Consider the following 56504-nt stretch of genomic DNA (forward strand, 5'->3'; position numbering starts at 1 on the left):
TTAAAGTCGTTGTCGTACTTTTGTGTCACGTGGCTCACCTCGAATCGACTTATTCTTACATTCTCGATTCGCCGTGTCCACTGTTTTAACCTAACACCAAACATTGCGGCGGGGCGCGAGTTGTTGCAGCCGCCTGCCAAGGAACGTCTGTACTCCGCGACAGAGATCGCAGAAGAGGCTGGTGTCAGCGCAAATCTCGTGGGGCGGATTGCGAATCAATACGGGATCAAAACGCCAGAGTACGGCGAATACGTCTTAGACAAATCGCCGTATAGCGACAAGCAGGTGTCAACGTTCAGGTATAACGCCCGAGGCAAGGCAAAGCTGTTGGAACTGCTTGGCCTGCAAACGGAGGAGCTGCTTCAGCACTAAGGCTTTTTTTGCATGCCACCCCGCTTCTCATAAGAGAGGGGGTGGCTTTTTGATTCATACGACTCACGCAGTGTTCGCGGTGGCCCTGACGGAGGTGATGCTCGCATCTGAACACGCACCGATCACGTGGCAGGCCGCTGCCACGGCTGCCGTGGCTTACGCCGTAGCGCCTGTACCGGACATCGATCAGCCTGAGTCCTGGATCTCTCGACACATTCCGGGCGCTTCGGTGGTGTCGATGTTCGTGCGCCACCGCACGCTGACCCATAGCCTGCTGGTCTCGGCGCTCCTGTACCTCGTGCTGTTCGGCCTGGGGCTTCGCATCCCCGACTGGCTGGCCACGGGGATCTGGGTGGGCTGGGTGAGCCACTGGGTGATCGATCTCGTGAACCCGCGCGGCGTGCAGCTTTTCTATCCGCTGCCCTGGTGGGTGAAACCGCCGGTGCCCTGGCTTGCGATTGAGGTCGAGAGCACAGGCGAAACCGTCATTCGCGTGGCATTGACCGCGTTTGCCGTGCTGTTTGCTCTCGCGTACTTGTTCCTTCACGCGCCACTTGAAATCCAGCACGCGGCAGGAGAGGTCTTGCCCGATGCTCGGCGCGTGGTGGGATGGGGCACCTGGCCGTGGTTCGGAGCCGTATGCCGCTTTTTGCATCTTCAGTAAAGGAGGCTTTCCCATGAACGGAACGGGAACGACGCTTTCCGACATCACCAGCAATCCCCTGTGGCAATTCTTAGAGCCCATCTTTTCCGTCCTTGCGGTGATCATCTTGGCGGCCATGATCTGGCGAATCTCCCGACATTACTTCAAGGGCGATCACAGCAACATTCTGGTGGCTGTGGTGTTCGGGATGATTAGCGTGTTGTTTCTGGTGGATCCGACGATGTTCTTCTTCATTATCACGTGGTTTGTCCAGAAGATCGGCGGCTTGACGAGATGACCAACACGGCGGGGAGATTTCTCCCCGTCGGGGAGGGATACGCGGTGCCTCGAACCTATCAGAAGCTCTTCCGACAGAAAGCGGTCGTGACAAACATCGACCGACGGATCCGCCTGGGTTTTCGACTGTACTGGGATGATGCGTTCACGTTTGCGCTTGCTTGGATCCTGTTTTTCTTCCTGGACATCTTCACACCGTACCGTCTGTTCAACCTGTTCATGAATCACTGGTTGGTCGTCACCCTCAGCGCGGTGGGTTTCACGTGGTTGGCACGGAAACTGGATCCTGACGGCAAATCGCTGGTCAAGTATCTCTACGGATTTGTGGCGTACCCGTTTCGCAGTCACGTGAGCGACGGGTTTGTGCGAAAGCACCGCATGCTCGTCTGGCGTCGCGGGAAGCGTACCGCCTTTCGCGCTCAGGCGCGGGTGTGGTGGACGCGCGGGGATTTGCTCTTGCCGACGCGAGTGCGGACACGCTTCGCGGAACCGTGGACATTCACCAACGACGTGCATGTGGATGTGAGAATCGGGCGGCGCCAGGTGGCCTTTCAGCGCGCGCGTCGCTTTCGCTGGCCGAGCGGGCGCCGGATCTCGGGGCTTCGGCCCGGGGTGTACGAGGTGTCGGGGCGCAAGGTCACGCGGCTGGATCGATAACCGCAGCGCGTTTGCCTGACACCCCGCTTTTCGTATGAGGAGAACATGTTTCGAGGAGGATGCACGTTGAAGAACGGAACGTTGATTGTCACGATGGCCGTGCTGGGGAGTCTCGCGTTAACGGGGTGTGGAACCCACGCGACCCAAACCACGGCGTCCACGGCGCCTTCGCCGACTCAATCGGTTCCGGGACCGAGCGTGGGGACGCACGCTTCCAACACAGTCTCGTCGAATTACAAAATTCCACCGGTTAAAGAAGTTCCAGTGCCTACCAAAGCCCTGCCTGTGCAAATCATGCAGCATCTGAAGCCCTATGCGAGCCGTTTGGAACATGTGACGTCGCTCCCAGTCACGGTGCCGAACGGGACCAAGAATGTGCTGGTCATCAGCGCGTTGACGGCCTATGCGATCCCACAATTTCAGAGCGTGTGGTCGCAACTGCACGACAAGCCCGCCGTCGTGTGGGTGGGACTGACGCAAGCGCAAACGGAGCGTGTGTGGAAACAGGCAGGCTATGCAGGTGATCCGTTGCCGAGCGCTGTCACGTTGTACGAGGATACGTCTCTGCCTGTCCCCATCGCCTATCACCGCGTGGCGAACGGCTGGGAAGTCGTGCCGGGGATCTTGCCTGCCTCGCAAGTGCATGACTGGTTGGCATTCTTTGAGGGGGCGAAACCGTGAATCGCAAAGTGATGTGGCTTGGGATAGGGATGGCAGCCTTGCTCGTGACGGGCTGCGGTACGGCGACAAGCGTATCCAAACCGTCTGACGTTACAACAGGAATTTCATCGCATCCTGCTTCGTCCAGGGAAGTGACGGGGGTCAACGTGCTCCCGTCGCCACACGCCGTCTTGGGTTCAGAGACATGGCACGGATTATCGACTGTTCCAAGCTCGATGCTGCAAGTGCTTGAGACGGCGCGAGTCGAAACGGCATCCGGCCAGACCGTGGTTCTTCCGCTTGATCGGCCCGTCATTGTTTTCGCGCCGTGGTGCAAGTATTGCCACGAGCTGGCCCAGACCTTGAAGCAGGAAGGACTTTTGAATCAAGCCACATGGGTTGCCGCGGGGTTCGAGCGATACGAATATCCGATGACACAGAATGGGACCATGTTGCAACTTCCGATGCCTTTCACGCTGGCTGAGGCCCAACAAAAGGTCCAACAAGCGTTCGCCGCCTTGGGTGTGCCGATGCCTGAACGGGTCCTGTACGCGATGCCAGGGACCGCGCTTGCGAATGCGATCCGAGGCTTCCCAGACGTGTTCGTCCCGCACGATGGACGCTGGTATTTGCAGCCGGGTTACGTGGAAAACACAACGTTCTGGCGAGCCATTCTGGGGTAAGGAGGAAGAGAGGACTTGACGGCGATCCTGGGGAGAATCGGACTGCGGATGGGGCTGCATCTCGCTCGCCGCCGCTGGCCGCTTCTTCTCCTTCTGGCGATGTTTCTTGTGAGCATCCCAGGCTTGTTTTTCCTGCTCCTCTTTGTGGCGGTGCTCGCAGGCGGCAATGCACTCAACACCGCGGTACCCACGTCATGGAACGGCCAAATTCCCACGGACGTATCTCCGGCAGACGGGATCCCGACGCCGTTTGTTTCCTACGTGCAACAGGCCAGTGAAACTTACCAGGTGCCGATGCAGTACATCGCCGCGACGGCACTCCACGAATCGTCGTGGGAACCGAACGCCTATGCGGACTATGACGGCAGTCACGCCATGGGGCTCATGCAGTTTGAGCCGGAGACCTGGAGTGGGTGGGAAGACCCGTATGTGCAGATCGATGAGCCGGACACCGACGCGCTTCGCATCCAGAAATACGGGGGACTCGGCGTGGACGCAGACCATCTCGAAGCGCCGATCGGCACGCCCGCCGAAGCGGCGCTTCAACCCCAGGAACTCCTGGCTTTGGACGAACAATGCGCGGCCAACGGAGATCAGGGGTGTGCGCCTTACGCTTCGCCCTACGACCCCGATGATGCGCTGAATGCTGGGGCGAAATACCTTCACGTGCTCTATCTCATGTATGGGAGTTGGCCGAACGCCAGTGCGCATTACTATGGTTCGAGTGACAAGGCGGCGGTGCAGGATTACATCAACGCGCTCATGCGCATGACGGCGGCCTATGTGCTGGACACGCCGCCTGTCCAACTGCCTGATCACAGCGGATACTGGCTGTTCGGCGACGCCAAACTCACCTTTACGCCGTCTTCGACGGGAGGATGGACGGTGCAGGCCAAGCAGGAGGACAAGAACTCCGCACTCGTCGCTCAATGGTTGCCGTCGCTGCCGATCATCGCGCCGGCTGACGGGGAAGTGACGTGGACTGTCGATCCCAGCAATCAAGTGGCCACGATCACGCTTCCCCTTCCCAACGGAAGCAGCGTGATGATCCGAGCGTCCTCGGATCAGGTGATGAAGTGGGATCTTGCGGAGAATCAGGCCATCGGGCCGGTGAGCGCTGGGGACATTGTGGGGTTTCTCAACGCCACGGAGCCGTTTCAAGTATCGAGCGACATCGCAGGCCTTGATCCGGGGATCTCGGCGGGTGTGGTGACGCCCCCTGGGAATCCCGTTCACGCAGGAGTGTGAGGAGCATGCAAGAAGCCTATGTCCGTTTTCTTCAGCGCCTCGCCCAAGGTGCATCCTGGCGCGACGCGCACATGCAGTTTTGGCTCGATATGCGGGCATTCGGCGTGGAGGTCGAAACGCCAGACGGGGTGTTTGAGCGCGGCGTGACCACGGGGTCGCCGGCATGGAAATCCCTGCTTCGTGTCCGCGAGCTCCCCTGTGCGGATGGCCTCTATCGAGTCTACTTTCGCGGGGACCCGACACCGGAAGAGGAGCAGGCCGTTGAATTTGCCTTGGCGGCGGACAGTCTTCTTCACGACCACGAACGCTTGAAGCAGGAAGCCACGCACGACCCATTGACGGGATGCTTGAACCGCAAGGGGCTGCAAGAATGGTTTAAACGTCGGCAACGGCGGTACAACAACCTCGAATTTGTGCTGGTGCTCATGGACTTTGACAAGTTCAAGCGCCTGAACGACACCCAAGGCCATGCGAAGGGTGACGAGGCGCTGTGCGCGATTGCGCAAGCGCTCCAAGCAGAGAAGCGTGCGTCGGATGTCTTGGCTCGACTGGGCGGGGACGAGTTTGTACTCATCTTTGAAGCGTGCGCGTGTCATGAAGGCATGGTGGATCGGTTGAGGCAACTCAAAGCGCGCTTGCCGCTCGAACAGTATGGCCTCGACATTACATTTGGCACGGCGTGCTTTCCCAAGCACGGGGAGACCTTGGAACAACTGCTGGCGCACGCCGATTTGCATCTCTATCACGGCAAACATCGCGGCGGTGGCGAGATCGTGTGGGGGGACAGCGCCCATGGTGGAGCTTGAGATCGGGCAGGACGGCGCGATTGCAGCGGTTCGAGGCAACCTGGACGAACTCTTGGACTTTGCGCCCGACGAGATAAGGGGGGTGCCGAGCGCCTTTTTGCATCCGCAGATCACGGAAGCGGGCCTTCACACGCTCTGGGTTCGGCGCAGGAATGGCGATCGGGCGCTGCTCCATGCATTTTCCATCCCTCACGACACGCACACGCAAGTGTATCTCGCGCATGTGTTCGAGCAAGACACCATCCAGGTGAAGCTCGCCTACCAATCGGCGCTCTTTCGCGGTCTCGCGTTTGCAGCGGAGTACGGGGACCCTGAACTGCTAAACCATTTGTCGCGAGTCGAACGATACACGATCTGGATCGCCGAAGAGGCACTACGCTGGGAGCAGCCCGATGTGTCCCGCATTACCCTGGCTGCCTATGTCCACGATGTCGGGAAGTCGGCGATCCCGCGCGAAATCCTGTATAAGCCCGCCAAGCTGACCCCGGAAGAGTACAAGCTGGTGCAGACGCACACCCAAAAGGGGCGCGACGTGTTGGAAGAGGTCGAAAGCTATATTCAACAGGAGAACGCTTGGCTGTATGACGAGAAAAGCTGGCAGTGGGCAAAGGAAGTCGCACTCCATCATCATGAAAACTGGGACGGTACCGGCTACCCCACGGGCGCGGCGGGCGAAGAGATCCCGCTGGTGGCGCGGGTGGTCAAACTGGTGGACGTGCTGGATGCGCTGTTGGAGGCGAGGCCCTACAAAGAGGGGTGGCCGCCGGAGCAGGTCAAGCGCGAGATCGACCAAAAGAAGGGCGTTGAATTCGATCCCCATCTCGCGGAGTGGTTGCTCGCGCAGGACTGGGCGTTCGTGCAAAACATTGCGACGGGAAAGAAGGGATAGTCGATGGCGTATGCGCTCGGTGTGCTGATGGCCCTTGCGGTGCTCATCGGCGTGGTCGGGACGTACCTCGCCGATCAGGAACAGGAGCGCCTGTTCCGTCAGTCCGTGCACGGTACGTTTCGGCGTCCGAAGCCCAAGCAAGGGTTTCTCGAAAGCCTGCATCAAAACTTGGTGTTTTTCGCGCGAGAGATCGGACATCCCGAGTGGGCGGACCTTGCGTATCGCGTGTCCTTCGCCATGCCGGTGCTGGTGTTGGCGTTGTTTCTGCTCCTCGGCCTCTACTGGGCTTTTCCATTCGCGGCGTTCGCGTTTTTTCTACCCTACGTGTATCTGAGTCGCCTATATAAGCGTGCACGGCTTCTGCTGAAGAAGCAGTTGCGTCAAGCGCGTCTGTTGATTGCGCTGCTCACGGAGGCGGGCGCGCCGATCGAACGCGGGATTCTGGCAGCGGAATCGGTCGCGAATTATCCGTTGAAGCCGTATCTTCGTGACGTGTGCATCGCGATCGGCGCGGCGGAGGGTATGGAAAACGTCTCGATGCGTGTGGAGACGGTAGTGGAAGCGTTTATGACCATGGCGGAGCGCCTGCGCTTGCCGGAGGCTACGCAGTTCGCGCAGCTTTTGTCGCAAGCGACACGGTATCACGCGCCGCTTGTGGACATGATGCTGACGTCGCTTGAAATCGAGGAACGCATCCGTGATGCGGAGGCCGAACATCTCCACAATTCGGCGATTGCGAAGATTGGCCTCATCTCCACGTTGGGGATGGGGATTCCGGTCTTCGGCTATATCTTCTTCGCGGTCCTGTCGTACGCGATGAAACTCTTCGCGAGTGGTTTTGGCGTCGGGATCGCGTTTTGAGTTCGTTTTTGCATGACCCCCCTCCTAGGGATAGGAGGGTTTTTTAATGCCCTCGGAAGGGAGTGTGAAGTCTCATGCAACGCCTCCTCAGTTGCGTGATTCGCAGCCCCACGTTTTGGCGTGGGCGTCGAGCCGGGACGGGCAGCACGATTAACCTGGTGAGCATCTTCTGGATGATCGCCGGGGTCGGCATGGCGACCGGTACGGCTCTGTTGTTGTCGAACACGCTGCAGCACGGCGTTGTTCCTGCGGCGTTGAAGGCGTTTATGGCGATGTTTGGTTCGTAAACCGACGAAAGGGGAATCTGTGAACATGACCACACGGGTACGTTCGCACTTGCTGCGCTGGCGAAAGGCAGGCCCCGAACAGTCGAACTTGAATCGAACCCTCTTCATGATCTTCGGGATCCTGCTTACGATCGCTCTGTTCACGGTGCTTGGGGTGTTGCTCTTCCACGGATTCAACGCCGCCAAGTCCTCTGGGGAGAACGCGCTGAACTCGATCACGCAAAGCTCGGGGACGGCGTCTTCGGGCGGCTATTCGGCCGGTTACTCGGGGAACGGCAACTTCACGCTGCCGAACTTCAGCTCGACGTCGGGAAGCACGGGATCGTGAAGTGGCGAAGGGTGGGCGTGACCATGCGCTCACCCTTTTTTTGGAGGAACGGAGTTTTTGGACGGCGGGTCTGGAGGTGAGCGCGCATGAGATGGTTACGAGGCGGTACGGGCGTCAGTACGTTGTTCGCAGGACTGGTGACCACGGGGGGCGGGTTGGTGATCCTGGGTCTGATTCTGACCTTCACGTCCTTGATTCACGTCCGGAGCATCCTCGTGACGGCTGCGGAGAACGGCGCACGGGTGGCGGCGATTACCGGAGATGCGTCTGCGGCGGAGCAAGCGGTTGAAGACACGCTGCAAGCCTCGGGGTTGCCGCTTACTTACAACGGGCAAACCCTATGGAGCGCTTCGTCCACGGAAGTGAGCGCGGATGTGTCGACACCCGAGGCACAAGTGACGGTGCAATACGATGCGCCGTTTTTGTTTCCGGATCTGTTGGCGGCGATTGGTGCACCGAACAGTTTCCCAGCGACGATCCCGATGTCCGTCACCGCCTCAGATGTCAACGAAGCGTACTTCACCTCCAGTTGAGGAGGCGAACTCTCTTGGCCGTAGCCGAACTGTTCAAAGGGCTGGTCTATACCACGATCGGGTTGCTGCTCTTGACGGTCATGATGACGTTCGGGGCCACAGTGGCTGGATATTTCGAGTTGCGCGCCGCAGCGGAGGCGGCAGCGTGGTCAGCGCAGTCGCAGATTCAACAGGAAGTGGTCAACTCATCGGGGGTACAGGGCTATTTCACGACGACACTGCAGACCGTCGGGGATCCTGTACAAGCTGCGCAGCAACAGTTTGAAGCCAGCGCACAAAGTGAACATCTGTCCAACCTGTTTGACAACCTTCAAGAGAACGCCACCGTGAACAACGAAGAAGTCACCGTCACCGTAAGCGGTACGTTCCATGTGCCGTGGATCCAGGAAGCGACCCAGGCGATCTTCGGCGGAGCGTTCACCACGGATTTTCAGGTGCCAATGACGGTCAGCGTCACCGGGGGGAGTGCATGATGTTGCGCATCGGTGTTCAGGCGTTTGCGGCAGGCGTTCTTCTTTGGAACGCTTGGCGATTGGGGCATGTGCCACCCTTTTGGCCGTTTGCGGCGTTACTCGTCGTCGAAGCTATGATGCTCCTTTGGAACTTGAGCCAACGTCCCAAGGAGATCCATCGCGGCTGGTGGGCATGGGCGGCGTCCGTTGGGATCGTTGTGTTTCCGGTGGTTGTGGCGTTTTGGGTTCACGGCCCGGTTCATGAATCTTTGTGGCGTTTCGGTCTCTCCTATAGTCTGCAACTCCTGGCGCTGTTGCTTGAGGTATGGGCGCTCACTGCGCTTCGGCTCTGTTTCTCGCAACTCGCCGAGGCGCATTGTGTGGTGCGAAGCGGACCTTATCGTTATGTTCGCCATCCGTTGTATCTCGCGTATTGCATTGGGATGTTCGGAAGCTGTATCGGTGTGAACCGACCGGTATTGTGGGGGCTTTGGTTACTGTTTGTGGGTATGGAGGTCTTGCGGGCGCGAGCGGAGGAAGAAGTGCTGGCAGGCGTGTTTCCGACTTACCGGGTGTACCAGACGGAAACGGGCATGTGGTTTCCGCGTTGGCGAGGAGGCGGTGAACGTTGCTGAATGTGGAACACACCCTCATGGGCGTGGCGGCGGTGGGGCTTGGAGCCGCCGCAGGCTATGGCGTATGGCGGGACAAGGACAAAGTGCAGGCGGAGCGCAAACGTTACGAGGGACAGCCCAAAGCGCTCATTCCCCGCAGTCACCACACGTATGACCTGCGCGAAGCCAGCGCTTGGTTGGCGCGTCTCTCGCATTTTCGCCGCACAAAAGCCGAGCGTCGGAACAAAGGCCCGGTTTGGTTCCGCCTGCGCATCGAGAAAGACACAAACGGCGAGGTTTGGTTCTGGCTCATCGTGCCGGAAGATCGCGAGCAAGGCGTGAAGGGGACGCTTTCGCCCACGTTGGAGCTGCACGAAGTGCCAGAAGAACGAAAACCGACCATCCGCCTGAACCCGAAGGTGCGGATGGAGGTCACCGCTCGACACGCACTCTTGCCGTTTGCGCGAGATGGCAAGCGGGATCCGCTGGTGACGCTCCTTCGGGCGATGGGCAAGAACACGGCAGTCGAAATCGCGTTCAGCCCCATGGAGGAGGGCGAGGCGTTACGGCGGGTGAAGCGGGAACATCAGCGCCTTGATCCCGAACTGCGTCAATCCGGGGCGAATCCGTGGGCCAAGATCGCGGCGGATACAGCGGCGGAACTCGGTGCGGCGTTCACGGGCAAATCCGCCAACAAAGGGGCAACTTCCAAACCCCAAAAGCCGCGAGTGCTTCCACACCAAAAGCGGCAGATTGGCGGGATCGTGCAACGGTACGAAGAGTTAAGCGACCTGTTTCACGTCACCATGCGCTTTGAGGGCGACGAGAAGCATCGGGCGCAGCCGTTCTTTCAAGGGATGCTCGGCGCCTTGCGGGATCTGGCGGCGGAAAATCAACTCGTAGCCTCGAAATCCCTGAAGCCGTTTGTCATGTCGGCGGATGAATTGGCGCAACTCGTGCATGTGCCGTCTCCAGAAACCTGGCCGCAGATGCCGATCATTCGAGAGCACGCAAAAACACTGAGAGACGACGAATTTGCAGAAGGCGTGGCCATTGGCTATCTGCGTCACCCGACGCAAGCCTCGCGGTTGGTGCGCATCCCGTATGCACAATTCACGCGCCACTTCCTGATGACGGGCATGACGGGCGCCGGGAAATCGACGACGCTCATGTTCTTGCTGCAGTCGATTTTGGACGACTGGGTGCAACAGACGCCTGGGAATCCCAAGCCTGGACTCACGCTCATAGACCCGGCGGCGGAAACGACGCTCATCTTCCTGTCGCGTCTGCAAGCGGCCTTGCCGAAAGACAGTCCGCTGTGGAGGAAGGTTCACTATATCTCGTTTTCCAACCGCGACTATCCGGTGGCGCTGAACCTGCTTCAGGTGCTGACCACGGAGGCCATGGTGGCCACCCTGGGCAAGGCCTACGGGGGCGGCGCGCGTATCGACGAGATCATCGACATGTGTGTGCAGGCGTTCAAGGAAGACGACGAGGTGCAGCATGTCCTCGCAGGCATGATCCCGATGCTGAAAGACGAGAACTGGCGGCTGCAAGTCCTGCGCCGGCTGAAATCACCCTTGGTGCGCACGTACTGGGAGCAGACGTTCCCGGCGCAAGCGAAAAACCCCGACTACTACGCGCCGGTCGAACGCCGCCTGCGTCCCTTCGTGACGAGCAGCACCGCCCTTTACTTCGGGCAACCGGAGTACGCCTTGCCGATTCGCGAGTGGATGGACGAAGGACATATTTTGCTCATTGACGTGAAGGCGCTGAGTGGGGAACTCATGAGCCTCATCATGGGAGGGCTCATCGAGCAATACTACCAGATCGCGCTGACACGCCCAGAAAGCACGTCACTCACGCATTTCCTGCTGGTCGATGAGTGTCACCGCGTGCAGACCGACATCATGGCCAAGATCATCGCCGAGACGCGCAAGTTTGGGCTGTCGCTCGGTATGATCACGCAGTCGGTGGAGCAATTCAGCGGGGAACTCAAAAAGGCGATCAAGGACGTGCTGGGGAACTTCTTCTCGCTCCGCGTGGGTGCGGACAGCGCGCGGATCATGGCGGACTTGACGCAAGGACATTTCACGCCGGAGTACCTGCGCGCGCTCCCGGACAACGTGGCTGCGGTGTACACGATTGTCGGTGGCAAGGCGCACTCCTGCGAAACACAAGCGCCGCCGCCGGATGTGTATGAAGGTTTTGCGCCCAACGCCAAAGTCGTGAATTTCTTCGACAAGCCCGCGCTACGCAAGCGGTACGAGGAACTTCGCGCCTTTGGCTACGAATTGCAGAAGGAATTGGGCCGCCCCGCCCATGAAGCGGAAGAGCGGCTCAACTTCTACCTGGAGCACGGGTACTGGCCGGATGGCGAGAAAGCACAAGCATCCAAACGTAAGCGTCAGCGGGGACTGACAGCCCATGATTTGTATGGCTGAAATGCCGCTCCACTTCGGGGCGGCGTTTTTGCCTTACACCACGAGAATTTGTGAGGAAGGAATCGAGATGGAATCATCATGGCGTGCAAAACCGTACACGCTGCACATCTACATTCGGGATCCGACGCTCATTGCGTGGCTCGAAAGCCTGCCGAAGCGCCAACGTTCTCGGGCGATTGAAGCCGTGCTGCGGCAAGGGCTTGAGCGAGCAGATCCTGAACACCTGAGTGCAGACGTGGAGGCATGGGCGAAGCGCATCGCGGACGAGGTATTGAAAGGGATCCAGGCACGGCAGAGCGTTGTGGCCGCACAACCGCCACAAACTCCGAAATCGCCGGAGATACCCCGCAACCCGGTGACGGCGTTCTTGCAGAGGTGGGATCTGGATTGATTTTGTCGTGGCGAGATAGCGAGTTTCCGCCCGAACAAAAATTGTTGGGTGTGGTGTATGACGCGGGCGTGATCCTGCGCTCCGATGTCTCGTTTCTCTTGGGGTGGAATCAAAACACCCTCAAGAAATATATCCGTCGCGTCCGAAATGCGCATTCCGAACCGCTTCTCCGTGGAGGATGGACGCATAACCGCACTGGCTATGCGCTTGTGCTGACAGAAGCAGGTGTGCGGTATGTGCACCAGATGCTGAGGATAGACGGGAAACCGGTGACCATGGATGCCTTGTGGAATCATGCGCTGGGGTTGAATGCCGTTTTAATGCGCTATCTACGCACCCACGGATTTGAGGATGTGCGCTGGTTCAACACACGAGAGGCAACCGATGAACTCTGGTTTTTGCGCAAACTTGCGACCGGGGCGGCAGACACGGATTTGCGCGCTTCAGCCATTCGTCCAGACGCGGCCCTTCGCACATCGAACGGCTTTTGGTGGGTGGAATTTGACAACGCCACGGAGACATCAAGGCAGTTGTGGCGCAAATACCAAATGTACATCACGAATCTTTCAGAACTTGACGAGTCCTTTCGAAACGTGGTGTGGGTCACGAAAAACGAAGCACGACAGCGGAGCATGGAAATGATTTGGACACAGATGCCAGAGAACAACCTACGCATGCAATTTTTTGTCGAAGGGAAGGAAACGTTCGAAGGATGAAAAACCGTGGAATTATTGTAGAAAAACTATATATTCACTGGAGAATCATTGTACCCTATCGAAATCGATACAGTCTGGAGTGGTGCTCATTTGCGAGCTGAATTAGTCCTGATAAATTTCAACACCGCCGCCGTGCTCTGCATCTTGGCGGTGTGCGCTGTGACCGACGTCCTTTACCGCCGGGTGAGTGAGACGTTTCTCGTGGTGTTCACCCTAGGGATGCTCGTGATCGACAGGGCAGTCTTCCATGCCCCTTGGTGGTTCATGCTCACCATGCTCCTCTGTGGTGTGAGCCTCGGTGCGCTCTGGTGGATGGTGGATCGTGACCACGCGCTCGGGGATGCGGAGATGGTCGGGGTGATGGGGCTGGGCCTCGGCGTCCTGGCGCTCGTGCCCCTGTTTCTCGCCCTGCTCCTGGCCTTGGTAACCCGACCCCTGTGGCCTGTGTTGGCAGGCCCTCAAGTCAACGCTGAAGAACGCCAGTTGGCTCCAATGGGCGTGTATTTTTTCTTGGGGTTGGTCTGCACCATTCTAGCAAGTATGGCGGTTTTACGGCCATAAACGAGAGGTGAACAGCCGATGTGGCGCTGGCGACGTGCAGGACCGGAAAACATGATGCCACGCATCCTGATTCTGATCTTTGCGATTCTCATGACAGGAGCAGGAGTGGCCGTATACTGGGTGTTGACAGCTCACGGCAGTTCGCAGGCCACACAAACGCTGGATAGTGACGCCTATGAACTGTGGGGACAGCACAGCCCGGCATACACCGTCTCCATCAACGAGGACAATGCGGTGGTTTCGGAGACGGGTGTCATCGGGATGACGCTCTCGCTCACGGGCAATCCCACACAGCTTCTGGTCGGGCAGACAGCCACGTTGACGGGGAGCGCGAGCGAATCGACCAACGGATATACTCTCGGCATCTATGACGAGTCGACGGGGCAGTGGGTCACGGGTGGCAGCGAACAAACGATCTCAGCCAGTGTGAGCCAACAAACGCCGGGAACCCATACCTACGTGTTGTACCTTGGGACGCCGGGTGGAGCGCCGATCCAGTCGTCGTCACCCGTGCAGATCACGTGGGAGGCGTACCAAATCAGCATCCAAGCTTCACCGTCTCCGGCCTATATCGGTCAGACCATCACCGTGAGCGGGCAGGTCACGGCTGGCGGCAGCGGCGTGCCGAATATCCCTGTGTCGTTGCAGGCAAGCGGCGGGAACTTGGCAGCGGCCAACGTCACGACCAATGCGCAGGGGCAGTGGTCGACGACGTTCACGGCGACGACACCGGGCACTTACACGCTCACGGCGACCGTCTATGGTCAAAGTACGACCACAACCGTACAGGTTCAGGGCGCCACGGCGGTGACACTCACGGCAACGCCGGTTTCCACCGCGCCGGGCAACACGACGGTGACGCTCACCGCACAGGCCAACGCACCCCTTGCGCCGAATCAGACGCTGTCAATTGTGGATGTGACCACAGGACAGACGATCGCCGGGCCGTCCAATCAGCAGACCCTTGCGACGACGTACACGCTGTCGCAGGGTGCGACGAACCAATTTGTCGCGTACCTGAACACGAACTGAGCCGCCTTCAGGCGGCTTTTTTTCGTTTTGCCTTACACCCTGCGATCGAATGAGGAGGCCAACATCAAGAGGTGGGGGTCCATGATCACCATAAGTGCGCTCTGTATGCTGCTCTGGTCGTTTTATCAGAGACTTTCGCACAAGCAAGGTTCAGTTCCTATGACTGCAAGATTCACACAAAAATACGCCCTGATATGGCTGGCGTTTATCACGCTCGTTTGGATCATCACAGGCACTTGGTATTAAGCGTGTCGAACTTACCACAAGGTACCGACGAGGGGATGGAATTCAACGTGCACATCATGCGGCGGATTATAAACTTTTTCCCTTTGCCTCTGATAGGCCCAAAGCCCTATCATGTCTATGATAATTCTTCCCTATTTGAATTTGTTTTCTTAATGACGTTTTGGTATTTAGGTATTTTAGGTTTTGTGCTCGTGGAAAGACTTTCTTGCGATCACGCCCACGATCACAGCGGTGATAGGATACAGGGTAGAAATGAGGAGCAAGAGAAGAAGAGAAAAGACCAAATCGACGATATTTGTAGGTGGAAATGAGACTCCGTTTAATATTCCCCATAATTTCAGAATAAGTACAGACACTGTTGCTAGGATCGTTCCGCAAGTAAGAACAATAAGTTGTAAGACTGAGATGGGAATCCTGGATAACAACTTTTCTCTTTCTATCCCAGATGCGAATATAAATAATTCTGTAATGGCTTCAATAAACCATTTCATCATCGTCGACATCACACCGAATCATCATCATCAGTAATTCGTGTTGCAATCCGTATCATCATACCGAAGTTATTCGTGGCAAACTGCTTCATTCCTTCTGCACATGATGAAAATGTTCGTATCCGCCGCCTTCGGGCGGCTTTTTTCGTTTTGCATGCCACGCTCCTATGAGGTGAAGGGAGTGGTCTTTGTGAACAAGACGGAATTGGTAGCGGAAATCGCAGCCCGGACAGGTTTGAGGAAATCTCAGGTCTGGCAAACCCTGAATTCGTTCTGCGAGGTGGCCACCGAGCGGCTGCGAGCGGGCGAGGATGTCGCCGTGCCTCCGCTTGGCAAGTTTCGCTACGTGGTGCGTGCCGCTCGTCGAGGGCGCAATCCACAAACAGGTGAAACCATTGAAATCCCCGAACAAGCGACGGTGCGCTTCCTGCCGTCAAGCGCGCTGAAGGGACGTGTGAATTGATGCGGGTGTACCTGGCATTGGGGGACGCCGCCGCGGAAGCGTGGATTCGTGCCACGCTTCCCTCGGTGGAGTGGGTGGACGACTTCGACGGTGCAGACCTGGCGCTCGTGACCCAATTGGCATCGGCCAAGGCGGCGCTGCAGGCACGGGTGCCTGTGAAACTGGTGGCGGGGACCCAGCAGATCGCCCGGAAGGCACGGCGACTCGGGCTTTCGGATGATCGCGTGATGGTGGTGCCGGTTCTCGATCGGCTGACGGCGGCGCATGTGCTTGCGTTTATGGTGCGCGATCTGGAGGCTCCGCCTGTCCGCTATACACCCGCGCCGTTCAAGGTGCAGGTGGTGTCGAGCCGACAGGCAGGCGGGACGTTTCTGGCCTGGAACCTGTTCCACGTGCTTGTGTCTCGCGGAGTGAAAGCGAAACTTCTCAGCGCTTCCAGTGCCAGCCCGCTGGCGACGTGGGTATCGCCGCCTTACCGAGACATGGTGTTCGGCGCTATCGAGGCGGGTGGCGGAGAGGTCTGGGTGATCGACACGTCCGACACCACGGTGCAGCTCGATGTGGACGCCGTGATCCTGGTGCAGGATTGCGATCCCGCGAAGGCCCTTCCTGCACTGAACGATGACACGTATTGGCTCGTAGTGAACCGCGTGCCGTACGGGCTTGAAGTGGGTTCGGAAGCGCACATGGTCATCCCCGATTTTGGCGCAGCGGCATATGAGGCCATGACGACCGGGGTTCCCGTGGCGGCCAAGCATGCGTCGTTTGCCTCGGCCTTGTGGGAACTCTGGCTTGCCATCGATCAGTACGAACGCCACATCCGACTCGAAGTTGCACTAGAACACGAAGAAGCTGCTCCTGAAGCCCACGTGGGTTTTGTCATGGACGATGAAACGGCCGACGGCGAAGCCGAACCCGTCGGCTTCGTCTTGGATGAGTAAGGGGGGTGAAGGGACCTCATGCTGGCGCTTCTTTGTGCGAACGGAGCGGAGGAGATCCTGGCGCAGTGCGAGGGGATCTTGGAGATTCGGCTCATGACAGCGATGAGCGAGTTACGGAAGTACGCGGCCACAGGGTATGTGGATGGGATCTTGGTGGACGCCAGGCTGGGTGTGACCGCCGCCATACGCGAGCGGTTGCCCCAGATCCCGGTGCACGAATTCACCGTGCCGTTTGATCTGGCGGCGGTCATGCGCTGGGAGGAGCAACTGCGCACGCAGAGGAGCGCGCCCCTGGACTCGTCATCTGTTCCAGAGACGACGGTGACGAAAACTTCGGGGCCTGCGCCCTCTGTGCCTACGCCGCCCGCGTCGGAGGATCCACCGCAACCGAGTGTCCAACCAATGGCCGCTCCTCAAGTCGAGCGTCCGGTGACGCCAACCGTGTCCGAACCGTCTGTGTCGCCTCACAATCCAGTCGAAGCGCTTCGGCACACGTCGACGCCCGTCGTGCGCCGACGCACCGTGCCCGTGCTCATGCTGGACAGTCCCAAGGGTGGCGCGGGGCGCTCGACGCTCGGCGCGCACACCGCGTATTACGCCGCGTTGCGCGGGAAGCGCGTCGCGGTGATTGACCTTGACGTCAACGGCGACATCGCGCAAAAGTTCGGCTTTGCCGATGCCGAGGATGTGCGCGGTTGGCGCGGCGGATCGGTGGAGGAGGCCGTGCGAGATGGGGTGTGTTTATTGCACGAGTCCGGACTTCACATCTTCCCGTCGCCGCAAAGCCCGGAGGTGGTGCTCCAGTCCCCGGAGGATGCGGAGTATCTGGTGAACCTGTGCCTCGAAGAGATGGATACGGTACTGCTTGACATGCCGCAGGGCTGGACCCCGATCCATCAGGCGGTGTTGCCGTATACCACGAAAGTCATGCTGGTGGTCAACCCCGCCGTCGACCAGTTAGCCAGAATCCAGGAACATGCGGACAAACTCGCATTCTCGGGGCTGGATGCGTCTGTGGTCTCAGCCTTCGTGAACAAGTCCAAGCGTGTGCGGGCGGATGAACGCGCCATGCGGCAGTATCTGACGCCCTACACGGTGCGCGCCGTGGTTCCGTTTGACCCCACGATCGACAAGCGAGGGGGTCTGAACGGAAAGCGCATTGTGCAGGCGATGAAGCCGTTTTGGGATGAAGTGTTCGAGTTTTCTCCGATCAAGGCCAAGCGGCGCTGGTTTGGCATCCGCGCCTGATGCCATCCAGTCCTCATGAAGATAGGGAGGGGTGAACCGTGAAACGGACGGTCCTCGGTGCATGGATCGGTGGAGCGTTGTGCTTGGCGTTTGCGCCCGTCGTAAGTGCACAAACGGTCCAAAGCAACACGGTAACGGTCACGGCGGGGCATTACGTCCAGACCGGCACCGAACAGGTTCCCCAAACGGTCACCGTGCCTGAGCAACAATGTCAGACGGTCACCGTGCCGGAAGTGGCTACGTATCAGACGCAGAATATCGAGTTTTATCAGATGGACTGGAACACAATGGTTATTGGCCCGCTGGAATTTTCCGGCCCTGTCACGTGGTCAAGCGGTGAATATCCAAACGGCTGCATCGCGTATCGCGACATGACGAATCAGACACAGACGGGATATTGTGCCCCAATAGGGACGATTACGACCTATACAGCGACAGACTATGTCACCCAACAGCAATGCCAGACGGTGTACGTGCAACAAACGCAATATGTGACCCAACCAACCTACACGTGGGTTCCCACGAGTGTTTCCTAAAACGGGAAGGAGAGAAACGGCATGATCGTCGGCGTGGATCTGGGGTACGGCTGGATCAAGGCCACGAACGGGGAGCGTTTCGTGCGCTTCCCGGCTTTGGTGTGCGATGCGCACGATCTCCTCATGCGCGACGTCTTCCAGGCACCGGAGTATGAAGCGCACCTCGAAACGGCATCTGGCGCTCGGCGGGTGTTTGTCGGGGAACTGGCGCGGCGCGAAGGGGTGACGGCGCTCAATCTGGCAACGAAGAAGTACGAGGACGCGGATACGGAGGCCCTGTGGCTGGTGACGCTCGCACTCCTGGCGCAGGAAGGAGAGCCGCTGCATGTCGTGACCGGCCTGCCGCTCGCGCACTTCGAATCGCAACGGGAAGCGTTGAAGGAGCGCCTGCTGCACCTGCGCGGACGAGTGACCGTGCAGGATCGAACCATGGAGGTCGCGCCGCAAAGCGTGCGCGTGATCCCGCAGGCAATGGGCGCGATGATCGGCACTCTGCTCGATCCGGTCACGATGGAGCTCCGCAATCCGGCCTGGATCGAGCAAGGAGGCTATCTGTTGCTGGTGGACGTGGGCACGCGCACCACGGGCTTTGTCACGTTTGAAACGCAACCGGAGCTGCGGCTGGTGAGCCGCTTGTCGGATTCTGTGGACGTCGGGGTGCACGACTTGTATTTGGCGCTGGCTGGAGTCTTCCGTCAGCGCACGGGAGAAACGCCGTCACTCTCCGATCCTCTCTACGATGAACTCTACGCGCGCGGCGAGGTGTACTACGGCGGGCACACGGTCTCGGTGGAACCGGAGCGGTCGAAGCACATCGAGCGCATGGGGCAGCTCATCGCGCGGCGCATCCAAGAGCATCTGGGGGCGGATGGGTTGAAGCGCATCCACACGGTGTTCCTTGCGGGCGGTGGGTATCGCATGGCGCAGGGCGTGTTGCAACGGATGTTCCCGCACGTCCATCTGGTGCCGGACCCGCAAATGGCAAACGCCGAAGGCTATCGGCTCTACGGCTTGGCGCGGATCGGAGGGTGAGGACACATGACACTGCGAAAGCAATCGATTGTGCGCATTCCAGGACACGAACTGTATGGATACGAACTGCTATTGGCACACCCCAAAGACACGCTGGGCCTGATGGCGGAGGCGGGACTCCTCGGGGATCTCGACCGGTACATCCTCGAAACAGCGCGAAGCCTCGCCAAGACGGAGCGCACTCGCATCTTCGTCAACGCGACGTCGGAGCTCCTCTCGAAACAGCACCTGCCGTTTTCAGAATGCGACGATCTCTCAGGCGTCGTGCTGGAGATCACCGAGCGCAGCCGCCTCGATATGGAGGCGGTTGCTGCGTATTTGGCCCCGTTTCGCGCGCGCGGGCTGGAGGTGGCGCTCGATGATTTCGGCACCGGTTTTAACGGGCTGTCGCGCTGGGGCACGCTGCGCCCGGATTACATCAAAGTCGCCCTGACGAACGAGATGGCGCACTTTTTTCCCTTGTTGCGGCGCGCGGCGGAAGAGCTTGAAGCCACCATCATCGCGGAGCGCGTGGAGACGCCGGGGCAGGAGCGTTGGCTACGGGAACTCGGGATCGGGTTCGGCCAGGGATTTCTGTACGGGAAGCCGACGCCCGTGGTGACGGCCTCATGAAGATCGTCGGGTTTGCGGGATTCGCGAAAAGCTTTTTGGCCTGGAACCTCGCGGGTGCCGTCGAGTCGAGCGTGATCTACGCCGACCCTCGCGCGCCGTATCGCGTCTGGAATCGCCATATCCGCATCTACGAGCACTGGCTCGACGTCAAACGCCTGCAACCGTCGCCTGCCTTGGTGTGCGTGGATCACGAGGAGTCCGACGTGACGCCGGAAGTCGTGGTGTACGGCGTGACACCGGATTTGGCGCGCGTGCAAGCCGCCATGCGCACCTTGCAACAGGCGTCGCGCCCCACCGTGTTGGTGCTTGTGGGCTACGAAGACACCGGGGTGCCGTGGATTTTCCCGGCTGAATTTCGACCGACGCTCATCCTCCCGTGGGACATGCGTCAAGCCACCTGCGCGCTGGTCGGGGCGCCGCTGACACGCCGCGATCCAGCGTGGCGGGTCAAGTTCGAGACGTTGTGGAGGGAGATCCAACATGTGGCTTCTATGTGACCACGACCCGATTCGCGGCGAGCGGTTGCACCGATACCTGGACAAGCAGAACGTCCCTTCGCAGATCGCCACCAAGGAAGACGAGATCCCGGAGGCGTCCTCCGCGTACAAGCTCGCCTTGTTTCTGGGTGAGTGGAATCCGGCGACGGTGCGGCGCGTGAAAGAGACGCTGGGGGTCTCGGTCCTCTACTGCACCGCCGAGAACGTGCGCCCGGAACGGTTTGAGGAACTGCGGCAACAGGGGTATGACGACGTGGTACCGTACCCGCCGGCCGTCGATTACGTGCGGCACTGGGAGCGCACGGCCTCAGACGAGGAACGTGGCGGAACCACCGCGCTCGAAAAGCTCGTGGCGGGGCGGCGCAAACGCTCCTATACGGAACTTCGTGAAACCGCGCCGTTCGCGCCGCCGCCTACGCCGATCACGCGGAAGGCGAAGGTGATTTGCATCACGGGGGTCAAGGGCGGAGTCGGCAAGACGACCACGGCTGTCCTCCTCGCCAATGCGCTGGTGGCGAAAGGTAAGCGGATTGTGGTGGCGGAGCTCGACCCTTACGGGAATCTTGCCAATCTGTTCCGCCTGGAGCGCACGGTCACGGCGGATCGGTATGAGACTTTGCCGGATGCGCTCACCGAGCCCGAGTTGGAGCAAAACATGCTCAGGACCCCAGCGGGATGGTGGCTTATTCCCAAAGGGGATCGACCGCTTGGGTTGAGCAAAGACGGCGTATCCCGGCTGATCCACTTGGTGGGGATGTACGCCGACGTTCTGATCGTGGACACGCATGCCGGGCACCTCGTTTCCACGGTCATCGCCATGCGCGAGGCGGATGTGGTGTTGGGGATCACGACGACCGACCGCACGACGTGGACGGGTCTACGCGCCTTTCTCCAAATGAGTGAGCGCCCGGCCTATCTCGTGCTGAACCGCGTCCGGGAACGCCCGCGTAAAGCGGTGTCTGTGGGCGCGTTTTTACAGCGGGAAATCGGCTTTCGGGTTGCGGCCATCGTCCACGAAGACGACACGCTCTATCGCCGGGTACAACAGGGTTTGACGCCGCTTGGCTCCCGGAAGACCAACGCTAAGATCCATCAACTTGTGAACACGCTCTCGATCACCTCAAAGGAGGCGAAACCTCGTGAAGCGTAGCGCGTTTTTGTTGACCGGTGTTGGCCTTGCGTTGGCCGCAGGTGCGCTTTTCGCCGTGGGATATCGTCTGACCACGGCGACGGTGCCGGTCCTCACTGCCAGCACAGCTATCCCGGCGGACACTCCCGTGCAGGCGGATGAACTGACCACCACGCGCGTCCCCAGGCACTTCGCGGAACAGGCGGGGCTTATCACTGATCCGCCCTCTGCACTCGTCGGACACTATCTGTCGGTCTCGACAGTGCCCGGCGAGCCGATCAGTGCGAACATGATCTCCACGACGAATGATCTGCAGGCCCTCCTCAATCAGTACACTGCGGCACAACATGAGCAGGGTGTGCTGATGGACTTCACGGCGAATACGGCGCTGGCGAACTTGGTGGAGCCGGGGCAGACGATCGCGATCACCGTCACGCCCCAGGGACAGGGCGCAGTGCCCCAGCTCTATCCGGTGTATGTGCTGTCGGTGTCGGTGCCGCAGCCAAGCAACAACTCGTCCCTGGGCGGTTCGTCCTCGTCGTCGAAGGTGATCTATCTCTTCATCCCGATGTCGGAGTATGACGCCGTATCGGCGGCGATCCTGTCGGGAAGCGCCCATGTGGTCTTTCTGCCGAGCGGCATGACGCTGCCGAACGTGTCATCTCCATCGTCTGCGCCGTCGACATCCACGGGGCCGTCCGCATCGTCGTCCAATACCACCTCCGGGACCAATAGCAACCCGACGGCACCCGTCATGCCGGGCAGCACGCACATCTCGACTTCTTCATCGACACCCGCCACGCCGTCGCCATCGGTGCAGCACAAAGCAGTCCAACCCAAGCACAAATGAGGTGATTTGCATGTCCGTCAATGTGCGAGACATCGAACAAATCCAGCAGCATATGGAACAGATGCTCAAGGGTGATCCGCGGGAAGACCAGGAAGGTTTCTACGAGGAAGCCAACCAGTATCATAAGCAACTCATGGAGACCATTCGCCGGAGGCAGGAATGGTGGCGGGATCTCCCGCCCCGCCGCGCGGCGTATGCGTATCTCGGCAAGGTGGCGGGTGAAGTCGGCATCCCGCCCAAGTACCGCGAGTACGTCATCACGATGGCGCTGAACGATATGTACTCGTATGGGAAAATTCAGCATCTTATCGACGATCCGCTGGTCTCCGACATCCAGGTGTATGGAGACCACTTCACGTTCTACACCAAGGCGGGGAAGCGGCATATCTCCACGGAAGGCTTCATGACGAACGAAGAGGTCTACGCCTTCGTGCAGAAGAAGCTCTCCGGGACGAATTACCGCTTTGATATGACGAACCCGTCCACCGACGCCATCCTGCCGGACGGATACCGCATGCACGTGGTCGGCGGCCCGGCGGGGTGGACGCTGCCCGAGGACGAAGACGGCAGGCGGCTCGAAAAGGACTGCCTGATCGTCACCATCCGCAAGCCCCTCCGAAACTTCACCTTGGAGGAGCTGCATGCGCTTCACACCTTTGACGACCTGATCTTGCTCTTCTTCCAGTGGATGCAGCGCCTGGCTCGCTCGTTTGTTGTGGTCGGCGGTACCGGCTCTTCAAAGTCGACACTGATGGCCGCACTGCTTGGGCTGGTGCCGCGGGACAGGCTTTCGTGCATCATCGAAGAAATGCCGGAACTCCAGCCGCTTTGCGCCTGGGCAGCCCGATTGTATGAGCGCGCCCCGAACGCGGAAGGCCGGGGCGCCGTGCGGATGGCGCAGCAGATCGTCAACACCCTGCGGATGATGTTCGATAACGTCTATATCGGTGAGGTGCGCACGACGCCTGTCATCTGGGAGTTCTTTCAGGCCGCGGCGACCGTCACGTATCAGACGGGCACCACGTTGCACGTGTCGGGCTTCGCGCACGCTGGCGCGGCGATCCGGCGCATGGCGGCGCTTTTGTCCAGCCACGAGTCTCGGCCCACCCCGGCGATGGTCGGGGATCTCATCACGATGGGCGTGCGCAACATCATCAGCATGCGCTCGGTTCCCGAGAAAGGCGGCAAGCGCGTGGTCGAAATCGCCGAAGTGCTGCCGTATGAGCCGCGGGAACAGCGCATCCCGTATGTGGTCATTGCGAAGTGGGATCCGCGCACGGACACCTGGGCATTCCACGGCATCACGGAGCAGATGGCCGAAGAAGCCCGCCTTCTGGGGCACACGATCGCTGAACTCCCGATCCAGACTCATCCCAACGTGCAGTACGTGTATCTCTGATAGGGAGGAGGCAAAGCCGTGTTGGGGCAACTCAGCGGTGTCCTGATGGCGCTCGCGATGCTCTGCTTTTTCATTGAAGCTGACTTGCGGCGCGCCCACGAAGAGACGCTGTGGCTATCGTCCATCCGCGAACGCTACCAAGACACGTCCTCCAAGATCCAACGGTTTAAGGCATTGCAACGCCTGAGGTTCGAAGCGCAGGAGGCGGGCATTCGCATGTCCGCCTTGCTGCCTATGGCAGTGTTCGCGTTCGTGGCCCTTTCTGTTCTCCTGAGTTTCGCAGAGAAGTCAGTGTTGTTCGGGGTCCTGGTGAGCCTCGGCGGCACGATCGCAGGGACGGTGACATGGATCCGCTCGCGATACAAGAAGCAGAAGTACCGCTTTCTTCAGTCGATTGTACGCGAGGCGATTCCCATCGTCATTACGACCCTCCGAGCGACGGATCGACTGGACGAGGCGTTTGAGGACGTGGCGCGAATTGCACGGAGCCCTATTCTGCGCCGCGAGTTTCAACTGATCACGCAGAGCTGGCGCGGGCTGCGGATCACACCTGAGCAAGCTTTTGTCCTCGCCGCCTCACGGTGGGAGATCGAAGAGATGGTGCAGCTCGCCAAGGCGACGGAGGTGGCGACTCGGTATCAGGCCGACCGCGCGCAGTTGTGGCTTCGCTTTCGAGATCAGATCGAGCGCGATGAGGACAAGCGGCGCGTGCTTCGGGCGAAGACGTTGGCCGGGCGACGCAACGGTCTCATCTATGCCGGGATCGTTTTGTCGATGTTCGGCCTGGTCTATCCGCGTGCGCAAGCGTATATGACGACTTTCGCGAAAGACGGATTCTGGATCACGTTGCTCATTCTCATTGGATGCACGTGGTGGATTTGGCGGACTGGCGAGGTGATCGAGGTTTGATGTTGCAGGAGAGCGGAGCGATCGCGCAACAACGCGCATCCATGCGGCTGACACGGCATTACACCGTGACGGTCGAGGATGGCGTCGCGGTCTTGCATCACACGCCATCCTCGTGGTGGCCGTGGTACTGGATGGACGCCAAAAAATTCATGCGGGAGCGGCAAAGGGCCTACCGAAAGCTTGCGCAGAGCGGGCGAACGGACATCCGCGAGGTGCGCGGGTATAGTCTCTGGATTGAGTATGCGCGGGACGGATTTCAGCAGCACGAGGAGCCTGTGCAGTTCTGGCGTGATCAGATGGGGCTGATTTTTCTCTGGCTGTTCAATGTCCACAACTGGCGGGTGAGCCGCATCCCAAAGTTGATGCGCCTTCTCCACCGGGAAGTCGTCCACGTGGGGACGATGGATTGGGCGACGTTTGTCGAGCGCTTTGGGTGAACCGGGACGTACTCAGGAGTGAGCATGCACATGTCGAATCATTGGATCATCCCTAAACGATGAAGCATACGAGGAGGAAATCATATGCCCGTGTCGAATCATACTATCATCCCTTTTTCGGCGACTGAGCAGCGAAACGTGTGCATCCATGGCTTGATAGTTGGAGAATGTCGAAGCGTTGTCGAAGAAGTTCAAAAGCTAGTCGAGGAAGAACGGATGAGACTGCAAGAATTCTATGAGCGCATGAACAAATCCTTTGTAGAAGATGCCGAAACGTTTACACGATGGGAAAAACACCGTTCCATATTAGCCAAATACATCCGCGAGCTATTAAGTCTCTCTGACATCAAGCGAATCTTAGTCGTCGGATCCGGTAATTGCTACGATCTCGATTTACACGTGTTCAACGAGCATGAGGTCGTTGTCACATTCATCGACATCGACGCTGAAGCAACACGTCGAGCAATTGAAGACCGGGAACCCATGTTGCTTCAAAAAGCAAATATCATACAAATGGACATTTTGGGATGGAATGATACGCTTGAATCCATCAAAGCAGTATTTGCCCAGGGAGATACGCAAGAGATTCTTCGTGCGTTCAAGCAAGCCCGAAAGAAATTTCGTCGTTCCGTACAAAGCGTAGATGAAATGTTCGATGCGGTTATCATTCTTCCCTTGTTTACTCAACTTGTAGCACCCTATTTGCTCAGCGAAGAGCAGAACGGTAGGGTTTGGTTGCGAGATCATCGCTATCCAGTGCATAAAATTCACACAGAAATACAGTACCTGTCTGATCTTGCATCACGAATGGTGCTGGACCGATTGTATGAAAATGTTCGACCAGGCGGGTATTTATTGGCGATTTGTGAACTGTTCAATGCTTTTGAACATCCATATCGGAATCACTTCATATCTCGATATGGCGTGAATACACTGGACGCGATCAACCACGCTATCCAACATGGTGTTTATAACGGGTGCAAGGGATTCTTGGGATGGTTCCATGAGAAACGTGAGACGTTCAGTGACATGATGGCGGCCGGTTGGTTATGGGATTTTGACGAGTATATCATGTATGCGGTTCTGATGAATAGGGTAAGAAAGACGGATGCCATCTAGTAAAATGGAATGCCCTTCTTGCCTTCCACCCCTCCTTGATGTGAAGGGGGGATTTTTTTTGTTTGTGATATCACACATGCCACCTGAAATCCCGTTCAACCCAGAAATTGTGTTCGATACCCTCAGTGCTTGGATCGAAGCTCGCGAACCTATTTCGGATTCGTGGTGTGTGCTAGGGAAAGTCGTGTATCACCGTTTCCGACAGACGCCATACAAAGAGTTTGTGGTGGACTTGATGCCTGATAATGGCCCCGAACCTACGGAACGTCTTCACATGATCGTAGCTCGGCGAAGACTGGAACGCCCGCGAAACTCAAGACGTATGGACGAGATGGAAGTCCTCGCCTACACATGGCTGATATGCCTGTATGTGCAGGAAGCGGCGGCACAATGTCCGTATCATCAACCGCGGGTCGAACTAATCTGTCGGCTCAATCCCTTTTCGGAGATCAAGACGGAGGTATGTCTTACGCAACTCGGGGTCACGAATAAAATCAAATCCATATTTTGAGTAATACGATATTTGCCGCTGGCGCTGTTCTTCGTTTTCCCAATGTTGTTCTCCTTCGAGAAAGTCTATGCCTTGTATATGTGCGTAACGAAGAATGCCACGCATCAGGGCATTACCAAACCCTTTGCTGATGTGTTGAATGGGAACATCAATAAGCATCATGTACAGTCTCCCTGCACGCTGATCTTCCTGGTTATAACGAAGATCAGCGCGTACAGCCCTTGGTGCGTAGTTAAAATGTGGTGAACAACATTCAATGTAAATGTAATTTCCAGATTCCCTCGCCTTTACGAAGAACGGCGTTCCTTCTTTATCAAATCCTACGTGTAAAAGAGAATCAGCGTTTTGGTTCAACTTTTCAAAGAAAACGTTCCATTCCACTGAAGAAATCCGTTCATTTACTTTAGATGGTCGATTTCGAAGTTCATTATTGGCCGTTGACGTCAATGTTCTTTTCCAAAAAAAGATTCTGTCCATCTTCATACAGAAGGCTAATTTAGACATTCGTTTTTAAAATTCCTGCTGTATATGAGCAGGCGACGGCCCATCAAGGGGGGTGAACTTAAATGATGTATGATTCATACCAATTTAACACAACCGAGTTGTTTCGAAAAATAGACGCCTGGCTTCGTGAAAAACCTGGAATCCAAGAATGCGAAGTGGTGCCGCTTTGGGAGTATTCAAACCTCGGGGTTGAAATCAAAGTGAAACTCCAGACAAATTTAACAAAGGATGTACTTCCTATTGCACAGGTCACTGGCCGAGGCAGAGGATACTTTGATTTTCCTCATCTGCGGTCAAAACAACATGCGGCAGAAGCCCTCGCATATGCTTGGGTTGTTGCGGCCTATCTTGAAGAGAAAGGGGTTCGTATCAAGCTTCGCCCCACCGTCGACGCGCTTGCCAAATTGCAATCCTTCATTCGCCTGCCTGATGGACAGATTGTTGCGAACTGATGGGACGAAACATCCGCCATTTGCCTTCCACCCCTCCCTTACATGAAGGAGGGGTTTTTTTATGACCACCTGCGCCGTTTGCAGCAGACGTCTCACGCACCCTGTGTCCGTCGCACGCGGCACCGGCCCTGTCTGCGCTAAGCACGTGGCCGAGTTCATTGCTGCGATCTCCGCGCAGACTGCCGAGCGCATTCGTCAGTCGTGGGCGCGTCGTCGCGACGAAATGGTCGGCGTGAACGAGATGGCCATTGCGAACGCGAAGGCCCGGTTTCTCGCTCGCATTCGCAGGCAGCCCACCGTTGCAACGTACAGCGGCATGATCGCAGACCAGTTCAGCAGGACGCGTGAACAGGACGAGGTGCTCGAGTTCCACCACTTCGCGGACGCCGCCGTGCAGGTGCACTCCGAGTCGGGCCGCGAGTACGTCGTGACCACTGACCGCACGGGCGCCGTGGCCGTCGCATGCTCGTGTCCGGATCATCAGCACCGCCATCGGGTGTGCCGGCATATGGAGGGCTACAACCGATTTGCCGCAGAGCGACGCATGGCCGAGCAGGCGGAAGCCGAGCGCCAGCGTGTGGCGGAGGCGATGCGAGCGCAGTCGAGCGCAGAGATGACGTTGGAGACCGCGAATCGCGTGACGGCTGCGCCAACCATTCTCACGCACATTGCCGATGGTGAAATTGCATGGGACAACGAGCGTGACCGAGCCCTCTACGCTTGGCACGAACGTCATCGGCACGACGGCGTGTACATGAGTCAGGATGATGCAAAGTGGCAAGCCTTTCGGGAACAAGCTCGGACGCTTGAGGGACTTGGTGAGTACGAGACGGAGAATGTTCTTGATGGATCGGGATTGACCTTCGGGGTCGAGATGGAAATGGAGAATATCGACGGAGATGAGTTGGCGAGAGAACTCTACGGCTATGGATTGTCCACAAGACGAGACGAGCAATATTACAGTTACCAAGTAGGCGAGCGAACGGGTTGGGTCGTGAAGCATGACGGTAGCCTCCATAGTGGATGCGAGGTCGTCTCACCTCCGCTTCGGGACACTCCGGAGACGTGGGCGGCCATCCGGAAGATCACGGACATCGCCCAGCGCATGGGGGCCAAAACGGACTTGAGTACGGGACTTCACATTCACATGGCCCATACCATTCTCGATGACCGAGGCTACCGCTGGCAGCGGCTTGCCCGCTACATCTACTGGTTCGGGAACGAGTACTACAAGATGGGGGCGGCGAGCGATCGTCATTATGCCACCGTACATCGCGGTTTGCGTTACGCAGGACCGCTGCGCCTGCGCGACCTTCGTCAACTGCGCCGCAATGACACCGCGATGTCGGCTTCGCGCAAGTTGATTGGTTACCGTTGGCACGAAGACCGATACAAGATCATCAACACGGCCAAGTTCGTGGAGCACAACGTCCCAACGGTGGAATTCCGATACCCGAATGGCTCATTGGACCCGATCATCATCCAACGCCAGATCCAGTTGGCGAACGCCACGATGATGCAGGCAGCGTATCTGCGCAAACACATGCCCGGCGCTGAGCGTCTTCCGGCGCTGTTCCGGGGTGACAGCTCGGATGCGCTGGCCGAAGGAGCGGAAGGACGCTTCCGCCAGTTCCTCGATACGCTCGGGAGCGACCGTCTGCGTCGTATCGCTACGGGTCTATGGGTGCGAGGCGAGGTTCCTCTCTTTTATCAAGAACAAACACATGTTGACAGCAGAGGATGATGGAAGTATACTCGACTCAAATCAAGATGGAGATTCCAATCAAGGCAAAAGGAGGGCGGTGCGGATGATCTACTTCGCCTATGGCAGTTGCATGAACGAGCGTGACTTCCAGCGGACTTGTCCCACCGCCCAAATGCTCTATGACGACGCGATTTTGTTCGGGCATCGGCTCGCGTTCAACGGGTATTCGGCGCATCGCAACGGCGGCGTTGCGAACATCGTCCCAGCGCGCGGGCACACGGTGCATGGGGTGTTGTGGTGGGTTCCGGATCGTGAGGTCAAGCGTCTTGATCGACGCGAAGGCGCGCCGTACGTCTACCGCCGTTTACTGGTGCTCGTCCGGTGTAACGGTGAGTGGGAAGAGGCGGAGACATATGTTCTGGTGCATCCGCTGCCATATGAGATCGCGCCGTCTGATGAGTACGCGCGGATCATTCTCGGCGGGATTGTCAATCCAACCTATCGACGTCGCGTAGAACAACACATTGCTCGGTTAAGGGAGGAAGGCACGTATGGAGCAGCAATTACAGCCTAACGCGGATGCGCTGATGCAGCGGATCATGGACGGCACGTTCGACACTGCTTGGCGGGCGAAGTTCTGGACGCCGCTTCGTGAAGGCGAGGTTCCCACGAAGGAGTACATGGTCAAGTTCCTTGATCGCGAGGCGGCGGAAACGCACTGTCCTGTGGGGATCTTGACCTATGTCATGGACTATCCGTTCTTCGACACGGACGACGAGATCACGAAGGCCCTCATGCGATTGGAGATCGTCAAACCCCTCCATCACGACATGACGATGGTGGGCGTCCGCTCGAAGATCATGTACGGGCCAGTGCTGATCCTCGACAACACGCAACCGCCGCCCTATGCAGACCCAGAGGAGGCGGAGGAATACGAGGAGATGGAGTGGAGCGACGAGGAGCCGATCGAGTGGAACATCTTCAACGACCGGACGCTGATCCAGTCGCTCATTCGCAACCGGGCACTCATTGTGATGGAGCGCGCGGACGTGTTCGTGTTGCGGGGCGATGCGGCGCTGCGGAAGGCGAAAGAGGGACACTGCGCGAGCTGCCGCTACTTCACGAAAGACGAGCGCGGCGGTCTGTGCACGGCGTATTACCAGCGGACCGGCGAGAACGCGCCGATCGGCCGGAGTTGCACGGACTTCTATCCGCGCCCGAAGGTGGAGAAGCCGGCGGCAGATCGCTACGTGCTCCTTGAAGCCGATGATATCTACGTCCCGCCATACACGGCCCAGGCGCTGTTCGAGGTGGATGGGAGCGAGACGGAGTGGCTAAAGGAACTCCGGCAGGAGATCTTTGACAAGGGTCTCAAGGTCGATTAACACCGAGGGGATGAATGATGCGGCATTTTTCTGTGTATCATTCACACTTTTACTCGACGTCGCATCCCCTGCTCCACGAGTTCGGGCGCTCCGTGGTGCACGGGTTCGGCTGGGGCATCGGCTGGCAACTGGCGCGGCATTTGCCGTTTGCGCTATTGCTTCTCATAGTTGTCGTGTTAGGTGTAGGATGGATGATTATGAGGCGGCGATATTGAGGAGGAGAATTCGGATGCTTGTGACAGGTTACGTGCGGAAGGTGGATCATCTCGGGCGGCTCGTGATCCCGAAACGCCTGAGGAAGGACTTGGCCATTGGACAAGATGATTCGATCGAGATCTACGTGGAAGGCGACACCGTCGTTCTGAGCAAGTACGAGCCCAAATGCGTGTTCTGCGGCGAGAAAGCCGAGAAGGTCTTTCACGAGCGAGCCGTCTGCGGGACGTGCTTGGAGGAGTTGAAGACGAAGAGTAAGGTGAGCTGAGGCCCGCGGCGAGTGCGGGCCTTTCAATATCGCACGGCTTCCTCAACCTTGGCCATCCGCTCAAGCGGAACCTGGACGGAGGATCCTTCCGCTGAACGCAGATACAACCTCGAATCCTTCACGAACGGCACGCCTTCGAGCACCTTGTCTCCAAGCTTGCTCTTGAGGGTGATCCGAATCGGGATCTCCGCTTCAATCGCTTCGCCGATGAGAACGGAGATCTCGTGCCACTCCGCTTCGGTGAAACCGTTGATGCGAGGTTCGGGGTCTTCAACTACCATGGTCGGCTTCTTTTTGGGCATGACGTTCCCTCCCAAAAGAAGAGTGACTTTTGAGAGAATCATACCGTGGTCGGACCTGAAATGCAAACGTGTGTTCGTATATCAGATGCGCTTTCGCTCAAGACGCTCCAAGTGGTGTTGACGCAGGCGGGCGGTGAATCGGAGTAGCCAGGGGATGGCCGTCTCGATCAGGCGCTCGGGCGAACCGTATCGGAAGCGCGGGCCACGAAACGGGCAAGAGCGACCAATATCGCCACTACATTAACGAAAAGCCTTTATTTGATGCTGGTTGGCCCTTTTATTTCTCGGGTACGATAATGAAGTGACACACTGAGAAATGGAGGGCAGATCATCATTGAAAGCTGTTGTTTACACACGAGTAAGTACAGAAGAACAAACGATGGGCTACAGTTTGGATGCACAGAAGGAGAAGTGTGCTAAGAAGGCTCAGGAACTCGGCGCAAGCGAGATCTTATATTTTGACGACGCTGGTGTGAGTGGTGAGATCGCAACCCGTCCAGCTCTTCTTGATGCAATTTCTGCGATTCAAAACGATAAGTCTATCAAATTCTTCATATGCACTGATCCAGATCGGTTATCGCGCCAGTTATCCAATCTTCTCATTTTGACTGAGCAAATCGAACGGCGAGGCGTGAAGTTAGTCTTTACTGACTTCAATCGCGAAGCCACGCCAGAAGGCGAACTGTTTTATTCGATGCGCGGCGCAATTGCTCAATTCGAAAAAGCCATGATCGCTAGGCGAACACAAACAGGTAAAATACGTAAAGCTCGTCAAGGCGGTTGGACCCATTGGCCGGATATTTACGGATATGACTATGAGGGCGGAGAGGTACGCGTCAATGAGGAGGAAGCCGCTGTTGTCCGCTTGATATTCAAACTCGGTGCTGAAATGGGTGTCACGGCGATATGCAATCGACTTTATGAACTTGGGATACCAAGTCCAAGAGCAGGGAAGCTTCTTTGGAGTCGAACTACGGTAAGGCGGATTCTACAATATGAGCCTTATTACACAGGCATCACATACATCCGCAAGCATGCCGCCCACGGCGTGCATCTCAATCGCTATATTGCTAACAAGGATGAACGTTATCGCCGCTCCATTCGTCCGAGAGAAGAATGGGTTAAGATGGAGATCCCCATCATCATTGATGAGGAGACCTTCAGAAAAGCTCAGGCGAGATTCGTGAACGCGCGGCGTCGAAATCCCGGATCTGCAAAATTCATGTTCTTGTTAAGTGGTCTAATTCGATGTGGACATTGCGGAAAAACGTGGCATGGGGTTTCTCAAAATCGCCGTGGAAAACGAGTGATGTATTACGTCTGCACGATGAAGAACCCTGGTCCTAGGAAAGGTACCAATCAGCCGAAATGCGACACTCGATTTCTACCGATCGAGAAGATTGATGAGCCAGTGTGGGAAGTGGTGAGGGGCTGGATTCTCGATGATGACAAAATACGCGAATACAACGAGATGCTTCAACATCAGCAGCGAGGTGACGACCGGAGTCCTGAACTCGAAGTACTTAAAGGTCGTCACGCGGAACTTCTGGCCGAAGAAGAAGCGCTGTTGGATCAACTATCCAAAAGCAAAAACTCCAGAGTCCGTGACCGGATAGGAGAACGGCTGGAGTCGCTGGCGGAAGAGATCGAAAAGGTTCAAAAGGCGATTGAGGAAATTGAGGCAGGCAGAAATGAAGTGGCTCTCACTGTGGATTCTGGTTTAGTCTCAGAGGTTCGAGATTCATTTCCTCACCCGGATGACATGACCTGGGAACAAAAGGTCGAGGTCGTACACAAGTTGATTCGGGAAGTTGTAATTCGGCTGAATGAAGGCCGTATTGACCTCACGATCTATCCTCATAACACGCAAATTCATTAACTCTTTTACCGACCATGGGTATTGTAGGCGCATTGATCATCGGCCAGTCGGCTGTTCAGGCCGGGATCGTCAGTCCTCTGCTGGTCATCGTCGTGGCGACCACGGCGCTTGCGTCGTTCACAGTTCCCAACTACGAGCTCAGCATGGCCGTGCGAATTCTCCGATTCGCCTTCTTGATCGCGGGCGCCGTGCTCGGGTTTTACGGGATCGCCATCCTGTTCGTCGTCTACGTCGTGCGGCTTTCCATGCTGAAATCGTTCGGCGTTCCGTTCCTGTCGCCGATTGCCCCCATCAGCGGCGCGGCTCGAGATGTGCTCGTGCGAGGGCCCATTTGGGGCATGAACAAGCGTCCGGCGTTTCTCAACACATTGCGCAGTTGGCGTCAGAATCCCGTGACGAGGCCGTGGTCCGCCGTCACGCGAAAGCAAGCGGGCGAGGGAGGGGACAACCCATGAGTCAATCCGGCAGGCGAGACGCGAAGGTACCTGCGGCCGAAATGACGGCCATGCTCATCATATTCGTCGCCACGAACGCGTTTCTCACGTATCCTCGCTACATCAGCTTCAGTGCGTATGAGGCGGCCTGGATGGAGCCGATCTTCTCGGGCGCTTTGACGCTGGCACTGTTCTATTTGGTGGAATGGATCATGAGGAAACACTTTCAAAACCTCGATATTGTCGAGATCTCAAAGGAGGTGTTCGGGCGCTTTGGGGCGATTTTGATTGCGCTTGTCTTCGCCCTGTACTTTCTGTGTTCCACCGCCGCGGTCATGCGGGAATTTACGGAGAACGTGGTGAGCACCGTTCTTCCATCCACGCCGCTTTTGCTGGTCGGGGCGGTATTTATGTTTGCGGTGGGGTACATCGCGTATGCCGGTATCGAGGGCATCTGTCGCACCGCGTTCATCTTCCTCCCCATTCTGCTCGTGGGGCTTGTCGGCGTGTGTCTCATGACCGTGAACTGGTGGCGTCCGTATCTGTTGCTGCCCTTGTGGGGAACGGGTCCAATGCGTGTCCTCATGGGCGCCATGCAGTACAGCTCCATCTTTGCCAACGTGCTTCTGTTGACCATCATCTTTCCGCACGTGAACAACCCGCGCAAGATGCGCCGCATAGGCGCCGTGAGCATTATCGTGTCGACCCTGTTGCTGGTGTTTCTCGTCGTCTCGTACCACATGGTGTTCCCGGCGGCCGAAACGGGAAAGACATCGTTTGCGCTGTACCGTCTGGCCCGCATGATCCACATGGGCCCCTTCTTTCAAAGGCTCGAGAGCGTCTTCATCTTCCTGTGGGTGACCGCTGCGACGGTCCGCATGGCCGTCACGATATGGGGTTCGGCCTACCTGCTGTCGAAAGCCTTCAGTTGGCCCACCTACAGACCTGCGGTGCCCGCCATCGTGCTGCTGTCGTTCTCGCTCGGCATGTGGCCCCAAAATTGGATGGACGTGATCGAATTTGACGGCACGTATCTGCTGAAATGGGGCTGGATTGTGGTGTTCGCCATCCCGGTGGCCGTTCTCCTCAGCGGTTGGATGAAGCGATCTCGCCGAAAATCCAGGAGGGTACGACATGTTTAAGTATCTGTTCGCGATGATCATCCCCGTTTGCATCTTCATTTACACGCTATCGTTCATGCGCTGGGCGGGGCGGAAGAGTGGCGCGGTGGCCTCCGTGTCAGCCGGTGCCTTGGCGGTGATCTCGCTCGCGGTGTCGGGCGCCACACTGTGGCGGATCCTGACCTGAAAGGCGCAGCCCGAGATGTCGGGAGGATCACCGATTGTATGAAAATCACGACATTCATGTTGTGAGAATCGACATGTTCGGGCGCTTGAGATGGATCGGGTGTAAGCCGCCGCTGCCTGGGAGTGGCGGCTTAGCGCCATTTGGAACGAATCTTGCTTGCCTCGCTGACTTTTCCGCCTCATCTGCACAAGCTCTTGCAAGAGCGCTCCTCTCGATCGCCCGCCATCACCCCATCCCAAAGCCCTGCGTGCGGCGCGGTTCCCGGTTCCGCAGCTGGATCGCCGGGAGCCGGTGCAAGGGAGCGAATGATGCAGGTCGAACGGGAACTCATCGAGGCGGCTTTGCGGGAGTCGGGGGGCAACAAGTCATTAGCCGCCAAGCGATTGGGTGTCCACCGCTCCACGCTGTATGACAAGATGAAAAAATTAGGCATCTCGTGAGCCCGGATGCGCCCGTTCCTTGGGGTTCCAACCGGGGGACGCGTGGTCATCCTTCTCCCGCAATTTCCCCAGCTCGCGGCGACTCACCTCGCCTCTTACGCTATCGGGCCGATCGCGGTACCCCTGTTCACGCTGTTCGGAACGGACGCGCTTCGCTAGCGGCTCCAGGATAGCGGCGCCACAGTCGTGGTCACGGACAGCGAACAGGCGAATCGGATCATGGATATCAGGGCCGATCTTTCGAGACCCCGAGCACGTATCGTCACCGCCGTTCGCCGTCCGGATCCGGTGATGTTCATCGGCTATTGGAACCGCCCTGAGGAGACCGCCGCGAAGTTCGTCGGGGACTGGCTGCGGACGGGCGATCTCGGCCGCACGGACGAGGGAGGCTATCTGTGGTTCGCGGGGCGCGCACAGCTATCCGCGGGAGATCGAGTTCATCGACGAACTTCCCCCACGCCTGGAGCATCTCCGCGATTTCGGATCGGCCGATTGCGCCGCGTCTCCTCGTCGACTATGCTGGTCCTTACGAGAGCCGGAGAGGGCGAAGGAGGACGGCCATGAGCGACGAGACGGTGATTCTCTACACGGATGGAGCGTGTTCAGGCAACCCGGGGCCAGGCGGATGGGCGGCCATTCTGCAGTGGAATGGGCACATCAAGGAGCTCTCGGGCGGCGAGCGCGAGACGACGAACCAGCGCATGGAGCTGAAGGCGGTGATCGAGGGGCTCAAGGCCCTGAAGCGGCCGTGCGACGTGATCGTCCATTCCGACTCGGCCTACGTGGTCAACTGTTTCAAGCAGCGTTGGTACGTGAATTGGCGCAAGAACGGATGGATCAACAGCAAAGGCGAGCCGGTTCAGAATCGCGATCTGTGGGAGCAGCTGCTTGAGGCCATCGACGGCCACCGCGTCCGCTTCGAGAAGGTGAAGGGCCACGCTGGCGTGAAGTGGAACGAGCGATGCGACGAGCTGGCGCGGAGCGCGATCCCGCGGTGAACGGTCGCGACAAGCTCACGCTCGCGGACATCCGGCCGTTGGCGGAAGAGGTGGGGCTTCCGGAAATCGCGGCGACCGACGCGTCTCCGTTTGACGATCTCGCCCGCCCACTCGCGGACTACGAGGCGCGCGGGCGCACTGGCTTCGAGTGGGCCAATGCGGCGGAGCGGATGGACCCGCGCTTTTGGTTGCCCGAGGCGAAGTCCATCCTGACGGCGGCGCTCCCTTATCTCACTGCAGAGGGCGCGCGGCGGATGCGGGAACACCCGCGATCCGAGATCCGCGGCCAAACCTCGTGTTACGTGTATGGCGAAGATTATCACCGCGTGTTTTCCGAGCGATTGACGGCCTTGGCGCAACGCATTGGGGAGCTCGTGGGACGCGACATCCGCTACCGCGTGGCGGTGGACACATCGCCCCTGGTGGATCGCCGCGTCGCGGAGCGAAGTGGGCTTGGTTGGATCGGCAAAAACGGCATGCTGTTCAGCCCACGGTACGGATCGTACGTCTTCCTCGGGGCGCTGCTCATCGACGTCGAGATCGAAGACGCGTTGCACCTCCCCCCGGCCATCGGCAAGCACTGCGGCGATTGCGATCTCTGCATGCGCGCGTGCCCCACGCAGTCCTTCGTCGCGCCGGGCGAACTGAAGGCGACCGCCTGCTTGTCGTACGTGACGCAGATGAAGGGGATCATTCCTCGCGCTTATCGCAAACCGCTCGGTCGGCGCGTGTGGGGCTGCGACGTGTGCCAGCAGGTGTGCCCGCTGAATCGAGATCGTGCCCACGCTGAGGATCCCGCGTTCACCCCTGATGCCGAAGCCGCCTATCCCGATCTCGTCCGTTTGCTGGAGATGTCCAATCGCCAGTTCTTGCGCGCCTACGGCCGTTCCGCCATGGCCTGGCGAGGGGTGAGAACGCTGCAGCGGAACGCGCTTGTGGCGCTCGGGAACCTGCGGCTTCCGGAAGCCGTGCCCCACGTCGCGCGCTATCTCGCATCCGATCGCCCGGAGCTGCGAGCAAGCGCCGCGTGGGCCTTGGGCGAGATCGGCGGAGAGGACGCGCTCCGCGAGCTTCACGCCGCGCTGGTTGGCGAACAAAATGCGGACGTTCGGCAGGAGATCGAGGATGCCATCGCGAATGCTGCGAGCAAAATGCGCGAGGGGGCGGATGAACGTGGAACGACGGGATCGGGCCATGTGGACCGTGGCGACGCCGGTGGGGGAGATGTGGGTGGTCGCTGAGGCGGCGGGCGTCGTCGCGGCGGGATGGACGAGGCTCGAGGCGCCGCCTCTCGAACACCAGGCGCGGGAGTGTGCGGACGACTCGGCGCTGACGATGGCGGAGCGCGCCGCGGCGGAGCTAGATTTATACTTCACGGGCGAGCTCCGATCGTTTACGGTGCCACTCTTGCCTCGTGGAACCCCGTTCCAAATGGCGGTATGGGACGCGCTTCGCTCGATTCCCTACGGCGCGTGCGTGGCCTATCGCGATATCGCGATGGCCATCGGCCGCCCGCGGGCGGTGCGCGCCGTGGGGCAGGCGAACCGCGCGAATCCGCTGCCCGTTTTCATTCCCTGTCACCGCGTCGTGGGGGCCGACGGGCGCATGGTCGGATACGCGGGAGATGCCGTGGACCTCAAGTCGTGGTTGCTCGATCACGAGGCGCGCGTGCTGCGCGATCAAGCCGTGGTGTGAGGCGTCATTCCCCGAGGCGTTCCACCTGCTGCCGCAGGCTGGCGAGAAACGCCTGGCGTCGCTCGTGCTGCGTCGCGTATCGTTGAAGAGCGTCGAGTTGGGCCGGATCGGCGCCGAAGTGGTATCGCGCGTGGGCGATCCGCCACGGCAGATATGGGAAGCGCAGGATGGCCTCGACTGCGCGGTATTCCGCTTTGGAGATGCTGCGAACCGCGTCGAAGTGCAGGAAACAGGCGTAGGCCAGGTGCCCGTCCCAGTTGCCGCGCTCGAGACTGCGGCGAAGCAGGTGGGCCATATCGAGTGCCCGCGGCGCGGGGCGCGCAAGTTCGAAGTCGATCAACACCACCTGGTGCTGCGCGGTGTACAGGCAGTTCGACGGGATGACGTCCAGGTGGCACCAGCCGCCGGAGGCGCGCTCTGCCTCCAGGTATGCGATCACGTCGCGATCCTCAAGCAGCGCCAGGCTTTCAGCCGCATCGCGCTGCAGATCCTCTCGTATCGACAGCAGAAGTTGGTCAAACGCATCCTTTTCCTTTCTCCGATCTGCTCTCAGCCACATCTGGCGCAAATCCCGCGATCGCGCCTGAAGCAGGCCAAACACGTCGTCCGCCGCCTCGTCGGGTTGCCAGTCGGTGTGGAAGTTGCGCGTGGCCTCATGGAATTGCGCCAGTGTGTAGGCCGTTTGGGCGACGTGCTCGGGCAGGCCGAAGTTGGCGGGTTGCCCCCATACCCATTCCGTGACGTAGTACGTGAAATCGCCATGCCGGACGCAAGGAGCGCCGGACGACGTCGCGATGACGCGAGCAAATTTGGTAAAACCCTGCTCTTGGGCATGACGGAGACATTGGCACATGGCGCGGCAGTGATCCGGCGCGATGGACGATCGCTTGGCGGCGTAACGCCCTCCCTTGATATCCGTCCAAATCTCGATGTTTCCGTCCGGGCGCCGATGCTCAATGGCGAGATCGTACTTGGACGCGACCGTTTGTGGGATGGGCGGTGCCTGGCTCTGCGAATGGGACGGCACCGTATCGTCGGCGCCTCGTCGCGCCCATTCCGTCTCGTGCCCTTCGCGCGGTGGACGTTCGGGACGCGAGGCGGCAGGTGAAGCCGCATCCGATGCCTGTTGGCGCGGGGAGCCCGATGGCTGCGCCCCGGGAGAGACGGGAGAGGAGAAAAACGCAGGAGGCGAGAGCAGTTGCGTGAGCACGTGCTGGACCCAATCTGGCATGTTGGACTTTTGGCTTTTCATCAGCGGTTCCCCTCCGCCAAAGCCTATGCGTCGCGGAAACGATGAGGGCGGGCGATGGCCCAGGGCGGAGAAGGAATGAGCGGGGAGGGGCAAAGCGGCGCCGGCAGAAGAGGCGCCGCCGCTCGGGTTCAGAGCCAGGTGCCCGGCGGCGTTGCGGCAGCGCCCCTCCTGCAAGGTTGTCACACGGCGTCGCCGAAGGTGCTCCAGACCTCGAGCTTGGTCCGAACGCGCCGGATCACTTCGTCGGTGAACTCCGTGGTCGTCGCGTGGCCGCCGAGATCGGCCGTGCGAATGCCGTCAACGATGGCTTCGAGCGTGGCCTCGTAGATGGCGCGCGAAACCGTGTGGGCGTCCTTGTCTTGGATGTAATTCAAGAGAGCGGCCCCCGCCAGGATCATGGCCATCGGGTTGGCCATATTCTTTCGATACAGGTTCGGGGCGGTGCCGTGCGGAGCCTCGGCCATCACGACCTTGGGCTGAAACGACTCGTCAAGCGACAGAAGCAACGACTCGGAGCCGGCGATGGTGCCGAACATCTGCAGGACGAGATCGGACAAGCAGTCGCCGTCGCGGTTCAGTGCGGGAATCACGAGCGCTTCTCCTGCGCGCGCCAAGAGGAGGGCGTACGTCGCGTCGATGAGTTGAGGCTCGTAGCGCACGTCGGGATACTCCTTTGCGGCGGCGTCCATCTCCTCTTTCAGCATCCCTTCATACACGGGGCTGACCGTGTACTTCGGACCGCCAAACACCTTGGCGTGCATGCGGCGCGCGTGCTGAAACGCGTACTTGGCGACGCCGCGGCACACGGATCGAGAGATCTTCTCCGTGCGGTATGCCACCTCATCGCCGTTGTCCAGCTGTTCTCGCCACTCCTTTGCCCCATAGGCGTCGTCCACCGCCATGCGGATGACCGAAATGGGCGAGTAGACGCCGACCGGCGGCGCGATGCCCGGGATGCGGCGCCCCGTTCGAACAATCACCGTTCCATTGATTTCCTTGCGGAGAATGGCGTTGGGACTGCCCACGTCGCCCTTTTCTTCCGGCGTGATGGTCGCGGCTTTGAGCCCCAGTCCCGTCTCGCGCATGGCCTCTGCGGCCTCGTGCACCACGGCGTTCTGCGTGCGGCGGCGGTTCTCCAGGCTCAGATCGAACTTGCGCAGTTCAATGTCGTAGCCCGTGACTTCCGGCGACAGCACGCGCAGCGCCTCTTCCAACAGTTCCTGTCCCGTCTGATCGCCTTCCATCACGATAATGGTCGGTTTTCCCATATCCGTCACCTCAGATCTGTTGACTTGGTCCATCCGTCGCGGTTATTCCGAAAGTCGCGCGGACAGTTCTTCGGCGGCCCGCTTCAAGGGCGTGATCATGTCCCTCATCCTGTCTTCCGTCATGCGCTCCACGGGGCCGGACACCGCGACCGCGTACAGGCACGATCCGTCCTTGTTCAGAACGGGCGCTGCAATGGCCGCGGCCCCCGCGTCCCGCTCCTGCCTGGAGAGCGCATAGCCTTGGCGGCGAATCGCATCGAGCTGCTGGCGCAGGTCCATTTGCTTCACGCCTTTCGGGAGCCGATCCGGATGGCAGGCTTCCTCCACCACGGCAGGATTCGAGAACGCGAGGAGGACTTTGCCGGAGGCACCTATGGTGAGCGGGTAACGCTCGCCGATGGACACCACGTTTCGAATGGGCTGCAGGCTCTCGACCGCCAAGATCCGAATTCGCTCGAGGCCGTTGCGAACGTACAGGCTGACGGTCTCATCCGTCTCGTCGCGCAGGCGGCGCAGGACGGGCTTCGCCGCATCGGACCACCGATCGTGCAGCGCCGCGTTGGCTCCGAGGCCATATAAGCTCCAGCCAAGCACATAGCGATCCGTTTCCAGTTCGCGGCGAACGAAACCCTTCTGCTGAAGAGCGAGCAGCAAGCGGTGGACCGTGCTCTTGTGCAATCCTGTGGCGCGTGCGATCTCGCTCAAACTCCATGCTCGAGGCGAATGCGCGAAGAGCAACAGAATGTCGAGGGCCCGTTCCACAGCTCGTACGGTGGTCTGCCCACTTGGTGTATGCGGCATGCAGGATGCCCCTTCCGTTTCAACGTGCAAAACGCGCCCTGCCGAGAAGTATATCACAGCCTGGGCGCAGATGGAGGGAATCTAGGCTGTCACCCACGCCTCGCGTTCGTCATACCTTACGGTGAGTGAGGTGACGGCGCATGTCTTCATGCCTGGATGCTCTGCGCGGTTACTTCGATACCAGGGCGCGTCTATGGCTCAGCGTGAGGCCAGCGCGCGTTGACGAAACCCTCGATTCTGGCGCGGTGGCGCATCTGGTTCATCAAGCGAAACAAAAGCAGCGCACCTACGAAAAGCTCGGAAAACGACTGGTTCGGGTCCATACCCACGTGTGGATCGAGCGGCTTGAAGAGGATCCGAGTCGAACCAGAGCCGAGGTCTGGGCGACCGAGCGCGTCTGTTTCACCTATCAGGAGAACGGCGTACCAGGCTTGGAGTGCTGTCAGATCCGACACGAGATGACGTGGATGCGCGCGGGTGGGGCGTGGCGTCTGGATCATGCACGAGAGTCCGCCATGGGCCATGAACTCCCGTCTGTCCGCGCGGTCCCCGCCGAGACGGTGCCGCCGCGTTTTCCGCGCGATCCCGATTGGCGCAGCGGACTTTACGACCGCATGCGCGCCGTCCGCTACGCCGACGCTTGGTGGGATGGAACGAACCCGCGCTTTCCGAGGTTCTCGGATGACTGCACGAACTTTGTGTCCCAGTGTTTGTATGCCGGCGGAATCTCTATGTGGGGCGAGCCGAATCGCGCCGCCGGTTGGTGGTTTCAGTTTGGGCAGAAGCCGAACTGGAGTTACAGCTGGAGCACGGCGCACGCCTTGTATCTCGCGCTCACCGACGCGCTGGGCGCGAAGGTCGTGTCGGATCCTGGTGAGCTGAAAATTGGAGACGTCCTGTTTTACGACTGGAATGGGGAGGGGACTTACCACCACAGCGCCATCGTGACGGACTTCGACGCGATGGGCGAGCCCCTTGTGAACGCCCATACGATCGACAGTTATCACCGTCCTTGGATTTACACCGACAGCCCCGCGTGGACACCTCAGACGCGGTACGCCTGGGTCCACTTGCCGGATCGGATCCATATCCGGCGCTCGTAGCGAATGCTCGTTGGCCGAACCGGACGTCCGTGATAGACTGAGGGGCGGACATTCCGCGAGGAGGTTTCGACATGCACATTGTGCTGTTCGAGCCTGAGATCCCAGCCAACACGGGGAATGTCGCCCGCACCTGCGCCGTGACGGGCTGCACGCTTCACCTCGTTGGGAAGCTGGGCTTCTCCACGGACGATCGCCAGCTCAAGCGAGCCGGACTCGACTACTGGCATTTGCTCGACATCCGGTATCACGATTCCCTCGAACAACTTTGGGCGGACTATCCCGAGGGCGTCTTTCACTATGTGGAGACGGAGGGCGGTCGATGGTACACGGATGTCTCGTACGGGCCGAACGACTTTCTCGTGTTCGGAAAAGAGACGAAAGGTCTGCCCAGGGACGTGATCGAGGCTCATGCCGAGCGCGTCGTGCGCATTCCGATGATCGATCACGCCGCCGCGCGCAGCCTCAACCTGTCCAATGCCGTGGCTGTTGTCGTCTTTGAGGCACTGCGCCAGAACGGATTTCCCGGCATGGTTTGACGAACGCCGTTCAGTGCGCGGGAAATATGTCGAAAAGCCGCCCAGGTGACTGGGCGGCTTTTCGCGCGTCTTAGCCTTTGATGATGTGAATGGGTTCGCCGAGGCCCACTTCGGCGGCTTCCATGACCATTTCGCCGAGCGTGGGGTGGGCATGGATGGTGAGCGCGATGTCCTCGAGCGTGGCGCTCATTTCGATGGCGAGCCCAAGCTCTGCGATGATGTTGGAAGCCTCGACGCCGACGACCTGGGCGCCGACGAGCACGCCGTTTTCCTTGTTCGCAATCAGTTTGATAAAGCCATCGGTGGCGTTGAGGGCCGTTGCGCGTCCGTTGGCGGCGTATGGGAATCGGCCGACGGCGATCTGGCCGTATTCCTTCTTCGCCTCTTCCTCGGTCAGGCCGACCGACGCCATCTCCGGATCCGAGAACACGACCGACGGGATGCAGCGGTAGTCGACGATCGACGGCTTGCCGGCGATCACCTCCGCCGCCACCTTGCCTTCGTACGACGCCTTGTGGGCGAGCGCCGGGCCAGGCACGATGTCGCCGATGGCGAAGACGTTCGGGTTGGTGGTGCGGCACTGCTGGTCGACCTTGACGAGGCCCTTGTCCGTCAGCTCAATGCCCGCGTCCTGCAGGCCGATCTCGTCTGTGTTCGGGCGGCGGCCCACCGTGACAAGCACGTAATCGGCCTCGATGGTCTTCTCGTTGCCATCCTTGTCTTTGTACGTCAGCTTGACGCTGTCTTCGGTCTCCTCCACGCCCTGGGCGAGCGCGTTGGTCTCGATTTGCACGTTGTACTTCTTCAAGTTCTTCTCGACGAGGCGCACCATCTGCTTGTCGAACAAGGCGAGGATGCTGTCCAGGCCCTCGATGATGGTCACCTGGCTGCCAAACTTCGCAAACGTCTGGCCGAGCTCGATGCCGATGTAGCCGCCGCCCACGACCACGAGCCGATTCGGGACGTGATCGAGCGAGAGCGCGCCGGTCGAGTCGATCACGCGCTTGCCGAGCGGCAGGTTCTTCAATTCAATGGGCCGCGAACCTGTCGCCAGGATGCAATGCTGGAACTGCAGGCGCTGGCTGCCATTCTCCTGCATCACGCGCACTTCGTTCGGCTTCGTGAAGAAGGCCTCTCCATGGATGACGTTGACCTTGTTCCCCTTGAGGAGCTGCTGCACGCCGCCGGTCATCTTATCGACGACCGACTGCTTCCATTCCTGGACCTTTTTGAAGTCGAACGTTGCCGTCGTCTGGATGCCGGGGAAAGGCGACTCCTTGGCCGCCTCGTAGTGGTGGGCGGCCGAGATCAGCGCCTTCGACGGGATGCAGCCGCGGTTCAAACACACGCCGCCCAGTTCGGCCTTGTCCACGATGGTGACCGACTTGCCGAGTTGAGCCGCGCGAATGGCGGCCACATAGCCGCCGGGGCCCGCGCCAATGACTAAGACTTCAACTTCCTCCACAATATCTCCGACTACCATCCGTCACACCTCCAGGAGCAACAAGCGCGGATTTTCAAGCAAGCGCTTGATGTCATTGATGAACTGTTGACCGAGCGCGCCGTCGATCACGCGATGGTCGAAGCTGAGCGACAGGGACATCATCTGGCCCACCGCGAATTCGCCGTTCTTGATGATTGGCTTTTCTGTGATGCGGCCGACGCCCAAAATCGCAACTTCAGGGTAATTGATAATGGGGGTGAAGAACAAGCCACCCGCCGATCCGATGTTGGTGATGGAGATGGTGCTGCCCTTCATCTCCTCGGGTTTGAGTTTGCCGGCGCGTCCGCGCGTCGCCAGGTCGTTGATCTCCTGGGCGATGGTCCAAATGTTCTTCCGGTCCGCGTGGCGCACGACAGGCACGAGCAGTCCGCGTTCGGTGTCGGTTGCAATGCCGATGTGATAGTAGTGCTTGATGACGAGTTCCTGCTTTTCCTCGTCGTACGACGCGTTCAGCTGCGGCTTGGTGCGAAGCGCCGCGATGAGCGCCTTGACGATGAACGGCAGGTAGGTGATCTTGATGCCGCGCTCCTGCGCGATGGGCTTGACCTCGTTGCGCAATTTGACGAGCTCCGTCACGTCCACTTCGTCCATGAGCGTCACGTGCGGCGCGGTGTACTTCGACTTCACCATGGCGCGGGCGATGGCCTGCCGGATCATCGGCATGGGGACGCGTTCCTCGTACTCCTCGCCGTAGGCCGCCGGCGCCTGTGCCGGTGCCGAAGGAGCCGCCTTTTCTTCCGCGGGCTCCTGGGTCGCTATGCCACCCGCCTTGGCGCGATCAATATCTTCCTTGGTCACCTTGCCGTGGTTGCCGGTGCCTTTGACGGTGCGAATATCCACGCCCTGTTCGCGCGCGTATTTGCGAACGGCTGGCGTCGCAAGCACTTCGTGCGCCGCAGATTCCTTTGCGTCCGCCTGGGCCGCGGACGTCTCCTTGGCCTCGCGCGGCGCATCCGCCTTTGCGTTTTCGTGCGCGTCCGTTTCCGCCTTTTGCGCGCTTTTGTCGGTCGGCTTTTCGTCCGGCGCCGCGGCGGGGGCGTCGCCCTCCACCTCAAACGTCAGGAGTACGTCTCCGACCACGCAGGTGGTGCCTTCAGACACCTTGATCTCTTTCACCTTGCCGCTTACCGGCGAGGGGAGCTCGACGAGCGACTTGTCATTCTCAACTTCGGCAATCGGATCATCTTCTTGGACAGTGTCGCCCGGTTTGACGAGCCACTTGCTGATGCGGCCTTCGTGCAGGCCTTCGCCCAGCTCAGGCAGGCGAAATTCAACGACCGCCATGGTGTCACCTCCAGGGTTATAGGCTCATGACCTTATCCAGCGTCGCGAGGACGTACTCCGGCGTCGGCAGCCACTCGTCCTCGATCATACCAAACGGATAGACCGTATCGGGCGGGGTCGCCCGCAAAACCGGCGCTTCAAGGTAATAAATCGCGTTTTCGTTGATCTGCGCGATAATCTCGGCCGCAGCGCCTGCCGAGCGCTGAGCCTCCTGGACGACGATGGCGCGATTCGTCTTCTTGATGGAGGCCACGATGGTGTCGATATCGATGGGGTTCACCGTGCGCAGATCGATGACCTCGGCCTCGAGACCCTTCTCCTTCGACCACTGTTCCGCCGCCTTGAGCGCCACGTGCACCATGGCTCCGTACGCGATCACGGTGACATGCTTGCCTTCCCGAACCACGTTTGCGACGCCGAGCGGGATGGTGTAGTCGTCTTCGGGAACCTCCTGGCGGAACGAGCGATACAGCTTCATGTGTTCCAGGAAGATGACCGGGTCGGGATCGCGAATGGCCGACAACAAGAGTCCCTTGGCGTCGTATGGCGTGCTGGGGATCACGACCTTGATGCCGGGCGTCTGCACGAACAAGCCCTCGAGCGAATCGGCGTGCATTTCAGGCGTGTGCACGCCACCGCCGAACGGAGAGCGAATGGTCACCGGCGCCGTGTAGCGGCCACCCGTGCGGTACCTCGTGCGCGCCAGCTGGCCCGCGATCTGGTCGAACGCCTCGAACACAAAGCCGAAAAATTGAATCTCCGGCACGGGGCGAAATCCTTGAATGGCAAGGCCGTTCGCCAGGCCGATGATGCCACTTTCGGCGAGCGGCGTGTCGAACACGCGGTTGGGCCCGTATTTCTGCTGCAGACCTTCGGTTGCGCGGAACACGCCTCCGTTTTTGCCGACGTCCTCGCCGAAGACGAGCACGCGCTCGTCGCGCGCCAACTCGAGATCGAGGGCGTGCGTGATCGCCTGAATCATCGTCATTTGCGCCATGTCAGTTCGCCTCCTCGCCAGCAAATTCCGCGCGTTGACGCTTGAGCGTCGGGGTGAGTTCCTCGAACATGGTGTCGATGAGGCCGGGGATGGTCATCTTCTCGGCCGCGTCCGCCTCTTTGAGCGCGTTGTTGACGATCTCCTTCGCCTCTTCGATGTCGGCCTGTTCCTCTGCTTCCGACCAAAGTCCCTTTTCCTCAAGGAATTTGCGGAAGCGGATGAGCGGGTCCTTTTTCTCCCACTCTTCCTGCACGTCCTTCGTGCGATAACGGGTCGGATCGTCACCGGACATGGTGTGAGGACCATACCGGAACGTGACCGCCTCAATCATGGTCGGCCCCTCGCCGTTGCGGGCGCGTTCGACGGCCTCATGCATCACGTGGTACACGGCCAGCACGTCCATGCCGTCCACCTGAACGCCCGGGATACCGGCCGCGATGGCCTTCTGGGCCAAAGTCTGCGCGCGGGTCTGAAGCTCGCGAGGCACGGAAATGGCGTACTGGTTGTTCTGGACAAAGAACACGACCGGCAGATTCATGGCGCCGGCGAAGTTCATGCCTTCGTAGAAGTCGCCCTGGCTCGTGCCGCCGTCGCCCGTGTACGTCACTGCCACGCGCTTTTCGCCGCGGAGCTTGAACGCGAGGCCAACACCGGCGGCCTGGACGATTTGCGCGCCGATGATGATCTGCGGCACCATACAATGGACCCCTTCGGGTACCTTGCCGCCGAGCTGATGGCCGCGGGAGTACAGGAACAGCTGGTGAAGCGGATACCCGTGGAAGTAGAGCTGCGGGATGTCCCGATAGCCCGGAAGCAGGAAGTCTTCTTTCTTGGTGGCAAATTCGCTGCCAATCATGGACGCTTCCTGTCCCGAAACCGGCGCATAAAATCCCAAGCGCCCCTGGCGGGAAAGGCGAATGGCGCGTTGATCCCAGATGCGGGTGAACACCATGCGCTTCATCAGCTCGCGCAGGTCGTCATCCGATAGACCGGGGACCAGGTCAGGGTTCACGACGTTCCCGTTCTCGTCCAGGACCTGGACATACGGGATCTCAAAACGAGCAACCACCTGGCTCAACATGGTCACCTCATCTTCACGTTAGTAATACAGGTCGCTTCACATTATAATACACCAAGACATGTACTGCGAAAGCCACGGTGCAGTTCGAGTGAAGTTCTGTTATAGAATAACCTTTTGTCCGTATTAGAACAGAAGGTTGTAGCGCTTTCAAGGCGATGCCTGTGGCGATCTCGTCCATCGTATGTTGGAGGTGGTTTTCCTTGCAAGCGTCCACGAGGAAAGTGGAGACGCATACCCTCCGCAGTCGCGCGCTCGGCGAAGAACGTGTGCTCAAGGTGTTCGTGCCACCTGGAGCTGGAACGCGTCCGCTTCCGGTTGTGTATTGTCATGATGGAATTGAGTTTTTTACCCATGGGCGCGTCGCCACGCAAGCGCACGAGGCCATCCTGGCCGGCCGGCTCGCTCCCTGTTACATCGTCGGGATCGCCGTCAATCTGGATCGGCGGCGGGACGACTACGCCTTTGACGGCGCGCGCCACCGCGAGTATCTGCAGTTCGTCGCGGACGAATGCATCCCGTTTCTCGACGAGCGCTATCCCATGGACGATGGCCGCCGCTATATGGCCGGCATTTCCCTCGGCGCGGTGGCGACGCTCAGCTTCGTGCTCGAGTACCCTCAGTGGTTCCATCGGGTCATGTTGTTTTCCGGCGCGTTCTTCCCGCCTTATCAGCGGCGCGTGGCGGATGCCATCGATCTATCACGTCTCTACGCCTACATGTTCATCGGCGAGGACGAGCGGCAGGCAAACACGCCGAGCGGCGTCTTCGACTTTTGGAGCTATAACGAGGCCATGCGGGATATCCTGATCGATCGCGGCGCGGAGGTGTCGTATCACACCGGGCCTGGCAATCACATCTGGGGCGTGTGGCAGCGCCATCTCGTCGACGCCCTTGTGGAAATTGTCCGACCGTGACCACAGAACAAGCCGATCCGTCTCTTGGCCTTCCCCTCCAACTGCGCTACGGTGGAAGTGTCAGAACAACGGGGTAGGGGGCGAAGCGCATGGACGTGATCGTCGAGACGAGGTACGGCAAGGTGTTGGGACGCGAGGAAGAGGGGGTCCGCACGTTTTTGGGGATCCCGTACGCCCGGGCGCCGCAGGGCGAGCGGCGCTTTCTTCCGCCGGAGCCGGTCGAGCCGTGGACGGGCGTACTGGATGCCCGCGCGTATGGGCCCATCTGCCCTCAGGTCGCGAATCCGCTCAATCCCGTCGATGGATTCGCGCAGTCGGAAGACTGCCTGCGCCTTTGCGTGTACGCGCCGGCCGAGGGAACGGGTCACCCGGTCATGGTCTGGATTCACGGCGGAGCATATGTGTTCGGATCCGGCCAGTCTCCCTGGTACGACGGGCGCGCGTTCGCGCGGGACGGCGTGGTGCTGGTGACGCTCAACTATCGGTTGGGGCCGCTCGGTTTTTTGCATCTTGCGCACCTGGGCGGCGAGGCGTACGCAAGTTCCGGGAACGCCGGAATCCTCGATCAGATTGCCGCACTCACCTTTGTGCGGGATACCATCGAGGCGTTCGGCGGAGATCCGAATCGGGTGACCGTGGCGGGGGAGTCGGCAGGCGCATGGAGCGTCGGCACGCTTCTGGTGACAGAAGCCGCGCGCGGTCTATTCCAGCAGGCCATTTTGCAGAGCGGCATTCCGTTTCAGTATCGCACGCCGGAATCGGCGGAATGGTTTACCGCGCAACTGCTCGATGCGCTTGGTTTGAGCCCATCCTCTTGGCGGCGACTGTTCGATGTGCCTGCAGCCGATCTCGTCTCGGCCGCGGCCCGCATACCTGCGCGCGACGGTCTGAACCTGCGCCCGGTGCTGGACGGCGTGACCCTCACCCAGTCGTTCTGGGACGCGCTGCGCGACGGGCACGCGGCCCACGTGCCCACGCTCGCAGGGTCGAATCGGGAAGAGTTGATGCTGTGGGTGGCTCGCGAATCAGAATGGCGGGCGCTTTCGGACGAGGAACGCATTGCACGGGTGGATCGGATGTGGGGGCCGTTGACGGATCGCGCGCGGGACTATTACGTGGACGGCCGGACAGGGGACGAGTTGTTGACGTGGCTTGTCCGGTTTGCCTCGATGCGCACCTTCACGTATCCCACCATCCGCGCGGCGGAAATCCAGAGCGAGTACGCGCCCGTGTACTTGTATCGATTTGACTACAGGCCGAGCCGCCTCGGGGCTGCTCACGCGCTCGAAATTCCTTTCGTGTTTGGCACCTACGCGCACCCGTCCGCGCGCGCGCTGATCGGCGAGCGTCCGACGCACGCAGACGTGTCCGATGCGATGCACGCCGCCTGGGTGGCGTTTGTCCGCAGCGGCAGTCCGCAAGCTCCGAACCTTCCCGAGTGGCCCACGTACGATCCCAAGCGCCGCTCCACGCTCATCTTCGACGAGGCCCCTCGTGTCGAGGACGATCCCGACAGCGCCGAACGCGAGCTTTGGTCTGACATGACGAGCCTTTCGATGTGATGTGGAACGCTCCCATCAGGGCGGATCGCAGAAGCCAAGCCGGTGGTGAACCCGCCGGCTTTTCTCATGCCCTTGGGCGAGTGCGGAATTGACCGTCGGATGCGCCCAAACCGAGCGGTGCGGGTATGTGGAAAAGCTCCTCGCTCATAGGATGAGAAAAAGCCTCCTGTCACTCACCGCTTTAGACGAGAAGGCGTGCATCCGTATCGCAAGGAGGATGGGATCATGGGTTTCATGGAACGCCTGAGCTCGTATCGCGCGGAGGAGGAAGCACTTCGCTGGCGAGGCACATTCGCAGACTATTTGGAACTCGTGCGTCAGAATCCCAACATCGCGAGAACGGCTCACGCTCGCATTTACGATATGATTGTCGCCGCTGGCGTGGAGACGGATGCCGACGGGAAACCGCATTACAAGTTCTTTGAAAAGGAGATTTTTGGACTCTCGGACACCATCGAGCGGCTCGTGGAGGAGTATTTTCACGCGGCGGCGCGGAGATTGGACGTCCGGAAACGGATCCTGCTCCTCATGGGCCCCGTATCGGGCGGCAAGTCCACCATCGTGACGCTGCTCAAGCGAGGGCTCGAACAGTACTCCCGCACATCGGAAGGCGCGCTGTACGCGATTGCGGGATGTCCCATGCACGAAGAGCCGCTTCACCTCATCCCCAACGAGCTCCGGCCGGAGTTTGAGGCGGAGTTCGGCGTGAAGATCGAAGGCAATCTCTGCCCGAGTTGCCGACTGCGGGTGGATGAGGAGTTTGGGGGACGGATCGAAGACGTGCCCGTGGAGCGGATTGTGTTTTCGGAAGAGCGGCGGGTCGGCATTGGCACGTTCAGCCCGTCCGATCCGAAATCGCAGGACATCGCCGATCTCACGGGCAGCGTCGATTTTTCCACCATCACCGAATACGGTTCCGAGTCCGATCCGCGGGCGTATCGGTTCGACGGGGAACTGAACAAGGCGAACCGCGGCCTGATGGAATTCCAGGAGATGCTGAAGTGCGATGAAAAATTTCTCTGGCATCTCCTCAGCCTGACGCAGGAGGGGAACTTCAAAGCGGGCAGGTTTGCGCTCATCTCCGCCGACGAGATGATCATCGCCCACACGAACGAGGCCGAGTACCGGTCGTTCATCGCCAACAAGAAGAACGAGGCGCTCCAGTCGCGCATGATTGTCATGCCGATTCCGTACAACCTGCGCGTCGACGATGAAGTCAAAATATACGAGAAACTGGTACAGCAGAGCGATCTCAAAAACGTCCACATCGCGCCGCACGCGCTGCGCACGGCGGCCATCTTCTCGATTCTCACGCGCCTCAAGGAGTCGAAGAAGCAGGGCGTCGACCTGATGAAGAAGCTGTATCTGTACAACGGCCAGGCCGTCGAGGGTCTCAAAGATTCCGACGTCAAGGAGCTCAAAGCCGAGTTCCCCGACGAAGGCATGAGCGGCCTCGATCCGCGCTACATCATCAACCGGATCTCGACTGCGCTCATCCGCCGCGACACGCAGTGCATCAACGCGCTCGACGTGCTGCGCGCCATCAAGGACGGGCTGGACCAACACCCGTCGATCACGCCGGAAGACCGCGAGCGCCTGTTGAACTTCGTGGCCATGGCGCGGCGCGAGTACGACGAAATGGCCAAGACCGAGGTGCAGAAGGCGTTCGTCTACTCTTTCGAAGAGTCGGCGAAGACCCTGCTCGACAACTACCTGGACAACGTCGAGGCGTACTGCAATTGGCAAAAGATCAAGGATCCGTTGACCGGGGAGGAGATGGATCCGGACGAAAAGTTGATGCGATCCATCGAAGAACAAATCGGCATCTCCGAAAATGCCAAGCGGGCCTTTCGCGAGGAGATCCTCATCCGGATTTCGACCTACGCGCGCCGCGGCAAAAAGTTTGACTATCACTCGCATGAGCGTCTGCGCGAGGCCATTGAGAAGAAGCTGTTCGCCGATTTGAAGGACGTCGTGAAGATCACCACGTCCACCAAGACGCCGGATGAGCAGCAGCTGAAAAAGATCAATGAGGTGACGCGGCGACTGATCGACGAGCACGGGTATTGCCCCGTGTGTGCCAATGAGCTCCTGCGCTACACCGGAAGCCTGCTCAACCGCTGACAGGAGGGGGAGACCATGGTCGACTTCACACTGCAACGCGAAGACTGGTCACTCCACCGCAAAGGGCACATCGATCAAGAGCGCCATCGTGAAAAGGTGCGCGAGGCGATTCGCGAACATCTCGCCGATCTCGTCAGCGATGAGAGCCTGATCATGTCGGACGGGAAGCAGATTATCAAGATTCCCATCCGGTCCCTCGAGGAGTATCGCATTCGGTACAACTTTCAGAAAGGAAAGCACGTCGGCAGCGGCTCCGGCGACACCGCCGTGGGCGACCACGTCGCCCGCGGCCCGCCGGACGCCGATGGGCAACCCGGTCCGGGTCAGGGCGAGGGAGCCGGTTCGGAGCCGGGCGTCGACTACGCCGAGGCGGAAGTCACGCTGGAGGATGTCCAGCAGGAGTTGTTCCGCGAACTTGAACTTCCCGACCTCGCGGAAAAGGACGAAGCGGATATGGTCGTCGACACCGTGGAGTTTCGCGACGTGCGCAAGAAGGGCATCACCGCGAATATCGACAAAAAGCGGACGCTGCTTCAGGCCCTGCGCCACGCCAAGAAGGACGATCGCGTGGTCATCACGCCCGACGACCTGCGGTACAAGACTTGGGAGACCATTGTCAAACCCGATTCGAATGCGGTCATCCTCGCCATGATGGACCTGTCGGGATCGATGGGCCTATTTGAAAAGTACTGTGCGCGGACCTTCTTCTTTTGGATGACGCGATTTTTGCGCACCAAATATGCGAACGTGCAGATCCGGTACATCGCGCACCACACCGAGGCGCACGAGGTCGACGAGGAGTACTTCTTTACCAAGGGCGAGAGCGGAGGCACCATCTGTTCGTCCGCGTATCAATACGCCCTGGACATGGTGAATCGCGAGTACCCGCCCGAGCGGTACAACATCTATCCGATTCATTTCTCGGACGGCGACAATCTCACGTCGGATAATGAAAAGTGTGTTCAACTGGTGAAGGATCTGTCGAGCGTGTCCCGCATGTTCGGGTATGCGGAGGTCAACCAGTACTCTCGTTCCTCGACCCTGATGAGTGCGTATGGGAAGCTGCAAATTCCGCGCTTCCGGACCTACGTGATTCGGGATAAGTCGGAGATCTACGGTGCCCTTCGCCACTTCTTTTCGCAGCAGCAAGGGGTGAAGAGCGCATGACCCAGCAGGAACTGGCGGAGCTCGAGCGCTCCATTGAGCGAATGATGGATCTCGCTCGGGCGTTCGGGCTCGATTTCTATCCCATGCGATTCGAAGTCTGCCCGGCCGACGTGCTGTACACGTTTGGGGCGTACGGAATGCCGACCCGGTTCCACCACTGGTCGTTTGGAAAGACGTTCCACAGGATGAAGCTGGATTACGATCTCGGCTTGAGCCGAATCTATGAGCTTGTCATCAATTCCAATCCATGCTATGCCTTTTTGTTGGACGGGAACACCTTGTTGCAAAACAAGACCGTGTGCGCTCACGTGCTCGGTCACTGCGATTTCTTCAAGAACAACGCGGCGTTCCGCCATACGTCCCGCGATATGGTTGAACGTATGGCATCGAGCGCCGAGCGCATCTATCACTATGAACTCGAACACGGCCGGCGGCACGTCGAGGAGTTGCTGGACGCCGGCCTCGCCATCGCCGAACATGTCGATCCTTCGGAAGAAGGGCGCAATGCCCGGCGGGCCTCCAAGGAGCGCATGTACCGCCAGCGCCTCGGGCAACGCCCGCAGTCGACGCGCAAGGTGCGGGAACCAGGGCCGTACGACGATCTGTTTGAACTCGACGGCCCGCTGCCCCAACCAGCGGAAGAGTTCATCCCGACGCGCATCCTGAACAAAGACGTCATGCTGTTCATCATTGAAAACAGCGATGCGTTGGAAGAGTGGGAACGGGACATTCTCTCGATGCTGCGTGAGGAGATGCTCTACTTCTGGCCTCAGCTCGAGACGAAAATCATGAACGAAGGGTGGGCGACTTACTGGCACTTGCGCATCATGCGCGAGATGGATCTGTCGGACGAAGAGGCGGTCGAGTTCGCCAAGATGCACTCGGGCGTCGTTCTGCCCTCGCGGACCAGCATCAATCCGTATCACGTGGGTCTCGCCATTTGGGAAGACATCGAGCGGCGGTGGAACGAGCCGACGAAGGAAGAACAGGAGCGCTACGGCAGGCGCCCTGGGGAAGGCCGGGAGAAGATGTTCGAGGTTCGCGAAGTCGAGACGGACGTCTCCTTCTTGCGCAACTATCTGACCAAAGACCTGATCGAGAAACTGGACCTGTACGTCTATCAGAAGGTCGGCAACGACTGGCGCGTCGTGGAGAAAGACTGGGAAAAGGTGCGAGACGCGCTCGTCGCCTCGCGGATCAATGGCGGAATCCCAGTCCTGTACGTCGAGGACGGGGACTACCGGCGCAACGGGGAATTGCTCATTCGACACGCGTACGAGGGCATGGAGCTGGACCTTCGCCATCTTGAAAAAACCCTGCCCTACTTCTACCGCCTGTGGGGGCGGCCGGTACACCTGCAGACCGTCGTCGAAGGGCGAGATGTGACCTTCACCTATGATGGAAAAAAGGTGCAGAGATCGTTCGCGAAAGATTGACGGCCCACGCGCCGATACGCTACTCGTCAGGGCCCCTGCCCCGCCCGATGGGCGGGGCTTCGGCATGTCGGTGGTGGCACCATCCGCCCGCCAACGGCGCTGAGGTCTGGCGGATGGTTGCGTTGCCTTTCGACGAGGTGGTGCAACGGTGCATGCGTCCAGGAGAGAGCGGCTGGGCATCACTCGCATCAGCCGCTCTCCGTTCGGTCACCCTGAGACGGTCAGCGCGATTTGCACTCAGAAAGAAAAACTTCTAAGATGTAATCGACTATAAAAACGGAAGGGTGAGCGAGATGGCCAAGAAGGTCCTCATGGTCGTCACGAGCGCGGATCAGATGACCGACGGACATCCGACCGGTCTTTGGTTGTCCGAGTTCGCCGAACCGTACACCGAGTTTAAGAAGGTTGGTTACGACATCACCGTGGCGAGCCCGCGCGGAGGGCAAGCGCCCATCGACGAGCGCAGCGTCCAAAACGGCGAACTCCATCAATGGCCCGAGGCCGTCGAGGTTCTGAAGCAGACCGTTCCTCTTTCGCAGGTGTCGGCTTCGGATTACGACGCCATCTTCCTGCCCGGCGGTCACGGCACCATGTTCGATTTTCCAAACAGCGCCGAACTGCAGGCGCTCATACGCGCGTTCGCCGAGTCCGGCAAAGTCGTCGCAGCCGTATGCCACGGTCCGGCTGGATTGGTCAACGTGCGGCTTTCGAACGGCGAGCCGCTCGTCAAGGGCAAACGAGTCACGGCCTTCACGGACGAGGAGGAGCGGGCCGTCAAGCTCGACGACAAAGTTCCCTTTATGTTGGAGACGAAGTTGCGCGAGCTAGGCGCGCAGTTTGTGGCTCAGCCGATGTGGGCCGATCACGTCGAACGAGACGGAAACCTCATCACCGGTCAAAACCCGCAGTCCGGGATCAGCGCTGCAAAAGCTGTCATCCAGGCGCTCGAGGCGTCGCGCTGACGCGGTTTGCGTTTTCTAGGCATCCCGCCCCACAGA

General features: G+C 59.3%; 62 protein-coding genes and 2 pseudogenes. 55 read left to right on the plus strand and 9 right to left on the minus strand.

The window, feature by feature from the left end:
• From J3481_RS04790 to J3481_RS04955, 34 genes and pseudogenes are all read left to right on the plus strand, one after another.
• Positions 1–372: pseudogene (locus J3481_RS04790) on the plus strand (hypothetical protein); the annotation flags it as partial.
• Between the two features lie 49 nt (positions 373–421).
• On the plus strand, positions 422–1036 hold the full coding sequence (locus tag J3481_RS04795; RefSeq protein WP_236011205.1) for a metal-dependent hydrolase: 615 nt from the start codon (positions 422–424) through the stop codon (positions 1034–1036).
• A 13-nt stretch (positions 1037–1049) separates the two neighbouring features.
• Complete coding sequence (locus J3481_RS04800) at positions 1050–1313, plus strand: TcpD family membrane protein (RefSeq protein WP_206830144.1); 264 nt, start codon at positions 1050–1052, stop codon at positions 1311–1313.
• 44 nt (positions 1314–1357) lie between these two features.
• A complete protein-coding gene (locus tag J3481_RS04805) occupies positions 1358–1969 on the plus strand; it encodes a TcpE family conjugal transfer membrane protein (RefSeq protein ID WP_206830145.1) in 612 nt (203 codons plus the stop codon).
• 66 nt (positions 1970–2035) lie between these two features.
• A complete protein-coding gene (locus J3481_RS04810; protein ID WP_236011208.1) occupies positions 2036–2650 on the plus strand; it encodes a hypothetical protein in 615 nt (204 codons plus the stop codon).
• The gene (locus J3481_RS04815) at positions 2647–3312 is read left to right on the plus strand and encodes a hypothetical protein (RefSeq protein ID WP_206830146.1); all 666 of its coding nucleotides are present in this window, start codon (positions 2647–2649) and stop codon (positions 3310–3312) included. The genes J3481_RS04810 and J3481_RS04815 overlap by 4 nt, the downstream gene beginning before the upstream one ends.
• Before the next feature lie 15 nt (positions 3313–3327).
• The gene (locus tag J3481_RS04820) at positions 3328–4560 is read left to right on the plus strand and encodes a transglycosylase SLT domain-containing protein (RefSeq protein WP_236011210.1); all 1233 of its coding nucleotides are present in this window, start codon (positions 3328–3330) and stop codon (positions 4558–4560) included.
• Positions 4561–4565: 5 nt separating this feature from the next.
• Positions 4566–5366, plus strand: coding sequence for a GGDEF domain-containing protein (locus tag J3481_RS04825; protein WP_206830147.1), 801 nt, complete (start codon positions 4566–4568; stop codon positions 5364–5366).
• Positions 5353–6255 carry an HD-GYP domain-containing protein gene (locus tag J3481_RS04830; protein WP_236011212.1) on the plus strand — a complete coding sequence of 301 codons (903 nt, stop codon included), beginning with the start codon at positions 5353–5355 and terminating at the stop codon, positions 6253–6255. The genes J3481_RS04825 and J3481_RS04830 overlap by 14 nt, the downstream gene beginning before the upstream one ends.
• A gap of 3 nt (positions 6256–6258) precedes the next feature.
• Positions 6259–7116 carry a type II secretion system F family protein gene (locus tag J3481_RS04835; RefSeq protein ID WP_206830148.1) on the plus strand — a complete coding sequence of 286 codons (858 nt, stop codon included), beginning with the start codon at positions 6259–6261 and terminating at the stop codon, positions 7114–7116.
• Positions 7117–7190: 74 nt separating this feature from the next.
• On the plus strand, positions 7191–7403 hold the full coding sequence (locus J3481_RS04840) for a hypothetical protein (RefSeq protein ID WP_041695373.1): 213 nt from the start codon (positions 7191–7193) through the stop codon (positions 7401–7403).
• 25 nt (positions 7404–7428) lie between these two features.
• Positions 7429–7731 carry a hypothetical protein gene (locus tag J3481_RS04845; protein WP_236011214.1) on the plus strand — a complete coding sequence of 101 codons (303 nt, stop codon included), beginning with the start codon at positions 7429–7431 and terminating at the stop codon, positions 7729–7731.
• Positions 7732–7817: 86 nt separating this feature from the next.
• Entirely contained in the window at positions 7818–8264 is a 447-nt protein-coding gene (locus J3481_RS04850; RefSeq protein WP_236011215.1) for a hypothetical protein, read from the plus strand.
• Between the two features lie 14 nt (positions 8265–8278).
• Positions 8279–8737 (plus strand): hypothetical protein, encoded by a 459-nt coding sequence (locus tag J3481_RS04855; protein WP_206830149.1) that lies wholly within the window; start codon positions 8279–8281, stop codon positions 8735–8737.
• The gene (locus J3481_RS04860; RefSeq protein ID WP_236011216.1) at positions 8737–9351 is read left to right on the plus strand and encodes a methyltransferase family protein; all 615 of its coding nucleotides are present in this window, start codon (positions 8737–8739) and stop codon (positions 9349–9351) included. Before J3481_RS04855 ends, J3481_RS04860 begins: the two co-directional genes overlap by 1 nt.
• Positions 9352–9353: 2 nt before the next feature.
• On the plus strand, positions 9354–11774 hold the full coding sequence (locus J3481_RS04865) for an ATP-binding protein (protein ID WP_328702017.1): 2421 nt from the start codon (positions 9354–9356) through the stop codon (positions 11772–11774).
• Between the two features lie 67 nt (positions 11775–11841).
• Positions 11842–12165 carry a hypothetical protein gene (locus tag J3481_RS04870; protein ID WP_236011217.1) on the plus strand — a complete coding sequence of 108 codons (324 nt, stop codon included), beginning with the start codon at positions 11842–11844 and terminating at the stop codon, positions 12163–12165.
• On the plus strand, positions 12162–12881 hold the full coding sequence (locus J3481_RS04875) for a replication-relaxation family protein (protein WP_206830152.1): 720 nt from the start codon (positions 12162–12164) through the stop codon (positions 12879–12881). Before J3481_RS04870 ends, J3481_RS04875 begins: the two co-directional genes overlap by 4 nt.
• 90 nt (positions 12882–12971) lie before the next feature.
• Positions 12972–13442: a hypothetical protein gene (locus tag J3481_RS04880; RefSeq protein ID WP_206830153.1), complete on the plus strand. Its 471-nt coding sequence runs from the start codon at positions 12972–12974 to the stop codon at positions 13440–13442.
• Between the two features lie 51 nt (positions 13443–13493).
• Positions 13494–14474, plus strand: a complete 981-nt coding sequence (locus J3481_RS04885) for an Ig-like domain-containing protein (protein ID WP_236011218.1) — start codon at positions 13494–13496, stop codon at positions 14472–14474.
• A gap of 71 nt (positions 14475–14545) precedes the next feature.
• Complete coding sequence (locus tag J3481_RS04890) at positions 14546–15031, plus strand: hypothetical protein (protein WP_206830155.1); 486 nt, start codon at positions 14546–14548, stop codon at positions 15029–15031.
• Between the two features lie 370 nt (positions 15032–15401).
• Positions 15402–15674: an HU family DNA-binding protein gene (locus J3481_RS04895; RefSeq protein WP_206830156.1), complete on the plus strand. Its 273-nt coding sequence runs from the start codon at positions 15402–15404 to the stop codon at positions 15672–15674.
• On the plus strand, positions 15674–16615 hold the full coding sequence (locus J3481_RS04900) for a hypothetical protein (protein WP_206830157.1): 942 nt from the start codon (positions 15674–15676) through the stop codon (positions 16613–16615). The genes J3481_RS04895 and J3481_RS04900 overlap by 1 nt, the downstream gene beginning before the upstream one ends.
• A gap of 18 nt (positions 16616–16633) precedes the next feature.
• A complete protein-coding gene (locus tag J3481_RS04905; protein WP_206830158.1) occupies positions 16634–17863 on the plus strand; it encodes an AAA family ATPase in 1230 nt (409 codons plus the stop codon).
• A gap of 38 nt (positions 17864–17901) precedes the next feature.
• Positions 17902–18399 (plus strand): hypothetical protein, encoded by a 498-nt coding sequence (locus tag J3481_RS04910; RefSeq protein ID WP_206830159.1) that lies wholly within the window; start codon positions 17902–17904, stop codon positions 18397–18399.
• Between the two features lie 21 nt (positions 18400–18420).
• The gene (locus J3481_RS04915; RefSeq protein WP_206830160.1) at positions 18421–19431 is read left to right on the plus strand and encodes a ParM/StbA family protein; all 1011 of its coding nucleotides are present in this window, start codon (positions 18421–18423) and stop codon (positions 19429–19431) included.
• A gap of 6 nt (positions 19432–19437) precedes the next feature.
• Positions 19438–20043, plus strand: coding sequence for an EAL domain-containing protein (locus J3481_RS04920; protein WP_206830161.1), 606 nt, complete (start codon positions 19438–19440; stop codon positions 20041–20043).
• Positions 20040–20540, plus strand: coding sequence for a hypothetical protein (locus J3481_RS04925; protein ID WP_206830162.1), 501 nt, complete (start codon positions 20040–20042; stop codon positions 20538–20540). Before J3481_RS04920 ends, J3481_RS04925 begins: the two co-directional genes overlap by 4 nt.
• A complete protein-coding gene (locus J3481_RS04930; RefSeq protein ID WP_206830163.1) occupies positions 20524–21690 on the plus strand; it encodes a ParA family protein in 1167 nt (388 codons plus the stop codon). Before J3481_RS04925 ends, J3481_RS04930 begins: the two co-directional genes overlap by 17 nt.
• Positions 21680–22519: an SAF domain-containing protein gene (locus tag J3481_RS04935; protein ID WP_206830164.1), complete on the plus strand. Its 840-nt coding sequence runs from the start codon at positions 21680–21682 to the stop codon at positions 22517–22519. Before J3481_RS04930 ends, J3481_RS04935 begins: the two co-directional genes overlap by 11 nt.
• Positions 22520–22529: 10 nt before the next feature.
• Positions 22530–23918 (plus strand): CpaF family protein, encoded by a 1389-nt coding sequence (locus tag J3481_RS04940; RefSeq protein WP_206830165.1) that lies wholly within the window; start codon positions 22530–22532, stop codon positions 23916–23918.
• Between the two features lie 18 nt (positions 23919–23936).
• Positions 23937–24827 (plus strand): type II secretion system F family protein, encoded by an 891-nt coding sequence (locus tag J3481_RS04945; protein ID WP_206830166.1) that lies wholly within the window; start codon positions 23937–23939, stop codon positions 24825–24827.
• Positions 24827–25264, plus strand: a complete 438-nt coding sequence (locus J3481_RS04950) for a hypothetical protein (protein ID WP_236011236.1) — start codon at positions 24827–24829, stop codon at positions 25262–25264. Before J3481_RS04945 ends, J3481_RS04950 begins: the two co-directional genes overlap by 1 nt.
• An 84-nt stretch (positions 25265–25348) precedes the next feature.
• On the plus strand, positions 25349–26383 hold the full coding sequence (locus tag J3481_RS04955) for a hypothetical protein (protein ID WP_206830168.1): 1035 nt from the start codon (positions 25349–25351) through the stop codon (positions 26381–26383).
• A gap of 418 nt (positions 26384–26801) precedes the next feature.
• Here J3481_RS04955 and J3481_RS04960 read toward each other — a convergent pair whose 3' ends face one another.
• On the minus strand, positions 26802–27398 hold the full coding sequence (locus J3481_RS04960) for a hypothetical protein (RefSeq protein WP_206830169.1): 597 nt from the start codon (positions 27396–27398) through the stop codon (positions 26802–26804).
• Between the two features lie 62 nt (positions 27399–27460).
• On the opposite strand from J3481_RS04960, the gene J3481_RS04965 reads away from it, so the two are divergent.
• From J3481_RS04965 to J3481_RS04985, 5 genes are all read left to right on the plus strand, one after another.
• Positions 27461–27850, plus strand: coding sequence for a hypothetical protein (locus tag J3481_RS04965; RefSeq protein WP_206830170.1), 390 nt, complete (start codon positions 27461–27463; stop codon positions 27848–27850).
• A 61-nt stretch (positions 27851–27911) separates the two neighbouring features.
• The gene (locus J3481_RS04970; RefSeq protein WP_206830171.1) at positions 27912–29594 is read left to right on the plus strand and encodes an amidoligase family protein; all 1683 of its coding nucleotides are present in this window, start codon (positions 27912–27914) and stop codon (positions 29592–29594) included.
• Between the two features lie 64 nt (positions 29595–29658).
• On the plus strand, positions 29659–30129 hold the full coding sequence (locus tag J3481_RS04975) for a gamma-glutamylcyclotransferase family protein (protein ID WP_206830172.1): 471 nt from the start codon (positions 29659–29661) through the stop codon (positions 30127–30129).
• Positions 30107–30940 carry a hypothetical protein gene (locus J3481_RS04980; RefSeq protein ID WP_206830173.1) on the plus strand — a complete coding sequence of 278 codons (834 nt, stop codon included), beginning with the start codon at positions 30107–30109 and terminating at the stop codon, positions 30938–30940. The genes J3481_RS04975 and J3481_RS04980 overlap by 23 nt, the downstream gene beginning before the upstream one ends.
• 229 nt (positions 30941–31169) lie before the next feature.
• Positions 31170–31421 (plus strand): AbrB/MazE/SpoVT family DNA-binding domain-containing protein, encoded by a 252-nt coding sequence (locus J3481_RS04985; protein WP_195867080.1) that lies wholly within the window; start codon positions 31170–31172, stop codon positions 31419–31421.
• Between the two features lie 23 nt (positions 31422–31444).
• On the opposite strand, the gene J3481_RS04990 is transcribed toward J3481_RS04985, so the two are convergent.
• Entirely contained in the window at positions 31445–31723 is a 279-nt protein-coding gene (locus J3481_RS04990; protein ID WP_195867081.1) for a hypothetical protein, read from the minus strand.
• Between the two features lie 334 nt (positions 31724–32057).
• Here J3481_RS04990 and J3481_RS04995 point away from each other — a divergent pair, with 334 nt between their 5' ends.
• From J3481_RS04995 to J3481_RS05035, 8 genes and pseudogenes are all read left to right on the plus strand, one after another.
• Positions 32058–33602 carry a recombinase family protein gene (locus tag J3481_RS04995; RefSeq protein WP_206830174.1) on the plus strand — a complete coding sequence of 515 codons (1545 nt, stop codon included), beginning with the start codon at positions 32058–32060 and terminating at the stop codon, positions 33600–33602.
• A 14-nt stretch (positions 33603–33616) separates the two neighbouring features.
• Positions 33617–34057: a spore germination protein gene (locus tag J3481_RS05000; protein WP_268884307.1), complete on the plus strand. Its 441-nt coding sequence runs from the start codon at positions 33617–33619 to the stop codon at positions 34055–34057.
• Entirely contained in the window at positions 34054–35178 is a 1125-nt protein-coding gene (locus tag J3481_RS05005) for a GerAB/ArcD/ProY family transporter (protein WP_206830175.1), read from the plus strand. Before J3481_RS05000 ends, J3481_RS05005 begins: the two co-directional genes overlap by 4 nt.
• Positions 35171–35344 (plus strand): hypothetical protein, encoded by a 174-nt coding sequence (locus tag J3481_RS05010; protein WP_206830176.1) that lies wholly within the window; start codon positions 35171–35173, stop codon positions 35342–35344. The genes J3481_RS05005 and J3481_RS05010 overlap by 8 nt, the downstream gene beginning before the upstream one ends.
• 308 nt (positions 35345–35652) lie before the next feature.
• A pseudogene (locus J3481_RS14645) lies at positions 35653–35784 on the plus strand (helix-turn-helix domain-containing protein); the annotation flags it as partial.
• A gap of 560 nt (positions 35785–36344) precedes the next feature.
• Complete coding sequence (gene rnhA / locus J3481_RS05025) at positions 36345–36782, plus strand: ribonuclease HI (protein ID WP_206830177.1); 438 nt, start codon at positions 36345–36347, stop codon at positions 36780–36782.
• Entirely contained in the window at positions 36746–38023 is a 1278-nt protein-coding gene (gene queG, locus J3481_RS05030; protein WP_206830178.1) for a tRNA epoxyqueuosine(34) reductase QueG, read from the plus strand. Before rnhA ends, queG begins: the two co-directional genes overlap by 37 nt.
• Entirely contained in the window at positions 37956–38477 is a 522-nt protein-coding gene (locus J3481_RS05035; protein WP_328702006.1) for a methylated-DNA--[protein]-cysteine S-methyltransferase, read from the plus strand. Before queG ends, J3481_RS05035 begins: the two co-directional genes overlap by 68 nt.
• Before the next feature lie 4 nt (positions 38478–38481).
• Here J3481_RS05035 and J3481_RS05040 read toward each other — a convergent pair whose 3' ends face one another.
• The 3 genes from J3481_RS05040 to J3481_RS05050 all read right to left on the minus strand — a co-directional run bounded on the left by J3481_RS05040 (position 38482) and on the right by J3481_RS05050 (position 41798).
• Positions 38482–39729 carry a protein kinase family protein gene (locus J3481_RS05040; RefSeq protein ID WP_206830179.1) on the minus strand — a complete coding sequence of 416 codons (1248 nt, stop codon included), beginning with the start codon at positions 39727–39729 and terminating at the stop codon, positions 38482–38484.
• 179 nt (positions 39730–39908) lie between these two features.
• Positions 39909–40997 carry an isocitrate/isopropylmalate family dehydrogenase gene (locus J3481_RS05045; protein ID WP_206830180.1) on the minus strand — a complete coding sequence of 363 codons (1089 nt, stop codon included), beginning with the start codon at positions 40995–40997 and terminating at the stop codon, positions 39909–39911.
• Positions 40998–41039: 42 nt separating this feature from the next.
• Positions 41040–41798 carry an IclR family transcriptional regulator gene (locus J3481_RS05050; RefSeq protein ID WP_206830181.1) on the minus strand — a complete coding sequence of 253 codons (759 nt, stop codon included), beginning with the start codon at positions 41796–41798 and terminating at the stop codon, positions 41040–41042.
• A gap of 140 nt (positions 41799–41938) precedes the next feature.
• Here J3481_RS05050 and J3481_RS05055 point away from each other — a divergent pair, with 140 nt between their 5' ends.
• The gene (locus tag J3481_RS05055; RefSeq protein WP_206830182.1) at positions 41939–42901 is read left to right on the plus strand and encodes an amidase domain-containing protein; all 963 of its coding nucleotides are present in this window, start codon (positions 41939–41941) and stop codon (positions 42899–42901) included.
• 71 nt (positions 42902–42972) lie between these two features.
• Positions 42973–43437, plus strand: coding sequence for a tRNA (cytidine(34)-2'-O)-methyltransferase (locus tag J3481_RS05060; RefSeq protein ID WP_206830183.1), 465 nt, complete (start codon positions 42973–42975; stop codon positions 43435–43437).
• A gap of 70 nt (positions 43438–43507) precedes the next feature.
• Here J3481_RS05060 and lpdA read toward each other — a convergent pair whose 3' ends face one another.
• Genes lpdA through pdhA form a run of 4 tightly spaced genes read right to left on the minus strand, consistent with a single transcriptional unit; the run spans position 43508 to position 48303 of the window.
• A complete protein-coding gene (gene lpdA / locus J3481_RS05065) occupies positions 43508–44920 on the minus strand; it encodes a dihydrolipoyl dehydrogenase (protein ID WP_206830184.1) in 1413 nt (470 codons plus the stop codon).
• 3 nt (positions 44921–44923) lie between these two features.
• Positions 44924–46225: a dihydrolipoamide acetyltransferase family protein gene (locus J3481_RS05070; RefSeq protein WP_206830185.1), complete on the minus strand. Its 1302-nt coding sequence runs from the start codon at positions 46223–46225 to the stop codon at positions 44924–44926.
• A gap of 16 nt (positions 46226–46241) precedes the next feature.
• Positions 46242–47222 carry an alpha-ketoacid dehydrogenase subunit beta gene (locus J3481_RS05075; RefSeq protein WP_206830186.1) on the minus strand — a complete coding sequence of 327 codons (981 nt, stop codon included), beginning with the start codon at positions 47220–47222 and terminating at the stop codon, positions 46242–46244.
• A 1-nt stretch (position 47223) separates the two neighbouring features.
• Positions 47224–48303, minus strand: coding sequence for a pyruvate dehydrogenase (acetyl-transferring) E1 component subunit alpha (pdhA, locus tag J3481_RS05080; RefSeq protein ID WP_206830187.1), 1080 nt, complete (start codon positions 48301–48303; stop codon positions 47224–47226).
• Between the two features lie 200 nt (positions 48304–48503).
• Between pdhA and J3481_RS05085 the strand changes: the two genes are divergently transcribed.
• The 6 genes from J3481_RS05085 (at position 48504) to J3481_RS05110 (ending at position 56468) form a co-directional block, all read left to right on the plus strand.
• Entirely contained in the window at positions 48504–49217 is a 714-nt protein-coding gene (locus J3481_RS05085; protein ID WP_206830188.1) for an alpha/beta hydrolase, read from the plus strand.
• A gap of 89 nt (positions 49218–49306) precedes the next feature.
• Positions 49307–50779: a carboxylesterase/lipase family protein gene (locus J3481_RS05090; RefSeq protein WP_206830189.1), complete on the plus strand. Its 1473-nt coding sequence runs from the start codon at positions 49307–49309 to the stop codon at positions 50777–50779.
• Between the two features lie 225 nt (positions 50780–51004).
• Entirely contained in the window at positions 51005–52903 is a 1899-nt protein-coding gene (locus J3481_RS05095) for a PrkA family serine protein kinase (protein WP_206830190.1), read from the plus strand.
• Between the two features lie 15 nt (positions 52904–52918).
• The gene (yhbH, locus tag J3481_RS05100) at positions 52919–54070 is read left to right on the plus strand and encodes a sporulation protein YhbH (protein WP_206882435.1); all 1152 of its coding nucleotides are present in this window, start codon (positions 52919–52921) and stop codon (positions 54068–54070) included.
• The gene (locus J3481_RS05105; protein WP_206830192.1) at positions 54067–55506 is read left to right on the plus strand and encodes a SpoVR family protein; all 1440 of its coding nucleotides are present in this window, start codon (positions 54067–54069) and stop codon (positions 55504–55506) included. The genes yhbH and J3481_RS05105 overlap by 4 nt, the downstream gene beginning before the upstream one ends.
• A gap of 293 nt (positions 55507–55799) precedes the next feature.
• Complete coding sequence (locus J3481_RS05110) at positions 55800–56468, plus strand: type 1 glutamine amidotransferase domain-containing protein (protein WP_206830193.1); 669 nt, start codon at positions 55800–55802, stop codon at positions 56466–56468.
• Positions 56469–56504: the final 36 nt, after the last annotated feature.

The sequence above is a fragment of the Alicyclobacillus fructus genome (genome assembly GCF_017329605.1).
GTDB classification, from domain to species: Bacteria; Bacillota; Bacilli; order Alicyclobacillales; family Alicyclobacillaceae; genus Alicyclobacillus; species Alicyclobacillus fructus.

What these genes read in the sequence shown, in the direction of transcription:
- J3481_RS04940 (WP_206830165.1), top strand. Translation starts at nt 22,530, where the DNA reads ATGTCCGTCAATGTGCGAGACATCGAACAAATCCAGCAGCATATGGAA.
- J3481_RS04830 (WP_236011212.1), top strand. Translation starts at nt 5,353, where the DNA reads ATGGTGGAGCTTGAGATCGGGCAGGACGGCGCGATTGCAGCGGTTCGA.
- J3481_RS04845 (WP_236011214.1), top strand. Translation starts at nt 7,429, where the DNA reads ATGACCACACGGGTACGTTCGCACTTGCTGCGCTGGCGAAAGGCAGGC.
- J3481_RS04970 (WP_206830171.1), top strand. Translation starts at nt 27,912, where the DNA reads ATGACCACCTGCGCCGTTTGCAGCAGACGTCTCACGCACCCTGTGTCC.
- yhbH (WP_206882435.1), top strand. Translation starts at nt 52,919, where the DNA reads ATGGTCGACTTCACACTGCAACGCGAAGACTGGTCACTCCACCGCAAA.
- queG (WP_206830178.1), top strand. Translation starts at nt 36,746, where the DNA reads ATGCGACGAGCTGGCGCGGAGCGCGATCCCGCGGTGAACGGTCGCGAC.
- J3481_RS05060 (WP_206830183.1), top strand. Translation starts at nt 42,973, where the DNA reads ATGCACATTGTGCTGTTCGAGCCTGAGATCCCAGCCAACACGGGGAAT.
- J3481_RS05055 (WP_206830182.1), top strand. Translation starts at nt 41,939, where the DNA reads ATGTCTTCATGCCTGGATGCTCTGCGCGGTTACTTCGATACCAGGGCG.
- pdhA (WP_206830187.1), bottom strand. Translation starts at nt 48,303, where the DNA reads ATGTTGAGCCAGGTGGTTGCTCGTTTTGAGATCCCGTATGTCCAGGTC.
- J3481_RS05010 (WP_206830176.1), top strand. Translation starts at nt 35,171, where the DNA reads ATGTTTAAGTATCTGTTCGCGATGATCATCCCCGTTTGCATCTTCATT.
- J3481_RS05110 (WP_206830193.1), top strand. Translation starts at nt 55,800, where the DNA reads ATGGCCAAGAAGGTCCTCATGGTCGTCACGAGCGCGGATCAGATGACC.
- J3481_RS04870 (WP_236011217.1), top strand. Translation starts at nt 11,842, where the DNA reads ATGGAATCATCATGGCGTGCAAAACCGTACACGCTGCACATCTACATT.
- J3481_RS04835 (WP_206830148.1), top strand. Translation starts at nt 6,259, where the DNA reads ATGGCGTATGCGCTCGGTGTGCTGATGGCCCTTGCGGTGCTCATCGGC.
- J3481_RS04840 (WP_041695373.1), top strand. Translation starts at nt 7,191, where the DNA reads ATGCAACGCCTCCTCAGTTGCGTGATTCGCAGCCCCACGTTTTGGCGT.
- J3481_RS04850 (WP_236011215.1), top strand. Translation starts at nt 7,818, where the DNA reads ATGAGATGGTTACGAGGCGGTACGGGCGTCAGTACGTTGTTCGCAGGA.
- J3481_RS04925 (WP_206830162.1), top strand. Translation starts at nt 20,040, where the DNA reads ATGAAGATCGTCGGGTTTGCGGGATTCGCGAAAAGCTTTTTGGCCTGG.
- J3481_RS05070 (WP_206830185.1), bottom strand. Translation starts at nt 46,225, where the DNA reads ATGGCGGTCGTTGAATTTCGCCTGCCTGAGCTGGGCGAAGGCCTGCAC.
- J3481_RS04800 (WP_206830144.1), top strand. Translation starts at nt 1,050, where the DNA reads ATGAACGGAACGGGAACGACGCTTTCCGACATCACCAGCAATCCCCTG.
- J3481_RS04920 (WP_206830161.1), top strand. Translation starts at nt 19,438, where the DNA reads ATGACACTGCGAAAGCAATCGATTGTGCGCATTCCAGGACACGAACTG.
- J3481_RS05105 (WP_206830192.1), top strand. Translation starts at nt 54,067, where the DNA reads ATGACCCAGCAGGAACTGGCGGAGCTCGAGCGCTCCATTGAGCGAATG.
- J3481_RS04950 (WP_236011236.1), top strand. Translation starts at nt 24,827, where the DNA reads ATGTTGCAGGAGAGCGGAGCGATCGCGCAACAACGCGCATCCATGCGG.
- J3481_RS05000 (WP_268884307.1), top strand. Translation starts at nt 33,617, where the DNA reads ATGGGTATTGTAGGCGCATTGATCATCGGCCAGTCGGCTGTTCAGGCC.
- rnhA (WP_206830177.1), top strand. Translation starts at nt 36,345, where the DNA reads ATGAGCGACGAGACGGTGATTCTCTACACGGATGGAGCGTGTTCAGGC.
- J3481_RS05050 (WP_206830181.1), bottom strand. Translation starts at nt 41,798, where the DNA reads ATGCCGCATACACCAAGTGGGCAGACCACCGTACGAGCTGTGGAACGG.
- J3481_RS04980 (WP_206830173.1), top strand. Translation starts at nt 30,107, where the DNA reads ATGGAGCAGCAATTACAGCCTAACGCGGATGCGCTGATGCAGCGGATC.
- J3481_RS05045 (WP_206830180.1), bottom strand. Translation starts at nt 40,997, where the DNA reads ATGGGAAAACCGACCATTATCGTGATGGAAGGCGATCAGACGGGACAG.
- J3481_RS04960 (WP_206830169.1), bottom strand. Translation starts at nt 27,398, where the DNA reads ATGTCTAAATTAGCCTTCTGTATGAAGATGGACAGAATCTTTTTTTGG.
- J3481_RS04965 (WP_206830170.1), top strand. Translation starts at nt 27,461, where the DNA reads ATGATGTATGATTCATACCAATTTAACACAACCGAGTTGTTTCGAAAA.
- J3481_RS04905 (WP_206830158.1), top strand. Translation starts at nt 16,634, where the DNA reads ATGCTGGCGCTTCTTTGTGCGAACGGAGCGGAGGAGATCCTGGCGCAG.
- J3481_RS04900 (WP_206830157.1), top strand. Translation starts at nt 15,674, where the DNA reads ATGCGGGTGTACCTGGCATTGGGGGACGCCGCCGCGGAAGCGTGGATT.
- J3481_RS04860 (WP_236011216.1), top strand. Translation starts at nt 8,737, where the DNA reads ATGTTGCGCATCGGTGTTCAGGCGTTTGCGGCAGGCGTTCTTCTTTGG.
- J3481_RS05090 (WP_206830189.1), top strand. Translation starts at nt 49,307, where the DNA reads ATGGACGTGATCGTCGAGACGAGGTACGGCAAGGTGTTGGGACGCGAG.
- J3481_RS04915 (WP_206830160.1), top strand. Translation starts at nt 18,421, where the DNA reads ATGATCGTCGGCGTGGATCTGGGGTACGGCTGGATCAAGGCCACGAAC.
- J3481_RS05005 (WP_206830175.1), top strand. Translation starts at nt 34,054, where the DNA reads ATGAGTCAATCCGGCAGGCGAGACGCGAAGGTACCTGCGGCCGAAATG.
- J3481_RS04930 (WP_206830163.1), top strand. Translation starts at nt 20,524, where the DNA reads ATGTGGCTTCTATGTGACCACGACCCGATTCGCGGCGAGCGGTTGCAC.
- J3481_RS04990 (WP_195867081.1), bottom strand. Translation starts at nt 31,723, where the DNA reads ATGCCCAAAAAGAAGCCGACCATGGTAGTTGAAGACCCCGAACCTCGC.
- J3481_RS05075 (WP_206830186.1), bottom strand. Translation starts at nt 47,222, where the DNA reads ATGGCGCAAATGACGATGATTCAGGCGATCACGCACGCCCTCGATCTC.
- lpdA (WP_206830184.1), bottom strand. Translation starts at nt 44,920, where the DNA reads ATGGTAGTCGGAGATATTGTGGAGGAAGTTGAAGTCTTAGTCATTGGC.
- J3481_RS04955 (WP_206830168.1), top strand. Translation starts at nt 25,349, where the DNA reads ATGCCCGTGTCGAATCATACTATCATCCCTTTTTCGGCGACTGAGCAG.
- J3481_RS04885 (WP_236011218.1), top strand. Translation starts at nt 13,494, where the DNA reads ATGATGCCACGCATCCTGATTCTGATCTTTGCGATTCTCATGACAGGA.
- J3481_RS04975 (WP_206830172.1), top strand. Translation starts at nt 29,659, where the DNA reads ATGATCTACTTCGCCTATGGCAGTTGCATGAACGAGCGTGACTTCCAG.
- J3481_RS04825 (WP_206830147.1), top strand. Translation starts at nt 4,566, where the DNA reads ATGCAAGAAGCCTATGTCCGTTTTCTTCAGCGCCTCGCCCAAGGTGCA.
- J3481_RS05095 (WP_206830190.1), top strand. Translation starts at nt 51,005, where the DNA reads ATGGGTTTCATGGAACGCCTGAGCTCGTATCGCGCGGAGGAGGAAGCA.
- J3481_RS04985 (WP_195867080.1), top strand. Translation starts at nt 31,170, where the DNA reads ATGCTTGTGACAGGTTACGTGCGGAAGGTGGATCATCTCGGGCGGCTC.
- J3481_RS05040 (WP_206830179.1), bottom strand. Translation starts at nt 39,729, where the DNA reads ATGAAAAGCCAAAAGTCCAACATGCCAGATTGGGTCCAGCACGTGCTC.